At 71.9% G+C, this 57,671-nt stretch carries 46 protein-coding genes, 1 tRNA gene and 1 pseudogene (1 of these 48 running past the window's edge); 27 read left to right on the top strand and 21 right to left on the bottom strand.

The window, feature by feature from the left end:
* Window positions 1–98: 98 nt before the first annotated feature.
* Entirely contained in the window at window positions 99–4,634 is a 4,536-nt protein-coding gene (locus B079_RS0119565; protein WP_078496010.1) for a PAS domain-containing protein, read from the top strand.
* 47 nt (window positions 4,635–4,681) lie between these two features.
* Here the strand turns inward: B079_RS0119565 and B079_RS0119570 are convergent, their stop codons facing one another.
* Both B079_RS0119570 and B079_RS0119575 read right to left on the bottom strand, forming a co-directional pair.
* On the bottom strand, window positions 4,682–6,340 hold the full coding sequence (locus B079_RS0119570; RefSeq protein WP_018547529.1) for a long-chain fatty acid--CoA ligase: 1,659 nt from the start codon (window positions 6,338–6,340) through the stop codon (window positions 4,682–4,684).
* 141 nt (window positions 6,341–6,481) lie between these two features.
* Window positions 6,482–7,093 carry a SigE family RNA polymerase sigma factor gene (locus B079_RS0119575; protein WP_018547530.1) on the bottom strand — a complete coding sequence of 204 codons (612 nt, stop codon included), beginning with the start codon at window positions 7,091–7,093 and terminating at the stop codon, window positions 6,482–6,484.
* A gap of 489 nt (window positions 7,094–7,582) precedes the next feature.
* Here B079_RS0119575 and B079_RS0119580 point away from each other — a divergent pair, with 489 nt between their 5' ends.
* Entirely contained in the window at window positions 7,583–8,449 is an 867-nt protein-coding gene (locus B079_RS0119580) for a bifunctional DNA primase/polymerase (protein ID WP_018547531.1), read from the top strand.
* A gap of 50 nt (window positions 8,450–8,499) precedes the next feature.
* Here B079_RS0119580 and B079_RS0119585 read toward each other — a convergent pair whose 3' ends face one another.
* Complete coding sequence (locus B079_RS0119585) at window positions 8,500–9,387, bottom strand: LysR family transcriptional regulator (protein ID WP_018547532.1); 888 nt, start codon at window positions 9,385–9,387, stop codon at window positions 8,500–8,502.
* 118 nt (window positions 9,388–9,505) lie between these two features.
* On the opposite strand from B079_RS0119585, the gene B079_RS0119590 reads away from it, so the two are divergent.
* Window positions 9,506–9,895, top strand: coding sequence for a VOC family protein (locus B079_RS0119590; RefSeq protein WP_018547533.1), 390 nt, complete (start codon window positions 9,506–9,508; stop codon window positions 9,893–9,895).
* A gap of 52 nt (window positions 9,896–9,947) precedes the next feature.
* On the opposite strand, the gene trpS is transcribed toward B079_RS0119590, so the two are convergent.
* Entirely contained in the window at window positions 9,948–10,988 is a 1,041-nt protein-coding gene (trpS, locus tag B079_RS0119595; RefSeq protein ID WP_018547534.1) for a tryptophan--tRNA ligase, read from the bottom strand.
* An 866-nt stretch (window positions 10,989–11,854) separates the two neighbouring features.
* Between trpS and B079_RS35255 the strand changes: the two genes are divergently transcribed.
* A complete protein-coding gene (locus B079_RS35255) occupies window positions 11,855–12,964 on the top strand; it encodes a hypothetical protein (RefSeq protein ID WP_158685021.1) in 1,110 nt (369 codons plus the stop codon).
* Between the two features lie 137 nt (window positions 12,965–13,101).
* On the opposite strand, the pseudogene B079_RS34075 reads toward B079_RS35255, so the two are convergent.
* Window positions 13,102–13,387, bottom strand: a pseudogene (locus tag B079_RS34075) (SAM-dependent methyltransferase); the annotation flags it as partial.
* Between the two features lie 160 nt (window positions 13,388–13,547).
* Here B079_RS34075 and B079_RS0119605 point away from each other — a divergent pair.
* Window positions 13,548–13,910, top strand: a complete 363-nt coding sequence (locus B079_RS0119605; RefSeq protein WP_199779941.1) for a hypothetical protein — start codon at window positions 13,548–13,550, stop codon at window positions 13,908–13,910.
* Between the two features lie 134 nt (window positions 13,911–14,044).
* On the opposite strand, the gene B079_RS0119610 is transcribed toward B079_RS0119605, so the two are convergent.
* Window positions 14,045–14,131 (bottom strand) — tRNA-Ser (locus B079_RS0119610).
* Between the two features lie 70 nt (window positions 14,132–14,201).
* Window positions 14,202–15,671: a S1C family serine protease gene (locus B079_RS0119615; protein WP_018547537.1), complete on the bottom strand. Its 1,470-nt coding sequence runs from the start codon at window positions 15,669–15,671 to the stop codon at window positions 14,202–14,204.
* Between the two features lie 248 nt (window positions 15,672–15,919).
* Here B079_RS0119615 and B079_RS0119620 point away from each other — a divergent pair, with 248 nt between their 5' ends.
* The 3 genes from B079_RS0119620 to B079_RS0119630 all read left to right on the top strand — a co-directional run bounded on the left by B079_RS0119620 (window position 15,920) and on the right by B079_RS0119630 (window position 18,767).
* Window positions 15,920–16,753, top strand: coding sequence for a glycerophosphodiester phosphodiesterase (locus B079_RS0119620; RefSeq protein ID WP_018547538.1), 834 nt, complete (start codon window positions 15,920–15,922; stop codon window positions 16,751–16,753).
* Between the two features lie 191 nt (window positions 16,754–16,944).
* Entirely contained in the window at window positions 16,945–17,595 is a 651-nt protein-coding gene (locus B079_RS0119625) for an ATP-binding protein (protein WP_078496012.1), read from the top strand.
* Between the two features lie 191 nt (window positions 17,596–17,786).
* On the top strand, window positions 17,787–18,767 hold the full coding sequence (locus B079_RS0119630; protein WP_018547540.1) for a DUF5926 family protein: 981 nt from the start codon (window positions 17,787–17,789) through the stop codon (window positions 18,765–18,767).
* A gap of 207 nt (window positions 18,768–18,974) precedes the next feature.
* On the opposite strand, the gene B079_RS32370 is transcribed toward B079_RS0119630, so the two are convergent.
* Together B079_RS32370 and B079_RS0119640 are read right to left on the bottom strand one after the other, a co-directional pair.
* Window positions 18,975–19,715 carry a hypothetical protein gene (locus B079_RS32370; RefSeq protein ID WP_020573032.1) on the bottom strand — a complete coding sequence of 247 codons (741 nt, stop codon included), beginning with the start codon at window positions 19,713–19,715 and terminating at the stop codon, window positions 18,975–18,977.
* A gap of 55 nt (window positions 19,716–19,770) precedes the next feature.
* Complete coding sequence (locus B079_RS0119640; RefSeq protein ID WP_018547543.1) at window positions 19,771–20,436, bottom strand: bifunctional DNA primase/polymerase; 666 nt, start codon at window positions 20,434–20,436, stop codon at window positions 19,771–19,773.
* 665 nt (window positions 20,437–21,101) lie between these two features.
* Here B079_RS0119640 and B079_RS0119645 point away from each other — a divergent pair.
* A complete protein-coding gene (locus B079_RS0119645) occupies window positions 21,102–22,508 on the top strand; it encodes a PP2C family protein-serine/threonine phosphatase (protein WP_018547544.1) in 1,407 nt (468 codons plus the stop codon).
* Between the two features lie 205 nt (window positions 22,509–22,713).
* A complete protein-coding gene (locus B079_RS0119650; protein ID WP_018547545.1) occupies window positions 22,714–24,174 on the top strand; it encodes an aminopeptidase P family protein in 1,461 nt (486 codons plus the stop codon).
* A gap of 115 nt (window positions 24,175–24,289) precedes the next feature.
* On the opposite strand, the gene B079_RS0119655 is transcribed toward B079_RS0119650, so the two are convergent.
* Together B079_RS0119655 and B079_RS0119660 are read right to left on the bottom strand one after the other, a co-directional pair.
* Window positions 24,290–24,865 (bottom strand): GNAT family N-acetyltransferase, encoded by a 576-nt coding sequence (locus tag B079_RS0119655; RefSeq protein ID WP_051095209.1) that lies wholly within the window; start codon window positions 24,863–24,865, stop codon window positions 24,290–24,292.
* A 38-nt stretch (window positions 24,866–24,903) separates the two neighbouring features.
* A complete protein-coding gene (locus B079_RS0119660; protein WP_018547547.1) occupies window positions 24,904–25,350 on the bottom strand; it encodes an ATP-binding protein in 447 nt (148 codons plus the stop codon).
* A 235-nt stretch (window positions 25,351–25,585) separates the two neighbouring features.
* On the opposite strand from B079_RS0119660, the gene B079_RS0119665 reads away from it, so the two are divergent.
* The 9 genes from B079_RS0119665 (at window position 25,586) to B079_RS0119705 (ending at window position 35,577) form a co-directional block, all read left to right on the top strand.
* Window positions 25,586–26,473, top strand: a complete 888-nt coding sequence (locus B079_RS0119665) for a hypothetical protein (protein ID WP_018547548.1) — start codon at window positions 25,586–25,588, stop codon at window positions 26,471–26,473.
* A 151-nt stretch (window positions 26,474–26,624) separates the two neighbouring features.
* Window positions 26,625–27,386 carry a YcnI family protein gene (locus B079_RS0119670; protein ID WP_018547549.1) on the top strand — a complete coding sequence of 254 codons (762 nt, stop codon included), beginning with the start codon at window positions 26,625–26,627 and terminating at the stop codon, window positions 27,384–27,386.
* A 91-nt stretch (window positions 27,387–27,477) separates the two neighbouring features.
* Window positions 27,478–28,164: an SCO family protein gene (locus B079_RS0119675; protein ID WP_018547550.1), complete on the top strand. Its 687-nt coding sequence runs from the start codon at window positions 27,478–27,480 to the stop codon at window positions 28,162–28,164.
* The gene (locus tag B079_RS0119680) at window positions 28,161–28,619 is read left to right on the top strand and encodes a copper chaperone PCu(A)C (protein WP_018547551.1); all 459 of its coding nucleotides are present in this window, start codon (window positions 28,161–28,163) and stop codon (window positions 28,617–28,619) included. Before B079_RS0119675 ends, B079_RS0119680 begins: the two co-directional genes overlap by 4 nt.
* A 12-nt stretch (window positions 28,620–28,631) precedes the next feature.
* Complete coding sequence (locus B079_RS0119685) at window positions 28,632–30,698, top strand: copper resistance CopC/CopD family protein (RefSeq protein WP_018547552.1); 2,067 nt, start codon at window positions 28,632–28,634, stop codon at window positions 30,696–30,698.
* Between the two features lie 7 nt (window positions 30,699–30,705).
* Entirely contained in the window at window positions 30,706–31,986 is a 1,281-nt protein-coding gene (efeB, locus tag B079_RS0119690) for an iron uptake transporter deferrochelatase/peroxidase subunit (protein ID WP_018547553.1), read from the top strand.
* A gap of 120 nt (window positions 31,987–32,106) precedes the next feature.
* On the top strand, window positions 32,107–33,039 hold the full coding sequence (gene pheA / locus B079_RS0119695; RefSeq protein WP_018547554.1) for a prephenate dehydratase: 933 nt from the start codon (window positions 32,107–32,109) through the stop codon (window positions 33,037–33,039).
* Between the two features lie 451 nt (window positions 33,040–33,490).
* Entirely contained in the window at window positions 33,491–34,768 is a 1,278-nt protein-coding gene (gene serS, locus B079_RS0119700; RefSeq protein ID WP_037801712.1) for a serine--tRNA ligase, read from the top strand.
* Window positions 34,765–35,577 (top strand): HAD family hydrolase, encoded by an 813-nt coding sequence (locus B079_RS0119705; protein WP_018547556.1) that lies wholly within the window; start codon window positions 34,765–34,767, stop codon window positions 35,575–35,577. Before serS ends, B079_RS0119705 begins: the two co-directional genes overlap by 4 nt.
* A gap of 569 nt (window positions 35,578–36,146) precedes the next feature.
* On the opposite strand, the gene B079_RS0119710 is transcribed toward B079_RS0119705, so the two are convergent.
* The 5 genes from B079_RS0119710 to B079_RS0119730 all read right to left on the bottom strand — a co-directional run bounded on the left by B079_RS0119710 (window position 36,147) and on the right by B079_RS0119730 (window position 40,009).
* Window positions 36,147–36,386, bottom strand: a complete 240-nt coding sequence (locus B079_RS0119710; RefSeq protein ID WP_018547557.1) for a hypothetical protein — start codon at window positions 36,384–36,386, stop codon at window positions 36,147–36,149.
* Window positions 36,387–36,495: 109 nt separating this feature from the next.
* Entirely contained in the window at window positions 36,496–37,215 is a 720-nt protein-coding gene (locus B079_RS0119715) for an ABC transporter permease (protein WP_018547558.1), read from the bottom strand.
* A gap of 10 nt (window positions 37,216–37,225) precedes the next feature.
* On the bottom strand, window positions 37,226–38,137 hold the full coding sequence (locus tag B079_RS0119720) for an ABC transporter ATP-binding protein (RefSeq protein WP_018547559.1): 912 nt from the start codon (window positions 38,135–38,137) through the stop codon (window positions 37,226–37,228).
* Window positions 38,134–39,054: an ABC transporter permease gene (locus tag B079_RS0119725; protein WP_018547560.1), complete on the bottom strand. Its 921-nt coding sequence runs from the start codon at window positions 39,052–39,054 to the stop codon at window positions 38,134–38,136. Before B079_RS0119725 ends, B079_RS0119720 begins: the two co-directional genes overlap by 4 nt.
* Window positions 39,044–40,009 carry an ABC transporter ATP-binding protein gene (locus B079_RS0119730; protein ID WP_018547561.1) on the bottom strand — a complete coding sequence of 322 codons (966 nt, stop codon included), beginning with the start codon at window positions 40,007–40,009 and terminating at the stop codon, window positions 39,044–39,046. Before B079_RS0119730 ends, B079_RS0119725 begins: the two co-directional genes overlap by 11 nt.
* A 286-nt stretch (window positions 40,010–40,295) precedes the next feature.
* Between B079_RS0119730 and B079_RS0119735 the strand changes: the two genes are divergently transcribed.
* From B079_RS0119735 to B079_RS0119755, 5 genes are all read left to right on the top strand, one after another.
* A complete protein-coding gene (locus B079_RS0119735) occupies window positions 40,296–41,135 on the top strand; it encodes a M24 family metallopeptidase (RefSeq protein ID WP_026248865.1) in 840 nt (279 codons plus the stop codon).
* Window positions 41,135–42,700, top strand: a complete 1,566-nt coding sequence (locus tag B079_RS32375) for an SDR family oxidoreductase (protein WP_018547563.1) — start codon at window positions 41,135–41,137, stop codon at window positions 42,698–42,700. Before B079_RS0119735 ends, B079_RS32375 begins: the two co-directional genes overlap by 1 nt.
* 123 nt (window positions 42,701–42,823) lie before the next feature.
* The gene (locus tag B079_RS0119745; protein ID WP_018547564.1) at window positions 42,824–43,372 is read left to right on the top strand and encodes an RNA 2'-phosphotransferase; all 549 of its coding nucleotides are present in this window, start codon (window positions 42,824–42,826) and stop codon (window positions 43,370–43,372) included.
* 77 nt (window positions 43,373–43,449) lie between these two features.
* Window positions 43,450–44,352, top strand: coding sequence for an LLM class flavin-dependent oxidoreductase (locus B079_RS0119750; RefSeq protein WP_018547565.1), 903 nt, complete (start codon window positions 43,450–43,452; stop codon window positions 44,350–44,352).
* 252 nt (window positions 44,353–44,604) lie between these two features.
* On the top strand, window positions 44,605–45,534 hold the full coding sequence (locus B079_RS0119755) for an HAD-IIB family hydrolase (protein WP_018547566.1): 930 nt from the start codon (window positions 44,605–44,607) through the stop codon (window positions 45,532–45,534).
* A 7-nt stretch (window positions 45,535–45,541) separates the two neighbouring features.
* Here B079_RS0119755 and cydD read toward each other — a convergent pair whose 3' ends face one another.
* The 4 genes from cydD to hisC all read right to left on the bottom strand — a co-directional run bounded on the left by cydD (window position 45,542) and on the right by hisC (window position 52,994).
* A complete protein-coding gene (cydD, locus tag B079_RS0119760) occupies window positions 45,542–49,108 on the bottom strand; it encodes a thiol reductant ABC exporter subunit CydD (protein WP_018547567.1) in 3,567 nt (1,188 codons plus the stop codon).
* A 60-nt stretch (window positions 49,109–49,168) separates the two neighbouring features.
* Window positions 49,169–50,173: a cytochrome d ubiquinol oxidase subunit II gene (cydB, locus tag B079_RS0119765; protein WP_018547568.1), complete on the bottom strand. Its 1,005-nt coding sequence runs from the start codon at window positions 50,171–50,173 to the stop codon at window positions 49,169–49,171.
* Window positions 50,174–50,188: 15 nt separating this feature from the next.
* Entirely contained in the window at window positions 50,189–51,697 is a 1,509-nt protein-coding gene (locus tag B079_RS0119770) for a cytochrome ubiquinol oxidase subunit I (RefSeq protein WP_018547569.1), read from the bottom strand.
* Between the two features lie 214 nt (window positions 51,698–51,911).
* A complete protein-coding gene (gene hisC, locus B079_RS0119775) occupies window positions 51,912–52,994 on the bottom strand; it encodes a histidinol-phosphate transaminase (protein WP_018547570.1) in 1,083 nt (360 codons plus the stop codon).
* A 428-nt stretch (window positions 52,995–53,422) separates the two neighbouring features.
* Here hisC and B079_RS0119780 point away from each other — a divergent pair, with 428 nt between their 5' ends.
* The 3 genes from B079_RS0119780 to B079_RS0119790 all read left to right on the top strand — a co-directional run bounded on the left by B079_RS0119780 (window position 53,423) and on the right by B079_RS0119790 (window position 56,880).
* Window positions 53,423–54,535: a LacI family DNA-binding transcriptional regulator gene (locus tag B079_RS0119780; protein WP_078496013.1), complete on the top strand. Its 1,113-nt coding sequence runs from the start codon at window positions 53,423–53,425 to the stop codon at window positions 54,533–54,535.
* A 233-nt stretch (window positions 54,536–54,768) separates the two neighbouring features.
* Window positions 54,769–55,833, top strand: coding sequence for a metallophosphoesterase (locus B079_RS0119785; protein ID WP_018547572.1), 1,065 nt, complete (start codon window positions 54,769–54,771; stop codon window positions 55,831–55,833).
* Between the two features lie 183 nt (window positions 55,834–56,016).
* Window positions 56,017–56,880, top strand: a complete 864-nt coding sequence (locus B079_RS0119790; protein WP_018547573.1) for a hypothetical protein — start codon at window positions 56,017–56,019, stop codon at window positions 56,878–56,880.
* Window positions 56,881–56,910: 30 nt separating this feature from the next.
* On the opposite strand, the gene thiC is transcribed toward B079_RS0119790, so the two are convergent.
* Window positions 56,911–57,671, bottom strand: partial view of a phosphomethylpyrimidine synthase ThiC gene (thiC, locus tag B079_RS0119795; protein ID WP_018547574.1) — the 3' portion only. 1,036 nt of this gene lie beyond the right edge of the window; the window shows 761 of its 1,797 coding nt (coding positions 1,037–1,797); its start codon lies off the right edge, out of view; the stop codon is at window positions 56,911–56,913.

The following is a 57,671-nucleotide window of genomic DNA, read 5'->3' on the forward strand; positions in this document are numbered from 1 at the left end:
ACCGGTGCCCTTAGACTCCCTCGCGTGACACCCCGCGGGCCGGTTGGCAAGATGGCCCAAGCGGTAGGCAAGGTGCGGTAACAGGGAGGAAGCGTCTCGTGAGCAGCAGGCCATCCCGAGGCGCTGCTCGCCTCGCAGCCATACTCGACGCGCTGCCCGACGCGTTGCTCCTGGTCAACGCCAACGGGACCGTCGTCAACGCCAACACCATCGCCCTGGAGACCTTCGAGGCCCCCGGCACGGCGCTCGTCGGGCGCGGCCTGCTCGATCTGCTGCCGCAGTTCGACTCCAAGCTGATCCCGGGCTCGATGCGCCGCCCCGACCACATGGACCCGCGCGGCCGTACGAAGCCGACGCGGATGGTCGCCCGGCGCACCGACGGCACCGAGTTCCCGGTCGAGGTCACCAGCGCGAACCTGGAGAACGGGCAGCAGGCGTACGACGGTTCCGGCTACACCGGGGACGAGCTGCTGATGCTCGTCGTACGGGATCTGTCCGGGACCGTGGACACCGAGGCCGAGCTGGCCCGTTCGCAGCGGCAGACCGAGATGATCCTGCGGGCGGCCTCCGAGGGCGTCGTCGGTACGGACACCGACGGGCGGATCGTGCTGGTCAACCCGGCCGCCGCGCAGATCCTCGGCTACCGCGCGGGCGAGCTGGGCGGCAAGGAGCTGCACAACCTCGTCCTGCACTCACGGGCCGACGGCTCCCCCTTCCCGTACGCCGAGTCCCCGCTCGCCGACACCCTGCGCTCCGGGCGCAAGCACCGGGTGCGCGGTCAGGTGCTGTGGGCCAAGAACGGCGACGAGGTCTCGGTCGACCTGACCACCGCGCCCGTGCGGGACGGGGACCAGCTGGTCGGCGCCGTCATGACCTTCACCGACCGCCGGGGCTACCAGGCCCTCGCCGACGAGAAGTCCGGGCTGGAGAAGGCCCACGCCGAGGAGCTGGAGAAGCTTTCCGAGGAGCACGCCTCCGACCTGACCGCGCTGCGCCAGAAACACGTGGCCGAGCTGGAGGAGCTGCGCGAGGACCGGGACACCAAGCTCGCCGCGCTGCGGAAGGAGCGCGACACCGAGCTGGCCGAGCTGCGCGAGACGCAGCAGGAGGCGCTGGCGGCGGGCGAGGAGCGGTACGCGGCCCTCGCCGAGCGTGAGAAGGACCGCCACGAGGCCCTCGCCGCCCGGCACGAGCAGCTGCTCACCCTGCTCAGCGGCTCCCTGCGCGGCCCCCTCGACGAGCTGCGCCGCGAACTGGCCGCCCTCGCCGCCGACGACGCCGGACAGCTGTGGCCCGAGGCCAACCAGGTCCTCCACCACCTGTCCGCCGGGTACGCCCGCATCACCGCCCTCATCGACAACGTCCTCTCCTACCAGCGCCTGGACTCCGGCAGCGAGGACATCACCCGTACGAAGGTGATGCTGGACGCCGTGGTCGCCGCCGGTGTGGACGGCGCCGTCGAGCTGATCGGTCCGGGGCGCGTGCAGTTCGCCGTGCACGCCCCGCCCATCGAGGCCGAGGTCGACCCGCAGCGCCTGGCCACCGCGCTCGCCCACCTCGTGGCGGACGTCGCGGGCGTGGACGCCACCGGCAACGCGCCCGTCTCGGCGGGCGGTTACCTGGACAACACGGTCGTGGTGGCCGCCGCCCAGCGCGGGGAGGTCGCCCGGATCGAGGTGCGCGGGCCGTACGCCGGGGGCGACGCGGTGCACGAGCCGATCGTGCGCGGGATCGTCCGTGCGCACGGCGGGGTGCTCCAGACGCACGAGGTCCCGGGCATGAGCGGCAGCGCGTACGTCCTGGAGGTGCCGCTCGGCGGCGGTGCCGGGACGGTCGCCCTGCGGCTCCCGGCCGTCCAGGAGGACGCGGCCGACGAGGCTCCGGAGGCGCAGGACGCGGACCGCCGGGTCCGACGGTCCTCCACCGACGCCTTCCTCGACAGCGACCTGTCCGCCGCCGGTCCGGTGAGCGGTGACGCGAACGCCCCCGCGCCGACCGGACGGCGCCGCAGGCGCGGTGCCCCGGCCCAGGAGGGGGGCGGCCCGGCCGCGCTGGAGACCGCGCAGGCGGCGTCCGGCGGTACGGGACGACGGCGCGGACGGTCCGCCGACGCGAGCGCGGCTTCGGCTGCGGGTGCCGGGCAGGACGCGGTGGCCGAGGGTGCCGTGATGACGGCGGCCGAGCATGCCGCCGGTACGGCCGCCGTGGCCTCGGGGCTCGGTGCCGCCGTACCGCCGCAGGGGGTACCCGCCTCCGGTGGCCGCGAGGAACAGGCGGCGCTGCCGCCCGCGCTGCCCGCCGCGCCCGACCCGAGGGTGGCCGAGGCCGTCCAGCCGACCGGGCGGCGCCGCCGTGCGCTGGGCACCGCCCCGGAAGCGGCCGGTGCCGCGCAGGAGGCCGCCGCCCAGGGGCCCCGGCCCGTCTTCGCCCTGCCGCCCGCCGAGGCCGACCGCACGCCGGAGGCTCCGGCTCCGATTCCGGCTCCGGCTCCGGGGGGCGAGGGGCAGCACGACGCCGTCCCCGTCGACCAGGACGACGATCACACTCCGCCCCAGCCGCATCCCACGACCGCTCCCACCGGACGCCGCCGCCGCGCGGTGGCCCAGCCGAGCGAGCCGACGCGGGAGGCACAGGGGGTCGCGCGGGTCGCTCCGCAGGCTCAGCCGGGTGCGGCGGTGCCGGGTGCGCCGGGGGTTCCGGCGCAGGTTCCCGGTCAGCCGCTGCCGGTCCCAGGGATTCCGGGGCAGGCGGCTCCGGCCGCAGGTCAGCCGGTCGCGGGTGCGGGTCAGCCCGCCGCCGTGGCCGGGCAGGCCGTACCCGTGCCGGGTCAGGCCGTACCGGCCGCCGGTCAGCCGGGCGCGCCCGTCGGTCAGGCCGTCGCCGTGGCCGGGCAGGTCGCTCCGGTGCCTGGCCAGGCCGTACCGGTTCCCGCGCAGGCGGCCCCGGCGCCCGGTCAGCCGCTGCCGGTTCCCGGACAGCCCGTACCCGTGCCGGGTCAGGCGGTTCCCGTACCTGGTCAGCCCGTGGCGATGGTGCCCGGGCAGGCCGTCGCCGTACCCGGACAGGCCCCCGGCGCCGCCGTACCCGCGCCCGTACCGGGACCGGCCGTGGCCCTCCCCGCTCAGGCTGCCGGTGCTCCCGTGGCCGCCCCGGGGCAGCCGCTGCCGGTGCCCGGTCAGGTGGCGCCCGTGGCCGCGCAGGTCGCGGGGCAGCCCGCGCCGATCCCGGCCCAGGGGACGCCCGTCCCGGCTCAGGCCCCCGCTCCCGCCGACGCCGCGCAGGCACCCGCGCAGACGGCCCCGCAGGCTGGTCCGCAGCCGCTGCCCGCCGAGGCCGCCGCGCCCGCGTTCCCGCAGGCGTGGCCCGACGACGACGAGGACGACACGGCCGGGGCCGGTGTGCCCGCGCCGCAGGCGTCCGCGCTGCCGCCGCGTGCCGCGCAGCCGTTGCCCGCGGAGGCACCCGGTGCGCCCGCGTACGACCCGACCTCCACCCAGGCGCACGCGATCAGCGTGCGGACGCTGGGCCAGGGCGTGCCGTTCGTCCGCCAGGCCGCGCAGGTGCAGCAGGCGGGACAGGCGCAGCAGACACCGCAGACACCGCAGCCGGGTGCCACCCCGCCCCCGCACGGGACGAACGGCGGTGGCAGGCGCCGCAAGCTGGGCACTCCCCCGGCCGCGCGCCCCGAGGCACAGCCGGAGCAGCCCGGCAGGCCGCACGCGACGGGTGAGACCGCGCAGCCGTCCCTGGCCGGGCAGGCCCGGCTCGCCCCCGGTACCGAGGGCATCGGGCGGTCGTACGCCATAGGGGCACCGGACGCGAACGCCGCCGAGGGGCCCGAGCCGCTGGACGGTCCCGGCGGTGCCGTCGAGGTCGCGGACACCCCGCGCCCGCAGCCGCTGGACGACGAGCTGCCCCCGGAGCCGCTGGACAATCCGCGCAGGCTGCTGGTGTGGCCCGCGCCGGACACCACGACCCAGCAGGCGCTGAGCGACCGCGGTTACCGTCCCGTCGTCGTGCACTCGCGCGAGGAGGTGGACGCGCAGATCGCCGCGTTCCCGGCCGCGCTGTTCGTGGACCCGCTGACCGGCCCGATCACGCGGACGGCGCTGCAGTCGCTGCGCCAGGCCGCGGTCGCCGCCGAGGTGCCGGTGCTGGTGACGGCCGGGCTCGGCCAGGCTTCGCGCGAGGCGGCGTACGGCGCCGATCCGGCCGTCCTGCTGAAGGCGCTGGCCCCGCGCGACAGCGAGCAGCATCCGCCTCGGGTGCTGCTGGTCGAGGAGCACGCGGAGATCGCGCTGGCGCTGACGGCGACGCTGGAGCGGCGCGGGATGCAGGTGGCGCGGGCGGCGAGCGACGGGGACGCGGTGACGCTGGCCGGGCAGTTCCGGCCGAACCTCGTCGTCATGGACCTGCTGCAGATGCAGCGGCAGCAGGCCGGGATCGTGGACTGGCTGCGGACGAACGGGCAGCTCACCCGCACCCCGCTGGTCGTCTACACGGCGACCGTCGCCCCGGCGGACCTGCCCCGGCTGGCCTCGGGCGAGTCGGTGCTGTTCCTCGCGGAGCGCGCGACCACCGACGAGGTGCAGGCGCGGATCGTGGACCTGCTGGCGCGGATCGGCACGAACTAGCGGTACGGGCCCCACCGCGCGGTGGGGCCCGGTTCCGCAAAGGACGGTCAGGCCAGCTTGGTCACGTCCAGCTGCCCCAGCCGGTGCGCCTCGCGGATCTTCTTCTTGTCGAACTTGCCGACGCTGGTCTTCGGGACCGTCTCCACGATGGTCCAGCGCTCGGGCAGCTGCCAGCGGGCGACCCCGGCCTCCTCGGCGAGGAAGGCGCGCAGCGTCTCGAAGCCGACCTGGGCACCCTCCTTCAACACGACGGTGGCCAGCGGGCGTTCGCCCCACTTGTCGTCGGGCACCGCGACCACGGCCGCCTCGGCGACGTCCGGGTGGGACATCAGCGCGTTCTCCAGGTCGACCGAGGAGATCCACTCGCCGCCGGACTTGATGACGTCCTTGGCGCGGTCGGTGAGGGTGAGGAAGCCGTCCGGGGAGATGATGCCGACGTCGCCGGTCTTCAGCCAGCCGTCCTCGCTGAACTTGTCGGCGGGGCGCAGGGGTTCGGCGTCGGGGCCGTTGTAGTAGGCGCCCGCGATCCAGGGGCCGCGCACCTCCAGCTCGCCCGCCGACTCGCCGTCCCAGGGCAGGCGTTCGCCGTCGGGGCCGGTGAGGCGGGCCTCGACGCCCGCCGGGAAGCGGCCCTGGGTGACGCGGTAGGCGAACTCCTCGTCGGTGCCGAGCGCGTGGGCCGGCGGACGGGCGACCGTGCCGAGCGGGGAGGTCTCCGTCATGCCCCAGGCGTGGCAGACCCGCATGCCCAGCTCGTCGAACGCCTCCATCAGGGCGGGCGGGCAGGCCGAGCCGCCGATGGTGACCTGGCCGAGCGAGGAGACGTCACGGGGCTTGGCGCGCAGTTCGGCGAGGAGTCCCTGCCAGATGGTGGGGACGGCGGCGGCGTGCGAGGGACGCTCGGACTCGATCATCTCGGCGAGCGGGGCGGGCTGGAGGAAGCGGTCGGGCATCAGCATGTTGACGCCGGACATGAAGGTGGCGTGCGGCAGGCCCCAAGCGTTCACATGAAACTGCGGGACCACGACGAGCGTGGTGTCCTGGTCGGTCAGGCTCATCGACTCGGCCATGTTGACCTGCATGGAGTGCAGGTAGATCGAACGGTGGCTGTAGACCACGCCCTTGGGGTCGCCGGTGGTGCCGGAGGTGTAACACATGGCGGCGGCCCGGCGTTCGTCCAGCTCGGGCCAGTCGTAGTGGTCCGGGCGGCCGTCGAGCAGGTCCTCGTACTCGTGCACACGCGCGGTCGCACCGGCCAGCGGGGCGCGGTCGCCGGGGCCCGCCACCACGATGTGCTCCACGGTGGGGAGTTGGGGCAGCAGGGGCGCGAGCAGCGGGATCAGCGAGCCGTTGACGACGATCACGCGGTCGGCGGCGTGGTTGACGATCCACACCAACTGCTCCGCCGGGAGGCGGAGGTTGAGGGTGTGCAGGACGGCACCCATGGAGGGGATCGCGAAGTACGCCTCGACATGTTCGCTGTTGTTCCACATGAGGGTGGCAACCCTCTGATCACCCTCCACCCCCAGCTCGTCCCGCAGGGCGTGCGCCAGCCGGGCTGACCGGGCGCCGATCTCGGCGAAGGTGCGGCGGTGCGGCTCTCCCTCCCCGGTCCAGGTGGTGACCCGCGACGATCCGTGGACGGTCGACCCGTGGGTGAGAATCCTCGAGATCAGCAGCGGTACGTCCTGCATGGTGCTCAGCACGGCGGGCGTCCTCCCCGGCAACATTGCCTCAGCGGAAGTAGAGTCGCGCTGATTCTGCGCACATACCGCGCGGTATGTCACTAGGCGGGCCGAAACTCGCCGGTCAGAGGGGGTGGGGTACCCCCTCCGGCACCGGCCGGATCAGACCCCCGCGTCCGACCCGTCCCGGCGGACGACTCCCAGCTCCGGGTCCTCGCGCAGCTTGCCGAGCGCGCGGGAGACCGCGGACTTGACCGTGCCCACGGAGACGCCGAGGAGTTCGGCGGTCTGGGCCTCGCTCAGGTCCTCGTAGTAGCGCAGGACGACCATCGCGCGCTGACGGGCGGGGAGTTTGGCGATCGCGCGCCACATCGCGTCGTGCAGCGCCTGCCGTTCGGCGGGGTCCGCGACGCCGCCCCGCACCTCCGGCTCGGGCAGCTCGTCGCAGACGAACTCGTCCACCTTGCGCCTGCGCCACTGCGAAGTCCGCGTGTTGAGCAGCGCGCGCCGCACATAGCCGTCGAGCGCCCGGTGGTCCTCGATCCGCTCCCAGGCGGCGTATGTCTTGGCGAGCGCGGTCTGGAGCAGGTCCTCGGCGTCGTTCGGGTTGGCGGTCAGCGAGCGGGCGGTGCGCAGCAGCACGGGGCGCCGGGCGCGGACGTAGGAGGAGAACGACGAGTAGGTGGTCGCGGCGGTACGGAGGCGAGGGTGCGGAAGGGTCTGCCGCGCTGGTGCGGCGGCGGCCGAGGCGCTGGTGCAGACGGGTGCGGTCATGGCTCCACGCTAGGAGCGCGGGTGCCTCCGGCGGATCGGCCGCAGGTCCCGAAGCGGGATCCGCCTCAGGTCGGAGGGCCGGGCGTGCGCTCACCTCCTGAGGGTGGAGTAGGGCTGGGTCGGGCCTGAGGGTTGACCCTGAGGAGGGGGGTCGGGGTGGACCGGAGGGCGCGGGCCGGGGCGGACCCGAGGGGGTGGCCGGGATGGCCCCGGAGGCGCGGCCGGGACGGACTCGAGCGGGCGGCCGGAATGGCCCCGGAAGGCGCGGCAGCGACGGACCGAGCGGACGGCCGGGACGGTCCCGAGCGGACGGGCCAGGGCGGACCCGAGCGGGCTGGGCAGGATGGATCGGAAGACGCGGCCGGGTCAGACCCGAGCAGGCGGCCGGGATGAACCCGAGGAGTCGGCCAGGGCGAGCCCGAGGAGTCGGCCAGGGCAGACCCCGAAGGCCCCCTGGCGATCTTCGAACATACGTACGACTATCGTTCCATGGCCACCTTCCGTCGGCAGGTCACCGCCCTGGCCCTCGCGCACGCCCTCTCGGCCGCCGAGCGCGGCCTGGCCGTCATCCCGTTGTCCCGCACGAAGCTCCCGGCGCTGCGCTCGCCGCACCGCGCGGACGCGGTACGTCCGCCCTGCCACGGCGAGTGCGGACGCCCGGGCCACGGTGTCCACGACGCCTCCAGCGACCCGGCCCGCGTGCGGGAGCTGTTCGCCGCCGCCCCCTGGGCCACCGGTTACGGCATCGCCTGTGGCCTGCCCCCGCACCACCTCGTCGGCATCGACCTGGACACCAAGCCGGGCACGGACGCCCCGGCCGCGCTGCGCGCGCTCGGCCTCAGGTTCCGGTTCACGATCCCCGAGACGGTCGTGGTCCTCACCCCGAGCGGTGGCCGCCACCTCTGGCTCACCGCCCCGCCGGACACGGTCGTCCCCAACTCCGCGAGCCGTCTCGCGCCCGGCATCGACATCCGGGGCGCCGGAGGCTACCTGGTCGGCCCCGGCTCCCGCACCGCCCACGGCACCTACGTCACCGCCCCGGATACGGCCCGTCTGCGCCCCGCCCCCTGCCCCCGCAACCTGCTCCGCCTGCTCACACCCCCACCCCGGCCGCCCCGCCGCACCCCCCGCCACCTCCCCGGCGACGGCCAGGGCCTGCTCCACTTCGTCCTCACCGCCCACGAGGGCCAACGCAACACCCGCCTCTTCTGGGCCGCCTGCCGAGCCCACGAGTCCGGCCTCGGCCCCGCCCTGACCGGCGCCCTCCTCGAAGCGGCCCTGGCCACGGGCCTGCCGGAACCGGAGGCCCGCGCGACGATCGCCTCGGCGGCGCGGGTGGTGGGGCAGGGGTCCTGATGCCGGGCGCGCCCTGACCCCGCGTGCACGTCAGCGGCCCGGGCCACACCTCACGCGCCCCGCCCCGAGTCCACCGCCGCCCGCACGAACTCCCGTACCCGCGCGGTGGTGTTGTCCGTCCGCCACACCGGCCCCCGCTGGATCGGCGGGGCGTCGCGCAGGGGGACGTAGGCGAGGTCCGGGCGGGGGTAGTAGCGCCGGGCGTGTTCGCCCACGGGGAGGATGCCCTGGCCCAGGGCGACCAGGGTCAGCATCTCGGAGAAGGTGCGGCCTGCGGGGCCCTTCGGGACGGGGCGCCCGGAGGGGGTGCGGTCCGGGGTGCGGTCGCGTTTGAAGGCGGGGGAGGTGACCTCCGGGTACTGGACCACCGGGTGATCGGCCAGCACCTCCAGGGACACCGACTCCTCCCGCGCGAGGGGATGTCCCGCGGCCACGGCCAGCAGCCGCCGCTCCGTGAGCAGGGCGGGCCCGCAGCTCATGCCGTCGAAAGGGTACGCGGCGATCAGCACGTCCACCGAACCGTCGAGCAGGCTCGCGCGGGAGTCGGACAGCTGGGCCTCCCGGACGGTCACCCGGCACTCCGGGTGCCGTTCCCCGAACAGCGTGACCGCCTTCAGCAGCGCGGGGGCGGTCCACTCGCCGAGGAAGGCGACCCGGAGTTCCCCGGTGATCCCGCGACTGGCGTCGGCGGCTCTGCGCAGCGCGTCGGCCATCGCGGCGGCGAGCGGGGTCAGCTCGTCGGCCAGGCGCCGCCCCGCCGGGGTGAGCCGTACGGTCCGGCTGGTCCGCTCGAACAGCGCGCCGCCGACCCGCCGCTCCACCTTCTTGATCACCTGGCTGACCCGCCCGGTCGAGACGCCCAGCCGCTCGGCGGTGCGGCCGAAGTGCAGCTCCTCCGCGAGCGCCAGGAAGGCTTGCAGTTCGATCCGTTCCAGCACGAGGTCCCCCGTTCATTGAGCCAGGCTCAATGAACATAGAACGATCAGCGCTTGATGGTCTCCCCGCCCCGGCGGATCGTGGAACACACGTCCACACGGTCTTCCTCTGGAGGGGAACATGCCCGCACTGCACGTCAAAGCCTTCGACCACCTCGTCCTCAACGTCGCCGACGTCGAGCGCTCCCTCGGCTTCTACACCGGGTTTCTCGGCCTGGAGCCGGTGAACGTGGACGCGTGGCGGGCGGGAAAGGCGCCGTTCCCCTCGGTGCGGGTCGCCCCGGAGACGATCATCGACGTGGTCGGCAAGCCCCGGGGTGAGTCCAACGTGGACCACATCTGTCTCACCGTGGACCCGCTGGACTGGGACGAGTTCCTGGAGTCGGCCCAGGTGACCGTCCTGGAGGGACCGGTCCAGCGGGACGGCGCCCGGGGCACGGCCACCTCCGTCTACGTCCAGAACCCGGACGGCAACACGGTGGAGCTGCGCTGGTACCCGCAGGACGCCTGACCCCGCCGTCAGAAGGCGCCGGAAGACGTCGGAAACCGTCGGACGCCGCGCTTCAGTAATCGCTGTTCATGGCGGCGCGCACCTCCGCCAGCGTGGCGTCGGCGACGGCCCGGGCCTTCTCGTTGCCCTCCCGCAGCACCCGGCGCAGCAGACCGCGGTCGCGGGCGTACTCGCTGCGGCGGGCGCGGATCGGTGCCAGGTACTCGTTGACCGACTCGGTCACCACCTTCTTGAGCGCGGCGGCCCCCAGGGAGCCGATCTCCCCGGCGACCTCCTCGGGCGTACGGTCCTGGCACAGCGCCGCCAGCAGGAGCAGCGAGGCGACCTCGGGGCGCCCCTCGGGGTCGTAGTGGATGTGCCGCTCGGCGTCGGTCTTCGCGCCCCTGATCAGCCGGGCGGTCTCGTCCGGACTCGCGGCGAGCGCGATGGCGTTGCCCCGGCTCTTGCTCATCTTGGTGCCGTCCGTGCCGAGCAGAACGGGAGCGCGGGAGAGCAGGGCCTCGGGCTCGGGGAAGACGGAAGTGCCGTCGCCGTACCGCTCGTTGAAGCGGCGGGCGACGGTCCGGGTCAGCTCCAGATGCGGGAGCTGGTCCCGGCCGACGGGGACCAGATCGGCCTTGCAGAAGAGGATGTCGGCCGCCTGGTGGACGGGGTACGTGAACATCAGGCCGCTGACGGCCGCCTGCCGCGAGTGCGCGATCTCGTCCTTGACCGTGGGATTCCGGCTCAGCTCGGCCACGGACACCAGGCTGAGGAAGGGCAGCAGCAGCTGGTTGAGCGCGGGGACCGCACTGTGCGTGAAGACCGTGCTGCGCTCGGGGTCGACCCCGACGGCGAGATGATCGAGGACCAGCTCCTCGACGTGCCCGGTGAGATCGTCCGCCACGTCCCGGTCGGTCAGCACCTGGTAGTCCGCGATGATCACGAACGTCTCGACCCCGAGGTCCTGCAGCCGCACCCGGTTGTGCAGCGTGCCGAAGTAGTGCCCCAGATGCAGCCGCCCGGTGGGCCGGTCCCCGGTGAGAATCCGGAACCGCCCCGGCTCCTCGGCGATCCGCTCCTCCAGCGGGATGGTGCGGGTGACGGTGTCCACAACGTCTCTGCTCACAGAATCTCCCGGTCGTCTCGCGCCGTCAGGACGACCCGCCCCCAGCTCCGGGAACACGGAAAAGGGCCGTTCGTCCGAACGGCCCCTGCCATGTGGTCATGCGTAAAAGGCAGCCGCTCCTAGAGGGAGCGCCACCAGCTACGACACGACGAAGAACGCATGGCCCCACGATAACGCCGGCCGGCGAACGAGAAAGGGTGCCCCTCGACGAGAGGCACCCTTTCCGGCGGCTAGGTCCGCCGACGCGGAGGCGGTGGGATTTGAACCCACGGTGACATCGCTGCCACGACGGTTTTCAAGAGAGTGCTGGGGACGATGGTCTTCCATACCCCTGACCGCCCCGTTCCCTACTCTCGGGGTCAGGCAGCACCTCCGACGGTCCACACCTGGTCCACGGCCTCTTAGACGCGCGAGTCAGGTGCTGACACAGGAACGGGCCCAGGGCGGTCCGAGACGCCTACGCTTTGACGCCGCTCGGGATCGGTTGTGCGTGCCGGGTCTCCACGCCACGCACGCCGCGCAGCGTGCCACGAGTCGAAGACTCCGGACAACTGATCGAGCAAGCCCTTGGCTGCAAACAGCGCCACGCTCGCTACACCCGAGCCAGCTAGAACCCAGAGCGTGAGGGTCACCTCCACTGCTTCCATGCTCCTTTCGACGTCTGACATCGAGGCCGTCGATGTCTTGCCCCTAGGGGACCTTCACAAGGCATCTGTCCACCAGTACCTCGGACGCTTCTGCCGAACCTCGGACAGCCAGCTCGCCGCGGCCTAACCTAGGTCGAACTAGCATGGACACTTCTGGACGACCCTGGACACCCAGCAACGTCGGACGCGAATCGGGGATAGGCGATGGATGACGGTTCTCTCGCGAAACAGCTGGGCCGCTTGCGGATCCAGGCCGGCAACCCCTCACTGCGCGACCTGGAGAGACTCACCGAGCGCCAAGGCCGACGAATGAGTCGCGCCTCAATTCAGGATAAATTCTCCGGCAGTAGCGCTCTTAAAGTGGTTCACGTACTGGCTCTAGTCCAGGCGTGCGCCGAATATGCCCGCTCGATCGGCGCTCCACTCCCCCCTGCGGATACGGATGAGCAAACATGGCACGAAAGAGCCACAAGCCTTCCCAAACCTCACAACCCAAAGGCGGACGACCACAATACCGAGATCGGGAAAACCATCCCTCCCGATCTGAAATCCCTAACTGCCCCACTCATCAGCGCCGGGATGGACGATATAGCACGCATTGCAGCCGAGGGAATTCACCACCCGCTAGAAACATGGCTCCCTACTGTACTCGCAGCCCTCGATCGCACGAAAATGGACTTCCAGGGCTTTATAGACCTAGCCATACACGAGTCGGCGCAACAGACTACGGAAATCCTCACTTCAATCGCCGAGCAAGAGGCAGAAGCTGCCGCCGACCTGTACTTCAAAACATGCCTGCGCGATAAGCATCCTGCCGAGATCCCGAAGTTTCTTGTCGCACTGCGCCGACACACAAGAGAAAGTAGCTACTGGTACGAAGAGCGTTTCATTGACACGCTCGTAGGCAAGGATGAGTGGCCGGACACGCACAGGCCAAACCTGGCCGAAGTCCTGCGGGCCCTGCGCACAGCCACACTTAAGGGTGACGCGGACATGCTCGCAGAGGCCATTGGAGTGGACTCATCGCCGAGAGTCGCACTGGAAACCGCCGGAGCATTCCCTGATGACTTCCTCGGTGATCGAGAACGCATCTTGCATGCGGCACACAAAGGCGGGCCGAAGCGCCTCTTGCAGTTGATTGCCTGCCTGAGGCAAGAAGAGATCCCCGGCATTGATCCACGCGAAACACTGGAATTCCTACTGGCATCGGCACCTCAGGGCAGCAGCGTAGACTTCTCTCGCGCTCTCAATGAAGCAGGGATGCACACCGAGGCCCAAAAGCTACTAGAATTGGCAAATGAAATTCCCTCCTAGCTTCAGACTACACACGATTAGGGTCGAAACTTAAAGACAGTATCCCTTCAGGGTTCATCGACCTTGGGGGCGCACGCATGTGTGCCGGTACCTGAGCGGTCAAACGCGGGTTCTACGGCCATGGACCTTGGAAGACTGAGTATTCCGCCCAGGCAGGTGACACTGAATGTGCCTTCCGCTTGAATGGTCTCGTTGACTCGTTCCCGAGCGCGATCGATCGTCGCGCGGAACGGAACGCCCATCTTGTCCGCCCAGGCTTCGTACGAGGCAAAGTGCGCGACGACTGGTTCGGCGTCGGTCACCTCGGTCACTCCTGGCAGAGGGAACGTATAGATCTCGCTGAAGACCGTACCGAGGATCTCTGCCCGCGTCCTCCAGAGGGAAGTGGGCATAGAGCTGCACTCGGGCCAGGCCCTCCTGGACGCTCCCGCCCGAGAGTGAGCCGGATGCGTGGGGCGAAGTGCTGGTCTCCGAGAGCCACCCCGAGGTAGGGGCCGGGTGGACAGACGGCGGGAAGCCTCACGATGAGCGCGGGCTCAAGCACCGCACCCGCAACGCTGTTCGCACCGCTCCGATCCCTCCGGTGTACGTGCGGATGGTCCGGGCGCATATCGCGCGCGGCGTCGCTCCAGACGGCCGACTCTTTTGGGCCGCTCGCGGCGGGCGCCTCACGTCGAACGAGTATTGCGCGGCCTGGGAGACCGCCCGTGGAGCCGTCCTCACCCCGGCTGAGGTGGAGTCGGAGATGGCCGCCGTGCCGTACTGCCTGCGCCATGCCGCCGTGTCCCTGTGGATCAAGCAGGGCGTTGACCCGGTTGAGGCCGCGTACCGCGCTGGCCACAGCGTGGCCATGCTCTACCGCTTCTACGCGAAGCTCCTCAAGGGGAGTTCAGCCCACGCGAACAGCCTGATCCAGATGGCGCTGGAGGAAGCTGAGGACGACTGATCCTGGCCCATATATGGCCCACACGCACTGGTCAGAGGCGGTACACCCCCGATCCGGGGTGAGACAGACTGAACGCAGAAGGGGTGCCGCTCTGGAGAGCGCACCCCTTCTGACCTGCACAGCTAGGACCTCTGCGGAGGCGGTGGGATTTGAACCCACGGTGACATCGCTGCCACGACGGTTTTCAAGACCGTTCCCTTCGGCCGCTCGGGCACGCCTCCCCGCTCGCCCACCTGGGGCGGAGCGGGGTACAGCGTACCGGGATCGGGGGGCCGAGGGGGCCGGTGGGCGTCAGTTGTCGCCGACGCGGGAGCCGAGGGTGAGGGCGACGGTGTGGTCCTGGCCACCGCGCTTGTAGGTGACCGTGACCTTGTCGCCGGGCTTGTGGGTCCAGATCTCGCCGATCAGGGTCGGACCGCTGTCGATGACCGAGTCGTCGAGCTTGGTGATGACGTCGCCCGGCTTGAGACCGGCCTTGTCGGCGGGGCCGCCCGACTCGACCGCCGCGGCGCCGCCCGCGCCCTGGTCGGTGATCTTCGCGCCGTCGGTGGAGTCCTCCAGGGAGACGGAGGCACCGATCTTGGCGTACACCGGCTTGCCGGTCTTGATCAGCTGCTGGGCGACGTACTTGGCCTGGTTGATCGGGATGGCGAAGCCGAGCCCGATCGAGCCGGACTGCCCGGAGCCCAGGCCGCCGCTGCTGCTCGACTGGATCGCGGAGTTGATGCCGATCACCGCGCCGGAGGCGCTCAGCAGCGGGCCGCCGGAGTTGCCCGGGTTGATCGACGCGTCGGTCTGCAGGGCGCTCATGTACGACGCCTTGGAGCTGGCGCTGCCGTCGCTGGAGGCCACCGGGCGGTTCTTGGCGCTGATGATGCCGGTGGTGACCGTGTTGGACAGTCCGAAGGGCGCGCCGATGGCGATCGTCTCGTCGCCCACGGCCACCTTGTCCGAGTCGCCCAGGGGGAGCGGCTTGAGGTCGGAGGGGGCGTTCTTGAGCTTGATCACGGCGACGTCGTAGCCCTGCGCGTGCCCGACGACCTCCGCGTCGTACTTGCGGCCGTCCGGGAAGGTGGCCGTCAGCTTGCCGCCGTCGACCGCGTCGGCCACCACGTGGTTGTTGGTGACGATGTGACCCTGGGTGTCGAAGACGAACCCGGTGCCGGTGCCGCCCTCGCCGCTGCTGCTCTCCGCCTCGATGGTGACGGTGCTCGGCAGCGCCCGGGCCGCGATGCCCGCGATGGTGCCCGCCGAGCGCTTGACCTGCGAGGCGCTGCTGTCGCCTGCGGAGACGGTGGTGGAGCCCCGCCCGTCGTTGTCCTTGGCCAGGGTGTAGCCGATACCGCCGCCGATGCCGCCCGCGACCAGCGCGGCCACCAGGACCGCCGCGATCAGCCCGCCGCGCCCGGAGCGCTTGGGGGCCGGCGGCTGGTACGAGGCGCCCCAGCCGCCGCCCGCGCCACCAGTACCGCCCGCGTCGCCGAAGGCGGGCGGGGGCGGCCAGGAACCGTCGGGCGCGGCCGTGCCGTAGGGCTGGTGCGGGGCGGGGCCCTGGCCGTGGGCCTGCGGGCCCTCGGCGGATGCCGGTCCCGGAACCTGCCCGGCGGCACCGGGCGGGCCCTGGGGCAGCGGCGGCAGCGGAGTCGTCGGTGCTCCGCCGTCGGATACGGCGCCCTGCGCGGAGGCAGCGGGAGCGTCCACCGGCACGGGAGGTGCGGACGGGGCCGGGGGTACCGCGTTGCCCTCGTTCTCGGTGCTCACAGCTCTTCTCCTCGATCCACGGCTGTCGTCGTCGGTCGCACTCGCTCGTGCCGTTCCTGTTGTATGTACGCAGCTTTTCCCACGAGCCGTCAGAGCACCATAAGCGGGGGCTGTGGGTCCGGCGACAACCTTTACACAGGACATCCCCGACAAGTGTTATATACGCACGAATTACGGTGCATCACCGCGCCCGTCCCGCGCACCGTCCCGCTTCCCGCCGCGCCTCGCGTCGATGGCACGATGACGCCGTGACCCACGTATCACAGCACTCCATCCAGGTCGTCGCGCACCGGGGGGCCTCCGAGGACGCGCCCGAACACACCCTGGCCGCCTACCGCAAGGCGATCGAGGACGGCGCCGACGCCCTCGAATGCGATGTACGCCTCACCGCCGACGGTCATCTGGTCTGTGTGCACGACCGGCGGGTCAACCGCACCTCCAACGGCCGGGGCGCGGTCTCCGCCCTGGAGCTGGCCGACCTCGCGGCCCTGGACTTCGGCTCCTGGAAGGGGCGCGGCACCGGGCGCGGCCGGGACGAGGAACCCGACTGGGAGCACCGGCCCGAGGACCGCGAGGCGACCTCCGTCCTCACCCTGGAGCGGCTGCTCGAACTGGTCGCGGACGCCGGGCGGCCGGTCCAGCTGGCCATCGAGACCAAGCACCCCACGCGCTGGGCGGGCCAGGTCGAGGAACGGCTGCTGACCCTGCTGAAGCGGTTCGGCCTGGACGCGCCGGAGCACCCGGACGACTCCCCGGTGCGCGTCATGAGCTTCTCCGCGCGCTCCCTGCACCGGGTGCGGGCAGCCGCGCCGAACCTGCCGACCGTGTACCTCGCCCAGTTCGTCTCGCCCCGGCTGCGGGACGGACGGCTGCCCGAGGGGGTGCGGATCGCCGGGCCCTCGATCCGCATCCTGCGCAGCCACCCGGCCTATGTCGAACGGCTGAAACAGGCCGGCCACCAGGTCCATGTGTGGACCGTGAACGAGCCCGAGGACGTGGATCTGTGCGTCCGGCTCGGCGTGGACGCCATCATCACCAACCGCCCCCGCGCGGTGCTCGGACGGCTGGGCCGCCTCGGCTGAGCACGGCCGCAGCACGGCTTCCGGCCCGGTACGGGCCAAGAGTCCCGTAAGGACCGGCACGCGGCCCTTGACCCGGGGGCGGCGGTGGAGCATCCTCCGTTTCCCGGCCACACCACCGATATCCGGCCACCGGGCCATAGGGAGTACAAGGGAGTGCTCCGGCGCGTTCGGTGCGTGTGCGGACGTTGCGAATGCGTCGCCGGAACAAGACTGACCGGTTTCCGGTACAGGCCAAGGGGGCATCCACACCGTGGCGTGGGGCGAAGGAGGTCTCGGGGGTGGCGTTGGTGGTGGCACAGGAGGTGCCCACGTCGTCGAGCATGGCCGTACCCCATGGCCCTGCGGGCGTGGGAAAGGCGAGACACCGGATGCGGGCGCAACTGCGTGGCGGCGGGGTGTCCGAGTCGGTCATCGACGACGCCGTGCTGATTCTGTCCGAACTGCTCAGCAACGCGTACCGGCACGGACGCCCGCTGGGCGGGGCCCCGGCCGGGACCGGCTCAGTGCGGGCGGCCTGGCGGGTGGACGCGCGGGGACGGCTCATCGTGGAGGTCACGGACGGCGGCGGCCCGACCCGCCCGGCTCCGGCGAGCCCCTCGGTCACCGCGCACGGCGGCCGGGGACTGAGCATCATCGACGCGCTCGCCGACGACTGGGGCGTGCGCGACGAGATCCCCGGTGAGATGACGGTCTGGGTGGTCGTCCACGCCGACGTGCACGATCCCGACGCGCGCTGCGGACATCACGCTTTCGCTACGCGCGTCACGCCGGTCCCGGCGCTCCCCGGTCTCGACGGCCTGGAGGGTCTGGACTTCGCGGACATGTTCGACGCCCTGGACTGACGACCCGGGGCACGACCCTGGGCACGACCCGGCGACGGTCCGGGGATGGCCTGGGAATGACCTGGGGGTGACCCGGGGACGGCCCGGAACTCCGGGGCCGCCGAGGGTTGTCCACAGGTCCGAGCCCGTCGTGGCGCGAACGGCTAGGCTCCCCGCGTACGAGACGGAGCCGTAACCGGGAGACACCCACGATGGCCAAGAAGCGACCCCAGACCAAGGCCAAGCGCCCGCAGCCGAGCGGTGCCCGCCCGGCCGACGGCCAGATCCCGGTCGTCGGCGCCCGGGAGGCCTGCCCCTGCGGCAGCGGCCGGCGCTACAAGGCGTGCCACGGCCGGGCCGCCGCGCACGCCGCGACCGAGCTGGTGCAGCGCCCCTTCGAGGGGCTGAACGGCGAGTGCGACTGGGTGGCCCTGCGCGAGCTGGTCCCGGCCGCCACCGCCGCGCTCACCCTGCGGGACGGCCTGCCCGAGGGCGTCCCCTCCGTCACGCTGGCCACCGTGCTGCCGATGGCGTGGCCCGCGCTGCGCCGTGACGACGGCTCGGTGCTGATCGGCCTGCAGAACGACACGGCCTCCGGCGACATCAGCCGCGACCTGGCCGACACCCTGCTGCGCGCGCTGGAAGCCGAGCCCGGCACCCCGGTCGAGGCCCGCCGCGCCCCCGCGGACGGACCCCGGCTGCAGGACCTGCTGGACGAGTCCGCCCCGCTCCAGCCGGTCGTGCACAGCGGCTTCGAGTTCTGGGTGCCGGACGCGGAGAACGCGAGCGCGGAGGTCAGCGCCTCCCTGGAGCGGGCCAACGCCGCCGCGATCCCCACGGTGAAGCTGACCGGCGTCGACGCCGCCTACTGGTGCGAGACCCCGGAGAAGAACCACCTGCGCTGGGTCATGCCGCACCCGGAGGAGCGCCTGCTCGACGCGCTGGCCCGGCTGCACGCGGCCGGGCAGTCCACCCTCGGCGAGGGCACCCGCCTGGTCGGGTCCTTCCGCGCCCACGGTCTGACCGTGCCGGTGTGGGACCTGCCCACCGGGGTCGGCGCCGAGGACATGGAGAAGCCCGCCGCCGAGTTCGCCGAGCGCCTCGCCGCCGCCCTCGCGGTCACCGAGCCGCTCACGCCGGAAGAGCGCCGGGCCCGGGGCGGTCTGACGAACCGGCAGGTCACGCTCAGCTGAGAACGGCGGGAGCGCGGCGGTCGTGAAGGGTGATGCCTGTCACAACTCCCGGTTCTGACAAGGCAATCGGTGGCCGAATGGCCGAGCCGGAATTTGCGAACCGCCGATCTCTTGTTACCGTTCCAGTAGCCCGGTTGCTGGTGCATCCCCCGTCGCCAGCAACCGGGCCTTTCCATGCCCGCGTGACGGCCACGCACTCTCGGTGCGTCACCAACTCCCTTGTAAACGAGGGAAGTTGCTGCCCGCCCGGAGCATCAGCGGCGCGGCATCGCCCCGCCCGGCGAACTCCGCGACAGCCGAGTAGGCGCCCGGGACACCCTGGGTGCGCAGATGCGGGGTCTCGCAGGTGGCGGGCTCGTCGTCACCCCCGGCGGCGCAGCGGGTCAGCACGGTCCGGCCGCCCGGCCCCATGAGACTCAGCAGGGCCTCCAGCGCGTCACCGCTGGTGTTGCGGTAGTAGACCCGGGCCCAGCTCTCACCGCCCCGGGTCAGCACACAGGTCTGCGCCTCCACGCCGTCCGGCGCGGAGAGTTCGGGTCCGCAGCGGACGGCGGTGGCCTCCCCGAGCCCCAGGGAACGGGGGCGCTCCCGCTCCTCCCGCCCGGCTACGGCGCCCTCACGAGCGGGCGGGACGGCAGCGGGCGTAGGGAGAGCGGCCGTAGGAGCGACGGGCGCCCCGGCAGCGGCCGTACCGGCGACGGGCCCACCGGGGGCGGACTTTCCCGAGGCGGGCTTACCGAAGGCGGGCGCGGCGGCCGACGTACGGCCTCCGAACGGGCCGCCCCCGGGCGCACCCCCGCCGGACGGGTCCGCTCCGCCCGCGCCCGCCGGTCCGGCCGACGCCGCGCCGAGCGGCAGCAGCACCGCGACCGCCGCGAGACCCGCGAGGGTCAGCAACCGCAGACGGGCGGGGGCCCGGCCGCCGGGGCCGGTGGGAATGCGCAGCATGGGCGGAACATAACGAGCCCGGACGGGCATCCGGGCCCGCTCCCGCCCGACACCCCTACAACTCGGGCGCGCTCACACCCGTACGAGTGAGGGCTTCGACCACCGTGGGCACCACGGCCTCCACGTCGGGCACCCAGGGCCGCGCCGAGCCGGGCAGCGGGGCGCGCTCCCAGCGGACGGCACCCTGGCCGGTCTCGGAGGGGGGCAGGGCGAGATAGCCGCCCTCGCCGTGGAAGCGGAGCGAGCCGGGCACGTGGTCCTGCGCGTAGAGGAGTTCGCCCAGCTGCTCCATGGAGTACGGCCGCACCAGGATCGCCCAGCGGACCGGCGTGGCGATCACCGGGCCGAGCCGCATCCCGCGCCGGTCGAGCAGGGTGAGGGCGCGGTCCGCCGCGAGGGCGGGCAGACTGACCGCGCACGGGGCCTGACCGCCGGTGGCCAGGACGATCGGCGCGGCCGGGCGCCTGGTCCACCACCAGCGCACCATGCGTGCGTCGGTGCTGGCCGCGAGCAGGCCGGGGTCGAAGGGGTGGGCGCCCGGCACCGTGCAGTCGGGGTCGGGGCAGGAGCAGCGGGCGGGGCCGCCGGAGTCCGGCGCCACACCCGGCAGTACCGGCCACCGCCACTCGGTCGCGAAGGTCAGGGCCGCGCCGAGCAGATCCGGCCCGGACTCGTCCCGCCCGGGCAGCAGCCCGCGTCGCCTTCCGAGGATCTCGCGCATGAGCGCTCGTTCCTTTCCGTTGCACCGCTGGGCAACACCGTTGCACCGCTGGCAACACCGTGGAATCACATCATGGGTCGATCACTTCACTCTGCGTACCTTGTGGCGCATCACGCCCCCGCGCACGGCAGGAAGAGCCCCCCGGGGGTCGAGCGTCGGCCGCGTCCGTGGTGCGTCTCCGGCAGGAAGTGGTGCGTCCGGCAGGAGATGGTGCGTCCAGCAGGGGTACGACCGCGGCGCGGGGGTGGCGAAGCCTGGCGTTTTGCCGTCGCGCGTGTTTCTCTCCGCCTCCGCCACGGGAGGATGGGGCTCGGCCGTCGGTGGTTATGACGCCCGGGTCCGCCGCCAGGTTCCGGGCCCTTGCCCAACCGCCCCTGGCCTTCTCCGAGTACGTACCCATCACGACCGCTGTGACGCTCCGTGGAGCAGGGCCAGTCGACCGCAAAGGAGCCTTACCCGAGGCAGTTTCAAGCCAACTTGCCAGTAAGGCAAGGGCATCGAAGGAAAAGCACGTCAGACGCATGGACACCAGGAATACCGGCAGGACAATGCTGGACATCCCCTCACGAGTCCGTGTACATGTGGAGACACTGCCAGCGGCGCAGAATGACATGGGGGTTCGCGATGCTTTTCAGCACTACGCACCAGCCCGGAAGCCGGACGCCATGACCGCCCCGCACCCCGCGAAAGTGGCCGGAATCGATCCCACTGTTCCCACTCCCGCCCACACTGCCGCGCCCGTATCTCCCGCCCCGGACACCGCTCCCGCCCCGGAGGGCGCGCCCGCCGCACCCGCCGTCCCCGCACCGCACCCGCCCGCCCCCGGCACCCTGCTCCAGGACCGGCTCGCGGGCTGGGTCTCGGACCTCACCACCCTCCAGGAACTGACCGAACGGCTGTGCCGCACGGCCTCGCTCGACGCCGCCCTGCGGGAACTGCTGCACGCCGGTGCCACCCTGGTCGGCGCCCGCCGCGGCCTGGTCGTCCTGGAACCCGGCGACGGACCGGGCCCGCGTACCACCCTCGGCCTCGGGCTCGGCCGCGCCGACATCGGCCATCTGGAGACCGTCCCGCACGGCCCGCTGCACACCGCGCTCGACGGCGAGAGCGTCCGCGCCGACCTGTTCGCCGAGGACGGACTCGACCCCCGCCACCGCGAGGTGGCCACCCGCCTCGGCTACGCCGCCTGCTACGCGCTCCCGCTCACCGCCGAGCCGGGCGGCCACCTGGGCGCCGCCGTCTGGTTCTACGACGAACCGGCCGCGCCCGACGAGCACCACCGACATCTGATCGGGCTGTACGTCCGGCACGCCGCCGCCCATCTCGCCCTGCTCAGGGAGGTCGAGCGCACCCGCGCGTGCGCGGCGACCCTCACCGAGGAACTGCTGCCCCCGCGGCTGCCCCGGGTGCCCGGCGTCCAGCTCGCCGTCCGGCACCGCACCGGGCCGCGCGGCGGCGGCGACTGGTACGACGCCCTGCCGCTGCCGGACGCCGCGCTCGGCCTGTCCGTCGGCTCCGTCACCGGCTCCGGACCCGGCGCGGTCGCCGCCATGGGCCGCCTGCGCGCCTCGCTGCGGGCCTACGCCGTGATGGAGGGCGAGGACCCGGTCGCCGTCCTGTCCGACCTGGAGCTGCTGCTGCGGCTGACCGAGCCCGCCCGCTCCGCCACCGCCCTGTTCGCCTACTGCGAGCCCGCCCTGCGCAAGATCACCCTGGCCGGTGCCGGGCACAGCCCGCCGCTGATCGTCGGGGAGCGGCGCACCGAGTTCGCCGAGACCTCCGTCTCCGCGCCGCTCGGGATGCTCGCCTGCTGGGAGGCGCCCAGCCTGGAGTTCCAGGCCGAGCCCGGAGAGACGCTTCTCCTCTACACCGACGGACTGCTGCACCGCACCGGCGAGGCCATGGACCGCGCCTTCGCCCGGCTGCACACGGCCGCCGCGAGCGTCCCGCGCGCCCTGCGCGGCGACCCCGGCGCCCTCGCGGACCATGTGCTGCGCACGGTCCTGCCGGACGGCCTCGACACCGAGGACGCCGAGGAGGACGTGGTCCTGCTGGCGGCCCGCTTCGACTGACCCGGCGCCGCCGCGACCACGTGCGCCCGGCCGTGCGCCCGGCCGCCTGCCCAGTCCCCACCCGGCCGCCCACCCGGCCGCCCGCCCGGTCCCGACGCCCCGGTCCGTCCCGGTACGACCGTACGATGATGGTGGTTCCCAGCTCGGGCACGGTCGCGGACCTCGCGAGCCCGGGGAGACCACATGCCGTACGGAGGAGGATCACGTGTCCGACGAGCTCAACCCGGAGACCCCGGAGTCCGAGGCGGAGGAGCCCATCAAGCAGCGGAAGAACGGCCTGTACCCGGGCGTCTCCGACGAGCTGGCCGAGAACATGCGCGGCGGCTGGGCCGACACCGAACTGCGGGACCTGAAGCCGGTCGCCCAGGCCGCCGAGACCCGGCGCCGCCGCGCCGCGCTGTCCGCCCGCTTCCCGGGTGAGCGCCTGGTGATCCCGGCCGGCAACCTCAAGACGCGCTCGAACGACACGGAGTACGCCTTCCGCGCCGCGACCGAGTACGCGTACCTCACCGGCAACCAGACCGAGGACGGCGTGCTCGTCCTGGAGCCCACCGCCGACGGCCACCGCGAGACCATCTACCTGCTGCCCCGCTCCGACCGGGACAACGGCGAGTTCTGGCTCTCCGGCCAGGGCGAGCTGTGGGTCGGCCGCCGCCACTCGCTCGCCGAGTCCGAGGCGCTGTACGGCATCCCCGCCGCCGATGTGCGCGAGCTGGCCGACAAGCTGCGCGAGGCCACCGGTCCGGTGCGCGTCGTACGCGGCCACGACGCCGCGATCGAGGCGGCCCTGACCGACAAGGTCACCGCCGAGCGCGACGAGGAGCTGCGGGTCTTCCTCTCCGAGGCCCGTCTGGTCAAGGACGACTTCGAGATCGGCGAGCTGCAGAAGGCCGTCGACTCCACCGTGCGCGGCTTCGAGGACGTGGTGAAGGTCCTCGACAAGGCCGAGGCCACCTCCGAGCGCTACATCGAGGGCACCTTCTTCCTCCGCGCGCGCGTCGAGGGCAACGACATCGGCTACGGCTCCATCTGCGCCTCGGGCCCGCACGCCTGCACCCTGCACTGGGTGCGCAACGACGGCCCGGTCCGCTCCGGTGACCTCCTCCTGCTGGACGCGGGCGTGGAGACCCACACCCTCTACACCGCCGACGTCACCCGCACCCTGCCGGTGAACGGCACGTACAGCGACATCCAGCGCAAGATCTACGACGCGGTGTACGAGGCCCAGGAGGCGGGCATCGCCGCCGTGCGGCCCGGCGCCAAGTTCCGTGACTTCCACGACGCCGCCCAGCGGGTGCTCACCGCGAAGCTGGTCGAGTGGGGTCTGGTCGAGGGCCCGGTCGAGCGCGTCCTGGAGCTGGGCCTCCAGCGCCGCTGGACCCTGCACGGCACCGGTCACATGCTCGGCATGGACGTGCACGACTGCGCGGTCGCCCGCACCGAGGCGTACGTCGACGGCACCCTGGAGCCCGGCATGGTCCTCACCGTCGAGCCCGGTCTGTACTTCCAGGCCGACGACCTGACGGTCCCGGCGGAGTACCGGGGCATCGGCGTGCGGATCGAGGACGACATCCTCGTGACCGAGGACGGCAACCGGAACCTCAGCGCTGCGCTGCCTCGGCAGTCCGATGAGGTCGAGGCATGGATGGCTTCGCTCAAGGGCTGACCTTTGACGGATGGCCGGGTACCCGAGCGGGTGCCCGGCCGTTTCGTGTGCGGGTGTGTCGTGGCTGGTCGCGCAGTTCCCCGCGCCCCTGAAGGGCGCTCGTTGGCTGACTGGGCTACAACGCCGCGGGCACGTTGTCGTGCAGTACGCGCTGGAAGAGGCGGCAGTCCCGCCAGGCGCCGTTGATGTGCAGGTATTCCGGGGCGAGTCCGATCGGCGTGAACCCGCACTTCTCCAGGACGCGTTGTGAGCCGGTGTTGTCGGTCAGCGTGGACGCCTCGACGCGGTGCAGGCCGAGCCGGTCGCGGGCCAGGTCGCAGACCCGTTCCAGGGCGGCGCTGGCCAGCCCCTGGTTCTGCCGGTCGGCGGCCACCCAGTAGCCGACGCTGGCACTGCAGAAGGGGCCCCGGGAGATCCCGGACAAGGTGATCGCCCCCGTGATCCGGCCATCCGGCGTCTCGATGATCCACGGTGCCACGGTTCCGTCCGCACAACTCCGCAGCAGCCCCTCGATCCGCTCGGCCTGGCCGCGCACCGTGAAGAAGGAGTCGGGCCTGACCGGTTCCCAGGGCGCGAGGTGGGCGCGGTTGTCGGTATAGGCGGCGGCCAGCCCGGGGGCGTCCCCGGGAGCAAGGGCGCGCAGGATGAATCCACCCGTTATTTCCTGGTTTTGAATGAGTTCCGCAGACATGCGCGCACCCTAGCCGCGCGGACGCCGCACGGAACCCCTCATGCCGTAAGCAGGGAAGGATCTTTCTTCCACTTGAGAACCTTGTCGAAGCTCACGACCGTGCCGCCCCGGCCCGCGCCCGTCCCGATGTGGACATGATCGGCCAGCGCGCTGATCAGACACAGCCCCCGGCCGCTCTCGGCATCCGCCCGCGACGGGCGGACATCGGGCACCGACCCGAACCCCGGCCCGGAATCGGCCACTTCGATCCGGCACTTCTCGCCGTCGAGGTAGGCGGTCACCCGGTACGCCTCCGAACCGCCGCCGCGCAGGCCGTCGCCGCCGTGCTCGACGGCGTTCGCGCAGGCTTCGCTCAGGGCCACCGACAGGTCGTAGGAGACGTCCGGGTCGACGCCCGCCGTCTCCATCGTGCCGATCAGGAGCCTGCGGGCGAGCGGCACGCTCGCGGCCTCGCGTCGCAAGTGGACGGACCACCAGATGCTCATGCTCCAGCCTCCTGGACGCGGCTCGACATACCGTTACCTATTGCCGCCGCTCCGCGTGCGTAAGCCCTTCCGGAGCGTGAGGTCGCCCATAGGGTCGATGCGCACGGGGACGAATCGGTGTATGGCCCCGGGCGCCCCATGCGTGTCCGGCCGGTCCGCACGGCCTTGCCCCGGTGCCGGATCCGGCCACCTGGCGTACGGGCCCCGGGGGCGCAGTGCGATGATGAGCCCCGCCATGACTGCCCCCCAGCCGCGCACGACGCGCCCCGGACCCCGGGTCCGGCTTCTGCGGGCCGCGGTGTTCACCGCGGTCTGTGTCGTGCTGGCCGCGGCCGGGCACACGCTGGCCTCCTGCGCGACCGTCCCGCTGTGGACGCTCGGCGCGGGGTTCGCGGGCGTGCTGCTGCTCATGGCGCCGCTCGCCGGACGGGCCCGCTCGCTGCCCGCCATCGCCGGACTCCTCGCACTCGGCCAGACCGCGCTGCACACGCTGTTCGGCCTGGGGCAGCACGTGTCCTCGGGTGCCATGGATGCGATGGGCTCCATGAGGTCCATGCACATGAGCGGCATGGGGTCCATGGGGTCCATGGGGTCCATGGGAGCTACGGCCCCGAGCCAGGACGTGCTCGTCGAGCGGGCCACCCGCCTGCTGTGCGGCTCCACCCCTTCGACGCTCAGCCCCGGCCGGGCCTATCAACTGCTGCTCGACGCGCATCTGATCGACCCCTCCGGGCATCTCCTGGGCACCCAGGCGGCCACCGCCCCGCACGCCCACGACGTGACCGGCTTCTCCGCCGCGTCGCTGCCCTCGCTGCCGATGCTGCTCGGGCACGTCCTCGCGGCCGTGGCCGTCGGCTGGCTGCTGCGCCGGGGCGACCTGGCCGTGCTGCGGCTGATCGAGCTGTCGGCCCACGGCGTCGCCGAGGTCGCGCTCGTACGGTCCCTGCGCGCGGCGTTCGCGCTCGTGTGTGCCCTGTGCGCCGGGCTGCTGCCCGCCACCGGGCCCGATCCGCGCGCCCGCCGCACCGACCGCGACGAGCCGCCCGTCCCGCGCACCACCGCGCTCCAGCACTCCGTGATCCGGCGCGGCCCGCCCGCCGCCGCGTTCCGCCTCGCCGCCTGACGCGACGCGACCACCGCTCCCCGGGAACCGGCCCACCGGCACCGGACGGAGAGGGGCCGCCGTCACGCGGCGCGCGCGTGCGCGCGTCGGACCGACCGCACACGCACCCCCTCAACGTCATCGGATCTCGCTCAGAGTGGAGTGCTCTGCCATGCAGGTTTCCCGTACCACCACCCGGATCGCCGCCGCCGGCGCCGTCGCCGCCACCGCCGTCCTCGCCCTGTCGGCCCCCGCCTTCGCGCACGTCACCGTGCAGCCCGAGGGCGCCGCGGCCAAGGGCGGCTACGCGGTCGTCGACTTCAAGGTCCCCAACGAGCGGGACAACGCCTCGACCACCAAGCTCGAGGTGAACCTCCCGGCCGACCACCCGATCGCCTCGGTCATGCCGCAGCCGGTGCCGGGCTGGACGGTGAAGGTCACCAAGTCCAAGCTCGACAAGCCGCTCACCATGCACGGCGAGAAGATCGACGAGGCCGTCACCAAGGTCACCTGGACCGCCGACGGCAAGGGCATCCAGCCCGGCTACTTCCAGAAGTTCCCGCTCTCGCTCGGCGCGCTGCCGGAGGACACCGACCAGCTCGTCTTCAAGGCGCTGCAGACGTACTCCAACAAGGAGGTCGTCCGCTGGATCGAGGTGCCGCAGAAGGGCGAGGACGAGCCGGAGAACCCGGCCCCGACGCTGGAGCTGACCGCCGCCACCGACGACCACCACGGCACCCAGGCCGCCGCCACCGGCACGGCCGGTGCCGCCTCCGACGACAAGGGTGACGGCAAGACCGAGCAGACCGCCGCCGCCTCCGACAAGAGCGGCGGCTCGGACACCACCGCCCGCGTCCTCGGCGTCGTCGGCATCGTGGTCGGCGCGGCGGGCGTCGGCTACGGCGTCCTCGCGGGCCGCCGCCGCACCGCCTGATCCACCCCTCCGCGCGCACCGGGGCCGCGTGCCCCACGCGGCCCCGGTGCGCGGCGGATTCCTCACTTCCGGGAAGTTCTCTATGCCTTCCATGCCCTACCCGCGCCCCTCGGTGCCCTTCTCCTCGCGCACCAAGACCCTCGCCGCCGCCGCGCTGCTGGCCGCCACCGCGTTCGGCCTGACCGCCTGCGGCTCCGGTGACGACGCCAAGTCGCCCGTCTCGGTGGTCTCCGAGGAGACCGACTCCGGCAAGGCCGCCACCGTCCTCGACCAGCCCTTCGAGAAGCCGGACCTGGTCCTCACCGACACCCACGGCAAGAAGTACGACCTGCGCGCCGAGACCAAGGGCCACCCGACCCTCGTCTACTTCGGCTACACCCACTGCCCCGACGTGTGCCCCACGACGATGAGCAACATCGCCGTCGCCCTGAAGGCGCTGCCCAAGGCCGAGCAGGACAAGCTCCGCGTCGTCTTCGTCACCACCGACCCCGGCCGCGACACCCCGGCCGAACTCGGCAAGTGGCTCAAGGGGATCGACCCCCGCTTCATCGGCCTCACCGGCGACTTCCCCACCATCCAGGCGGGCGCCCGCACCCTCGGCATCTCCGTGGAGCCGACCACCAAGGACAAGAACGGCAAGCCCGTCTCGGTGCACGGCACCCAGGTCATCGCCTTCTCCCCCAGGACCAACGGCGGTTACGTCCTCTACGGCGAGGACGCCACGGTCGACGACTACACCAAGGACCTGCCCCAGCTCGTCCGGGGAGCGAAGCCGTGAGGCGTTCCCTGCTGCCCGCCGCCCTCGCCGCGCTCGCCGGGGCGCTCGCCCTCACCGGCTGCGGCACGGACTCCGGCGGGCGTCCCGAACTGTCCGCCGGTGCCGCCTACATGCCCCAGCCGGTCTCGTCCGACATGGCCGCCGGATTCCTCACCGTCACCAACAAGGGCGACGGCGCCGACGAATTGACCTCGGTCACCAGCGACCTCGCCGGTGAGGTCACCATGCACAGCACCAGCGGCGGCGCCATGACGGAGAAGACCTCCTTCGCCGTCCCGGCCCACGGCCGCCTGGTGTTCCGGAGCGGGGCGAACCACCTCATGTTCGAGGACCTCGAGCACAAGCCGCGCGAGGGCCAGACGATCACGCTGAAGCTCGGCTTCGCCCACTCCAAGCCGCTCACCGTCGAGATGCCGGTGCGGTCCGCCACGTACAACCCGTCGACCGGCCACTAGGGAGGGACCACCTTGACGCGGACCATCACCCCTCGGCTGCGCCCTCTGGTGCTGCTGCTTCTCGCCGTCACCGCCGTGCTGTTCGCGGGCGCCGCGCCTGCCTCCGCGCACGCCGCGCTGACCGGCAGCGACCCCGCCCAGGGCGTGGTGGTCGACAAGGCGCCCACCCAGGTGTCGCTCACCTTCTCCGAGCAGGTCGCGATGGGCGACGACTCCCTGCGGGTCCTCGACCCCCAGGGCAAGCCCGTCCAGCGGGGCAAGCCCGCCAACGTCAGCGGCACCACCTACGCGGTCCAGCTGAAGAGCGGCCTGGCCAAGGGCACCTACACGGTGACCTACCAGGTCGTCTCGGCCGACAGCCACCCCGTCGCCGGTGCCTACACCTTCTCCATCGGGGCGCCCTCCCAGACCGTCGTCTCCGACACGGCCACGGTCGGCGGCGGCGTGGTCGGCACGCTGTACGCGATCGGGCGGTACGTGTCCTACGCCGGGTACATCGTGCTGGTCGGCGGCGCCGCCTTCGTGCTGGCCTGCTGGCGGCGCGGCGCGGGCGTACGGGCGCTGCAGCGGCTGGTGGTCGGCGGCTGGGTGGCGCTCACCGGCGCCACGCTGTGGCTGCTGCTCCTGCGCGGCGCGTACACCACCTCGGGCAAGCTCGGGGACGCCTTCGACCTGGCGCTGCTCGGTCAGGTGCTCCAGACCAAGTCCGGGGCCGCGCTGGTCTCCCGGCTGCTGCTGCTCGCCGCCGCCGCGCTCTTCGTGGCGGTGCTCTTCGGGGCGTACGCCAAGGGGGACGAGGGCGAGGAGAGCGCCACCGGTGCGGAGGACACCGCCGGTGGGGAGAACACTGCCGGTGGGGAGAACACTGCCGGTGAGCAGAACGCTGCCGGTGCGGCGAACGCCGCTGCCGAGGACGCCGAGGAGAAGCGGGACCTCGGCTTCGGGCTCGCCATCGGCGGAGTCGTCGTCGCGGCCGGGCTCGCGGCGAGCTGGGCCATGGCCGAGCACGCCTCCACCGGACTCCAGCCGGTCGTCGCCATACCGGTCGACATCGTCCATCTGCTGGCCGTCGCCGCCTGGCTCGGCGGGCTGACCGCCCTGCTGGTCGCCCTCTACCGGGCACCGGCGGACACCCCCCTCGAAGCGTCCGCCGTACGCCGCTTCTCCCGGCTCGCCTTCGGTTCGGTGCTCGCCCTGGTCGCCACCGGCGTCTACCAGTCCTGGCGCCAGCTCGGCTCCTGGTCCGCCTTCACCGAGACCCGGTACGGCCAGCTGCTGCTGGTGAAGATCGGCCTGGTGGCCGTCATGGTCGCCCTGGCGGGAATCTCCCGGCGGTGGACGGGACGGCTGGCGGAGCACCCGGCGACCGAGGCCGAGGGGGAGACCGCCGAGGCGGAGGGTGAGCCGGAGGCCGAGGAGGCTTCCGTGCCCGCCGCCGCTGCGGCTGTACAGAACAAGGACGCCACGGAAGGCACCGCGTCCACCACGGCCGGCGCCGAGCGGGCCGCGCAGCTCGCCCGGCAGCGCAGTGCCGTCGAGGACGCCCGGCGCAAGCGGCTGCGGGACGCCGATCCGAACCGGTCCGGGCTGCGCCGCTCGGTGCTCGCGGAGGCGGCCGTCGCCGTCGTCCTGCTCGCGGTCACCACCGCGCTGACCCAGACCGAGCCGGGCCGCACCGAGCAGGAGGCGAAGGCCGCGGGCGGTGCCGCCAGCAGTTCCTCGGCCTCCGACAGCTCGGGTGCGCTGACGCTCGACATGGCCTTCGACACCGGCGGCACGAACGGCAAGGGCCTGGTCCGCATCGATCTCGACCCCGCCCGCGTCGGCGGCAACGAGATGCATGTCTACGTCCAGCACCCCGACGGGCGCCCCTTCGACGTCCCCGAGGTGAAGATCGCCCTCACCCAGGAGGCCAAGAAGATCGGCCCGCTCCCCGTGAAGGCGGAACACATCACGCGCGGCCACTGGGGCGCCACCGGAGTGCAGATCCCTGTAGCCGGTGACTGGAAGGTCGCCGTGACCGTGCGCACCTCCGACATCGACCAGGCGACCGTCTCCAAGAACGCGCAGATCGGCTGACCGCACCATGCCCGACCCGTCCGTCCCCCAGACCCGTGAGACCCCCGAGACCCCGGCGCCGGAGCAGTCCGGCGCCCGGGGGGTCTCCCGGCGCACCCTGCTCGGCACCGCCGGGGCCACCGGTCTCGTCCTCGGCGCGGCCGGTGCCTCCGTCGGGTACGCCGCCGCGCCCGCCCCCGCCGCTCCGCTCACCGCCCTCGGCTCGGACCGGGCGATGTTCCACGTGAAACATCAGCCCGGAATCACCGACGGGCTCCAGGCGCGCGGGCATCTCATCGCCTTCGACCTGGCGCCCGGCGCGGGCCGCAAGGAGGCCGCGGCCTTGCTGCGCCGCTGGTCGGTGACGGCCGAGCGGCTGATGGCGGGCGAGCCCGCACCGCACGACGACACCGATGTGGCCCGCGACTCCGGGCCCGCCTCGCTGACCGTCACCTTCGGCTTCGGGCACTCCTTCTTCGCCCGCACCGGCCTGGAGAAGCAGCGGCCGACCGCGCTGGACCCGCTGCCCGCCTTCTCCTCCGACCAGCTCGACAAGTCCCGCAGCGACGGCGATCTGTGGGTGCAGATCGGCGCGAACGACTCCCTGGTCGCCTTCCACGCCCTGCGCGCCCTCCAGAGGGAGGCGGGCAGTGCGGCCCGTATCCGCTGGCAGATGAACGGCTTCAACCGCTCACCCGGCGCCACCGCGCACCCCATGACGGCCCGCAACCTCATGGGCCAGATCGACGGCACCCGCAATCCCAAACCCGCCGAGCCCGACTTCGAGAAGCGGATCTTCGTGCCCGCCTCGGGACAGCCCGCCTGGATGGCGAACGGCTCCTACGCGGTCGTCCGGCGCATCCGGATGCTGCTCGACGACTGGGAGAAGCTGTCGCTCACCGCCCAGGAGGCGGTCATCGGGCGCCGCAAGTCCAACGGCGCCCCGCTGTCCGGGGGCGACGAGACCACGCCGATGGACCTGGAGAAGACCGACGCCCACGGCGCGTACCTGGTGCCGCTCAACGCGCACGCGAGGATCACCCGGCCCGACCGCAACGGCGGCGCGGCCATGCTGCGGCGGCCCTTCTCCTTCCACGACGGCTTCGACGCGGACGGCACCCCCGACGCCGGGCTGCTCTTCATCTGCTGGCAGGCGGACCCGCTGCGCGGCTTCGTCCCGGTGCAGCGCAAGCTCGACCGGGGGGACGCGCTCTCCGCATATCTGCGGCACGAGTCGAGCGGCCTGTTCGCGGTGCCGGGCGGGGCGGCGAAGGGCGAGTACGTGGGGCAGCGGCTGCTGGAGGGGTGAGCGTCCGGGGCAGCGTGGGGCGACTCGCGGCACCGCGCCCTGGCACACCGTGGCCACCCGTGCGAGTGGCCGTCGTGAGACGCCCGAGCCTGCTTCCCGCGCGGCCATTAGGGTGAGGTCATGCCAGCGAGCTATGCGTATCTCGGTCCCGAAGGCACCTTCACCGAAGTCGCCCTGCGCACGCTTCCGGAGGCGGCCACCCGTGAGCTGATCCCCTATGTGTCGGTCCAGTCCGCGCTGGACGCGGTGCGCAACGGCGAGGCCGAGGCGGCCTTCGTGCCGATCGAGAACTCCGTCGAGGGCGGCATCACCACCACCCTGGACGAGCTGGTCGCCGGGCACCCGCTGATGATCTACCGCGAGGTGCTGCTTTCGATCACCTTCGCGCTGCTGGTGCGCCCCGGCACGCAGCTGGCCGACATCAAGACGGTCACCGCCCACCCGGCCGCCCAGCCGCAGGTCCGCAACTGGCTGCGCACCCACCTCCCGGACGCCCTCTGGGAGTCCGCCGCCTCGAACGCGGACGGCGCCCGGCTGGTCCAGGAGGGCCGGTACGACGCGGCCTTCGCGGGCGAGTTCGCGGCGGCCCGGTACGGCCTGGTCCCGCTGGAGACAAACATCCACGACGCGGAGAACGCGCAGACCAGGTTCGTGCTGGTCGGCCGCCCCGCCCGGCCCGCCGCGCCGACCGGCGCCGACAAGACCTCGGTGGTGCTCTGGCAGCGGGACGACCACCCGGGCGCCCTGCGCGACCTTCTGGGTGAGTTCGCGGGCCGAGGGATCAACCTGATGCTGCTCCAGTCGCGTCCGACCGGGGCAGGTATCGGGAATTACTGTTTCTGCATCGACGCCGAGGGGCACATCTCCGACCGGCGCATGGCCGAGGCACTGATGGGCCTGAAGCGGATCTGCCTCCAGGTGCGTTTCCTCGGTTCCTATCCGCGCGCGGACATCAGGCCCGGGGAAGCCAGGCCGACCCCGCCGGGCACGTCGGACCAGGAGTTCCTGGCCGCGGCCGACTGGGTGGCGGGCTGCCAGGACGGCCGGTTCTAGCCGCCTCCGCGTTGTCCACAGAAGTTATCCACAGGTCAGCTTCTCGACCTGGGGACAAGTCGACAACAACGGACCCTACGGTCGACAAATCGCCCCAGCCGGTCCAAGATCAGCCATCCTTATGCAGATCGGTTTTCGTCTACCCGTTTCCTTCGATTCACCTTTTGAGGCGACCTATCTACGCCCGAAAGGGGGCGTGATGCACGTTTGAACCGGTAATTCTTCGAACCCACACCCCGTTCCGGAGTGATCAATTCCAAAATCCACAGCCCTTTCGCACAGCCTGTGGATAACTTGGTTCGCGGTGTGGATTCCTGTGGACAAGGCCATCCGCCAAGTACCGCCCGCCACAAGGGAGTCCGGGCAACCCGGGGTACTCCGGACGATCTTTGCGGAGCGGAACCGGGAAGTGATTCCCGGCCCGTCCCCCCGCACCGGTAGCCTTGGCCCCGTGATTGACCTTCGCCTGCTTCGTGAGGACCCCGACCGTGTGCGCGCGTCCCAGCGCGCCCGTGGAGAGGATGTCGCGCTCGTCGACTCCCTCCTCTCTGCCGACGAGCGGCGCAGGTCCTCCGGCGTCCGCTTCGACGAGCTGCGCGCCGAGCAGAAGCAGCTCGGCAAGCTGATCCCCAAGGCCGCTCCCGAGGAGAAGGCCGAACTGCTCAAGCGCGCCGAGCAGCTGAAGGCGGACGTGAAGGCCGCCGACGCCGAGCGCGACGCGGCCGACACCGAGACCCAGGAGCTGCTGCTCCGGCTCGGCAACCTCGTCCACCCCGGCGTGCCCGTCGGCGGCGAGGAGGACTTCGTCACGCTGGAGACGCACGGCACGATCCGTGACTTCGGCGCCGAGGGCTTCGCGCCCAAGGACCACCTGGAGCTGGGCCAGCTGCTCGGCGCGATCGACACCGAGCGCGGCGCCAAGGTCTCCGGCTCCCGCTTCTACTTCCTCACCGGCGTCGGCGCCCTCCTGGAGCTGGCCCTGGTGAACGCGGCCATGGCGCAGGCCACCGCCGCGGGCTTCACCCCGATGCTCACCCCCGCGCTGGTGCGCCCCCAGTCCATGGCGGGCACCGGCTTCCTCGGCCAGGCCGCGCAGGACGTGTACCACCTGGACAAGGACGACCTCTACCTGGTCGGCACCTCCGAGGTGGCGCTCGCCGCGTACCACATGGACGAGATCATCGACGCCGACAAGCTGCCGCTGCGGTACGCGGGCTTCTCCCCGTGCTTCCGCCGCGAGGCCGGTTCGCACGGCAAGGACACCCGGGGCATCTTCCGCGTCCACCAGTTCGACAAGGTCGAGATGTTCTCGTACGTCGACCCGGCGGACTCCGAGGCCGAGCACCAGCGCCTGCTGGAGTGGGAGAAGCAGTGGCTGACCTCGCTCGAGCTGCCGTTCCGCGTGATCGACGTGGCCACCGGTGACCTCGGCTCCTCCGCGGCCCGCAAGTTCGACTGCGAGGCGTGGATCCCGACCCAGGGCAAGTACCGCGAGCTGACCTCGACCTCGGACTGCACCGAGTTCCAGTCCCGCCGCCTGTCGATCCGGATGCGCGAGGGCAAGCAGGTCAAGCCGCTGGCCACGCTCAACGGCACGCTGTGCGCCGTACCGCGCACCATCGTGGCGATCCTGGAGAACCACCAGCAGGCCGACGGCTCGGTCCGCGTCCCCGAGGTGCTGCGCCCGTACCTCGGCGGCCGTGCGGTGCTGGAGCCGACCGCCAAGTGAGCGACGGACTCCCCTACCGGCTGATCGCCACCGACCTCGACGGCACGCTGCTGCGCGGCGACGACACCATCTCGCCGCGCACCCGCGCGGCGCTGGTCGCCGCCACCGAGGCGGGGGCCGCGCACATCGTCGTCACCGGCCGTGCCGTCCCCTGGACCCGGCACATCCTGGACGACCTCGGCTACGAGGGCCTGGCCGTCTGCGGCCAGGGCGCCCAGGTCTACGACGCGGGGCAGCACCGCCTGCTGACCTCGGTCACCCTGGACCGGAAGCTGGCGGGCGTGGCGCTGGCGAAGATCGAGGCGGAGGTCGGTCCGCTGTACATCGCCGCCAGCCGGGACGGCCTGGACGGCGACGTCCTGGTCGGCCCCGGCTACGCGGTCACCGGCGCCCTGCCGAGCACGCCGTTCACCGACGTGTCCGACCTGTGGGCCGCGCCGCTGAACAAGCTCTACATCCAGCACCCCCGGCTGAGCAGCGACGAGCTGGCCGAGGCCGCGCAGGGCGCCGCGGGCGGCTTCGTCACCGTCGTCATGGCGGGCGAGGGCATCGTGGAGCTGCTGCCGCTCGGCCTGTCCAAGGCCACCGGCCTCTCCCTGGCGGCCCGCCGCCTGGGCATGAAGGCGGCCGACACGATCGCCTTCGGCGACATGCCGAACGACATCCCGATGTTCGCCTGGGCCGCCCACGGCGTCGCCATGGGCAACGCCCACGCGGACCTCCGCGCGGTGGCCGACGAGGTGACGACCTCCAACGACGAGGACGGCATCGCGGTCGTCCTGGAACGGTTGCTCTCCGAGCACGCCTGAACCCCACCGGGCGGGACCTGAACAGTCCCGCCCGACAGGGTGCGGTCATGCGGAGGATGCACGGATCGAACGTGCGCGGGCTTTCACACCCGACCACGGCGGGTCCTGTCGTCAGGCTCCCGTCGTCCGCCCGAAGGGCGGGCGGTGCGGCGTCAGGTGCGTGCTGTCGGCGTGCCGGGCCCGGACCCTCGTACTGGGTGTACGCGGGTCTGGGCCCGGTGCGGCGACAGTGCGTGCATGGCGCCGCACCGCAGGCGGGAGCCTGACGACAGGGCCCGGCAAGCCGGTGCCTTGCCACTCGGCCAATCCTCCGGGTGGGCGGCCCACGCGAGAGCGACTTCGCGTGCTCGAAGCGACCGCCCCGGGTGGCTCCTTGTGCGGAGCGGGCTCGACGGTGGGTAACTACACCGGAGCCCGCCTCGGGCCACCCTGTCGGGAGTCGGACGTACTGCCGTGCAGAGGCATCGTCCGGCTCCTCTCCCGGTTCGGGTGCGCCGGGACGTTCCCGGCGGATGGGGCACCCCTACTGTGCCCCGGCGCCGAGCGGGGGCGCCACCGAATTAACGGCGCTACCGGCGGCGCCACCTGCGCCGACGGGCCCGGCTGAAGAACCAGCCCGCGGGCGGCTCGTCCGAGCGCCACGGCTGCGGCTCGGGCCGCTCCGCGCGCCAGCGGGCGGCGAGCATCCGGGCCCGGGCGGAGGGCTCGACGGCGTCCGCGTCCCGTATGAACTCCTCGTCGAGGACCACGTCGTCCCACGCGCCGGGGCCGTCCCGTCCCGGCTCGTCGTCCGGTGTCCGCTCGGTCATCCGCGCACCTCCGCGCCCGTGTCTCCGCGTGCTTCCAGTGTGCCGGGGAACGAGTGAAGGCCCCGTCAAAGTGCCGGGGCCTTCCTCTTGTTCCGCAGGGTTCCTCGCCTTACTCCTCGCCCGCCAGCGTCAGCGACCGCAGCTTCCACCCCGCGAACCAGGTGGCCGCGACGGTCACCACGACCAGCAGCACGGTGGCCGTCGTCAGCCCCACGTCGGAGGTGACCAGGTCCCCGCCCGCGACCTTGTGGGCGACCGCGAGCGACCACTGCTGGACGCTCAGGGTGCGCGCACCGGCCACCAGGGAGCCGAACAGCGCCTCCCAGACCAGCGCGTAGACGAGCCCGAAGACCACCGCGTGCCGCGAGACCGTGCCGAGCAGCAGGAACAGCGCCGAGTAGGCGATGGACGAGACGAGCGCGGCGACCGTGTAGGCGACGGCGATGTTCTGGCCGTTGCCGTTCAGGATCAGGCCCGCGATCAGGGTCGGGACCGCGGAGAACACCATGGTGACCGCGATGGCGACGATCAGCTTGGTGAAGATGATCGCCGGCCGCTTGAGCGGCTTGGACAGCAGATAGACCACGGAGCCGTCGTCGATCTCCGGTCCGATGGCGCCGGTGCCCGCGATGACGCCGATGATGGGCACCATGGTGGCGAGCGCGAACCCGCCGAGGACGTCGGCGGCCACCTGGTCGTCGGCGCCGGTCAGGGCGCGGACGATCGCGGAGATGACGATCAGCAGCAGCGGCAGCACGCCGAGCACGAGGGCCCGGCGGCGGCCGAGCAGGGCTCGGTAGGTGAGCCGGGCGACGGTGGGGTCGTACATCTTCGGCCTCCTACGCCGCGACCAGATACGAGAACACGGACTCCAGGGACTCGTCCGACGGCGAGACCGTGTGCAGCCGGATGCCCAGATCGCGGGCGACCTTCGGCAGCAGCGTGGTGAAGCGGCCGAAGTCGACGGCCTGGACGAGCAGCGCGCCCTCGGAGGTGTCCACCTCGATACCGGCCGTGGACGCGTCCGCGATCAGCGCGGCGGCCAGCGCCCGGTCGTCGCTGGAGCGCACCAGGTAGCGGTGCGGGCGGTCGGTCATCAGACGGCGGATCTTGCGGAAGTCGCCGCTGGCCGCGTGCCGTCCGGCGACGACGACCTCGATGTGCCGGGCGAGCTGTTCGACCTCCTCCAGGATGTGCGAGGAGAACAGCACGGTGCGGCCCTCGTCGCCCATGGTGCGCAGCAGGTCCATGAGCTGCATGCGCTGGCGCGGGTCCATGCCGTTGAACGGCTCGTCGAGCAGCAGCAGCGAGGGGTCGTGGACGAGCGCGGAGGCCATCTTCACGCGCTGCCGCATGCCCTTGGAGTACGTGGAGATCTTGCGGTCCTGCGCGTACTCCATCTCGACCGTGGCCAGGGCGCGTTGCGCCTCCTTGTCGCCGAGGCCGTGCAGTTCGGCGTTGGCGACGACGAACTCGCGCCCGGTGAGGAAGTCGTACATCGCCTCCCGCTCGGGTACGACGCCGATCTCCCGGTAGACGGACTCGTTGCGCCACACCGGGCGGCCGTCCAGGGTGATCGTGCCGGTGGAGGGGGCGAGGAAGCCGCCCATCATGTTGATGAGGGTGGACTTCCCGGCGCCGTTGGGGCCGAGCAGACCGGTGACGCCGGGGCCGATCGTCATGGTGATGTCGTTGACGGCGACCACGTTGCCGAACCAGCGGGAGACGTGGTCGATGCTGAGGGTCGTCACAGGCTCACCTTCTTGTAGCGGCGCAGCAGCAGGCCGTAGCTCGCGGCGATCACCCCGAGGGCGACCAGGACGTACACCGCGCCCTCGGCACCGGACGGACCCGTGCCGCCGGGGAACGCGGAGGTGCCGCCGAGGAAGGCGGACTGCACGCCGTCGATCAGCGTGACCGGGGAGAACAGCCCGATCCACGGCACGGCGTCGGTGCTGCCCTGGGCGTCCGCGATGGCCTGGAGCGTGGAGACCGCGCCGTAGGAGATGGTCATGACGGCGATCACGGCGGCGATGCCGAAGCCCCGGCGCGGGGTGACGGCCGCGATGACCAGGCCGATCCCGGCGAACAGCAGGGAGAGCAGCGCCACGGAGACCATTCCCTGCGCGAATTCCTTCGTCTGGTGCGCGAAGCCCATCTTGGCGAGCAGCGCGCCGATGTAGAGCACGAGCAGCGGGGCGCCGGTGAGGACGAAGAGGGCGGAGGCGAGCGCCGCGAACTTCGCGAGCACGTAGTCGGCGGTCTCGATCGGCCGCGAGAAGTACAGCGGCACGGTCTTGAAGCGCAGGTCGCGCGAGACGGACTGGGGTGCCTGCGAGGCCACGTACAGGCTGATGACGGCCTGCATGATGATGGCGTAGCGGGTGTAGTCGACGGGCAGCTCGTGCGCCTTGGTGGCGACCGCGACGGCGACCATGATGGCCGCGGGCACGCACATCACCGCGAACAGCAGCATCGGCAGCACCTTGGACTTGGCCGAGCGGCCAAGTCCGTAGGCGCCGCGCAGGGACTGCGAGTAGAGCGAGCGGCGGGCGTAGGCGCGGCCGAGGCGGGGGCCGTCGTAGCCGCGGTAGCCGATGTCGTGGATGCGGGACTGGTCGCCGGGGGGCGAACCCGCCGACTCTGTGAGGGGGTGCTCAACCGCCATGGCCGGCGGCCTCCTTCCGCTGCGCGTCGGCGGTGGTGAACACCTCGGAGATGCGGTGCCTGCGCTGTTCCATGCGCACCAGGCCGAGTCCGAGGTCCGCGACCACGTCGCGCACCAGGTCGTACGTCTCCTCGCCGCTCGCGGTCACCAGGACGATGTGTCCGGCGCCGGGCAGGCCGCCGCCCTCGTCCTCGGTGTCGAGGCCGCGCGCGCCGAGCGCCTCGCGCAGGGCGCGGGTTCCGTCGGGGTGGGTGTCGCTGTCGGTGACCTCGATCGCGAGGGTCGTCGTGGTCTGGGTGAAGTCGGTGGTGGAGCTGGACCGCAGCAGCTTGCCGCCGTCGACGACAACCACGTGGTCGCAGGTGCGCTCCAGTTCGCCGAGCAGGTGCGAGGTGACCAGGACGGAGATGCCGAAGTCCGTGTGGACGCGGCGGATCAGGCCCAGCATCTCGTCGCGGCCGACCGGGTCGAGGCCGTTGGTCGGCTCGTCCAGGAAGACCAGGCGGGGGTCGTGCACCAGCGCCTGGGCGAGCTTGACCCGCTGCTTCATGCCGGTGGAGTAGCCGCCGATGGGGCGGTAGCGCTCCTCGTAGAGGCCGACATGGCGCAGGGTGTCCGCGGTGCGCTCGCGCGCGGCGGCGGCCGGGAGTCCGGACATGCGGGCCATGTGCACGACGAACTCGGTGGCCGAGACGTCGGGCGGGAGGCAGTCGTGCTCCGGCATGTACCCGACCCGCTCCCGGATGGCGGCGCCCTCGGTCGCCACGTCGAGGCCGAGCACGGTGGCACGGCCCTCCGAGGCGGGGGACAGCCCCAGCAGGATCTTGATCAGGGTGGACTTGCCGGCGCCGTTGGCACCGACGAGTCCGGTCACACCGGGTCCGATGTCCACGGACAGCCGGTCGAGAGCGGTCACCCGTGGGTACCGCTTGCTCAAGCTCTCGGTCGCGATCACAGTCACACCCCCGACGCTAGTGACGCACCCCACGCCGGTCGTCAGACCTCAGAGCCGTCTTGAAGTCAGCCTCGGGTAGTACGGGGCCCTAGGGGAACGTGCGGGGGACGGGTTCGGGGATCGAGGGGCGGGGCTCAAGGGGGCCGGTGGGAGCGGAGGCTGCGGGTACGACGGGCCCGGCCCCTAGGAGTTGGCTCGGTGATCTCCCCTATTGACGCCGCCTCTAACAGCTGCGAGATTCAGCAGGGTCGGGTGACGAGGGCGTGGCGTCGATGGGACGGGCGGCATGACGGGTGCAGTGAGTGAACTCTCCGCCGATTTGCGGGGCTTCCAGCGGGTGCAGCGGCTCGCGTACGAGTGCGCGGAGGCGGTCGCGGCCCGGCTGGAGCCGGGCGTGACCGAGCGTGAGGCGGCCCGGATGCAGCGGAGATGGCTGCGCGAGCGCGGGGTGCGGGACTGGTTCCATCTGCCCTTCGCCTGGTTCGGCGACCGGACCGCGTTCACCGGTTTCCGGATACCGCTCCAGTTCTTCCCCACCGACCGCGCCCTGGAGCCCGGGATGCCCTTCATCCTGGATCTGGCCCCGGTGTTCGAGGGGTACACGGCCGACATCGGCTACTCGGGCGCCCTCGGCGACAACCCACTGCAACGGCGCCTCATGACCGACCTGGAGGCACACCGCGAGCTGATCCTGCGCGAGGTGCGCGAGCGGCGCCCGCTGCGCGAGATCTACACGGACGTGGACCGCCTGATGACCCGTCAGGGATACGCCAACCGGCACCGCGCCTACCCCTTCGGCGTGATCGCCCACAAGGTGGACCGAGTACGCCAACGCCGTTTCGCACCCCATGTGTTCGGCTTCGGCACCCAGTCCCTCAAGGGCCTGCTGAGCGACGCGCTGCACGGCCACCGCGAGGGCTGGTCACCCCTGTGGTCGCCGTACCGCTTCTCCGACCACCCGCCGCACCCGGGCCTGTGGGCGGTCGAGCCCCACCTCGGATTCCGGGGCACAGGCGCCAAGTTCGAGGAGATCCTGGTGGTCACGGACTCGCGCGACCCCGAGGAAAGCGCCTTCTGGCTGGACGACGATCTGCCGCACGTGCGGCGCTGGGCGGAGGAGAAGTGATGCTGGAGGGTGCGCGCGAGCGCCGGATCAGGACCGGCGGGATCGAGCTGTGCGTGGCCGAACTCGGCGACCCCGCACGGCCGACGGTGGTGCTGGTGCACGGCTACCCGGACAGCAAGGAGGTCTGGTCGGAGGTCGCCACCCGGCTCGCCCGCCGCTTCCACGTGGTGCTGTACGACGTCCGGGGCCACGGCCGCTCGACCGCGCCGAAACCCCTGCGCGGCGGCTTCACCCTGGCCAAGCTGACCGACGACTTCCTGGCCGTGGTGGACGCGGTGAGCCCGGACCGGCCGGTCCATCTCGTGGGCCACGACTGGGGATCGGTCCAGTCGTGGGAGTTCGTCACGGTCGCCCGCACCCGGGGCCGCATCGCCTCCTTCACCTCCATGTCGGGCCCGTCCCTGGACCACTTCGGGCACTGGATCAACGCACGCGTGAAACGCCCGACCCCCCGCAGGATCGGCCAACTCCTGGGCCAGGGTGCCAAGTCCTGGTACGTGTACCTGCTGCACACCCCGGTCCTGCCCGAACTCGCCTGGCGCGGCCCGCTCGGCAAGCGCTGGCCCGCGATCCTCCAGCGCGCGGAGAAGGTCCCGGCCGACGGCTACCCGACCGCCTCGCTGCCCTCGGACGCGGCCCACGGCGCCTGGCTCTACCGGGACAACGTCCGTACCCGGCTGCGTAAACCGCGCCCGGACGCCCACGCGCACGTGCCGGTGCAGCTGATCACGCCCGAGGGCGACGCGTTCCTCTCCCCGCGCCTCTACGACGACTTGGAGCAGTGGGTACCCCGGCTGGTGCGGCGCGTACTCCCGGCCAAGCACTGGATTCCGCGCACCCGGCCCGACCAACTGGCGCTGTGGATCACCGAATTCGTGGAGTCGGCAGAGGAAGGCGCACCGGCCGCCGCACCCGATGGCCGCCATGGCGCCCGTTTCGCGGGGCAGTTGGCGCTGATCACCGGTGCGGGCGACGGCATCGGCCGGGCGACGGCGTTCGCCTTCGCGGAGTCCGGCGCGCGCGTGGTGGCCGTGGACCGCGACCCGGAGGCGGCCACCCGCACCGCCGAACTCGCCCTGCTGCTGGGCGCGTCGGAGGCATGGGCCGAGTCGGTGGACGTCTCCGACGAACAGGCCGTGGAGAAACTGGCCGCGCGCGTGCACAGCGAGAACGGCGTGGTGGACGTGCTGGTGAACGCCGCGGGCACCGACCTCCCGGACTCCCCGCTCACCGCTCCCGCCGACGCATGGCGTGCGGCGCTGGAGGCCAACTTGTTCGGCACACTGCACAGTTGCCGTCACTTCGGGGCACGCATGGTGGAGCGCGGACAGGGCGGCCACATCGTCACCATCGGATCCGCCACGACCGATCTTTCGGAACGCCTGCGCGCCGAACTGTCCGTGCACGACATTGGAGTTACGACCGCTTCCGCCGCACCCGGTGCCAACTGGCCGCCGAAGAAGGCCGCGAGCGCGATTCTCGACGCCGTGGCGCAGAACAAGCCAACTGTCGTGAAACGGGCGTCAGTTGTCCACAGGATCGCCAACTTCTTTGTGGATAACTGAACTTGGCTGTGGATCAAACCTCCTGGCGAAAATCGAGTGCGTGACCTACGTCTCTTCCTGTACATCAGGTAATCGAGAAAGCAGGTGAACAGACGAAACAGAAAAGAGAGAATGTAAGGAAATATGGATGACAGACGTACCGTAAAGCTGTCGAAGTACCTCGCGAAGCATCTGCGCCACCAGCCCGAGCGCATCGGACTCACGCTGGACGCGGGCGGCTGGGTCGAGATCGACGCGCTGATGACGGCCGCCGCCGCGCACGGATTCCGGTTCACGCGCGCGGAACTCGACCATGTCGTGGCCGCCAACGACAAGAAGCGCTACGCCGTCGAGGGCACCCGCATCCGCGCCAGCCAGGGCCACACCGTGGACGTCGACCTGGGGCTGCCCCCGGCCACCCCGCCGCCGTACCTGTACCACGGCACCGTCACCCGCGCCCTGGACGCGATCCGCGCGGAGGGGCTGCGGCCCATGAGCCGTCACGACGTCCACCTCTCGGCCGACCGCGAGACGGCCACCCGGGTCGGCTCCCGGCGCGGCCGGCCCGTCGTCCTCGCGGTGGACGCGGCGGTCATGCACCGCGACGGCCACGTCTTCCGCGTCAGCGCGAACGGCGTCTGGCTGACGGAGGCGGTACCGGCGCGGTATCTGCGGTTCACCGAGGCGCGCTGACAGGGGCGCGGCTCCCCGGGCGGGGGCGCCTTCGTGAGCGGCCCGGCCCTCTTCACCGGCCACGTAGGCTCGACGCCATGAGTCTGCGCCTGAGCACCGTGATCCTTCCCATCGACCGCTGGAACGAGGGCGGCCGTGCCACGTGGCAGCGCGCGGAGGACCTGGGCTTCCACGCCGCGTACACCTACGACCACCTGTCGTGGCGCACCTTCCGCGACGGCCCCTGGTTCGGCGCGGTGCCCACGCTGACGGCGGCTGCGGCCACGACCTCGCGGCTGCGTCTGGGCACGCTCGTCACCTCCCCCAACTTCCGGCACCCGGTGACCCTCGCCAAGGACCTCATCTCCCTGGACGACGTCTCCGACGGCCGGATCACCCTCGGTATCGGCGCGGGCGGCATCGGGTTCGACGCGACCGCGCTCGGCCAGGAGCCGTGGACGCCGCGTGAGCGCGCCGACCGGTTCGCGGAGTTCGTGGCGCTGCTCGACCGGCTGCTCAGCGAGGGCGCGGTCACCGAGGAGGGCCGCTTCTACTCGGCGGTCGAGGCGCGCAACATCCCGGGCTGTGTGCAGCGCCCCCGGCTGCCCTTCGCGGTGGCGGCCACCGGCCCGCGCGGCCTGCGCCTGGCCGCCCGGTACGGGCAGGCGTGGGTGACCACGGGCGACCCGAAGCTGTACGAGAACGGCACCCCCGAGCAGTCGGTCGAGGCGCTGCGCGGCCAGCTGACCAGGCTGGGCGAGGCGTGCGCGGAGGCCGGCCGGGACGCGGCCGAGCTGGACAAGATCCTGCTCACCGGCTTCACCCCCGACCGCACCGGGCCGCTCCAGTCGCTGGACGCGTTCGTGGACTTCGCGGGCCGCCACAAGGAACTGGGCTTCGACGAGATCGTGATCCACTGGCCGATCCCGGACTCCGACTTCGCCGCCGACCAGAAGGTCTTCGAGCGGATCGCGATGGAGGCGGCGGCACAGCTGGGCTGACGGGGGTGGGCTGGGGGGCGGGGTGAGCGGGCGCGGCCGAGTGGGCGTTCCTGGCCGTCTCCGGCCAGCCCCGGCCGTCCTCGGCACCAGATGGCGGACGGTCCCGCGCGGCCCACGCCGGTGCGCGCCCCGCTGCCACAGGCGCCCCCCCCCCGGAGGCCATCGCGCAAGCCCCGGCCATGGCCGGATGTGACCCGTTCCGACCCCAACCACGCCTCATATGTGCGGAGTCCCGCACGACCGTGCGCGCATATGCGCGAGAATGGCCGGGTGACCTCAGCGACCAGACAGCCGGGGACGCCCCCGGTACCCCCCGCGTTCCCGGCCCCGCTCGGACAAGGAGGCACCGTAGGCCCGCCGCCCCGGCTGATCGCCACCGACCTCGACGGCACCCTGCTGCACGACGACAAGACGGTCTCCGCGCGGACCGTCGCCGCGCTCGCCGCGGCCGAGGAGGCGGGGGTGGAGGTCTTCTTCGTCACCGGCCGCCCGGCCCGCTGGATGGACGTGGTCGCCGATCACGTCCACGGCCACGGCCTCGCGATCTGCGGCAACGGCGCCGCCGTGGTCGACCTGCACGGCGGCCCCGGCGCCCACCGGTTCGTCACGGTGCGCGAGCTGGCCCGGCAGCGGGCGCTCGACGCGGTGGGCCTGCTGCGCGAGGCGGCCCCGGGCACCGTGTTCGCCGTCGAGCAGACCTACGGCTTCCACCAGGAGCCCGCGTATCCCAAGCTGCACATGGAGATACCGGACAACCTGCTGCCCGCCGAGGAACTGCTCGCGCCGGACGGCCCGGACGCCGACCAGCCCGTCCTCAAGATCCTCGCCTACCACCCGGAGCTGGACCCGGACGCGTTCCTCACCACGGCCCGCATCGCGATCGGCGGCCACGCCAACGTCACCCGCTCCAGCCCCAGCGCCCTCCTGGAACTGAGCGGCGCCGGGGTCTCCAAGGCCAGCACCCTCGCGCTGTGCTGCGCCGAGCGCGGCATCGCGCCCGAGGAGGTCGTCGCCTTCGGTGACATGCCCAACGACCTGGAGATGCTGACCTGGGCCGGACGCTCGTACGCGATGGGCAACGCCCACCCGGACGTCCTCGCCGCGGCCACCGGCCGTACCGTCGCCAACACCGAGGACGGCGTGGCGGTCGTGATCGAGCGGCTGCTCGCCGACCGCCTCTGAGCGTCCCCTAGCGCGCCACCACCAGTGTCTCCGTCTCGGCCTCGCGCCGCGCCATCGCGCGCAGCGGGCCGTCGGCGGAGACCAGCTCCGCGTACGGACCGCGCTGCACGATGCGGCCCGCGTCCAGCACGAGGACTTCGTCCACCGCGTCGAGACCGGCGAGCCGGTGCGTGATCAGCAGCGTGGTCCGGCCCTCGGTGGCGGCCAGCAGGTCGGCCGTGAGCGCGTCGGCGGTCGGCAGGTCCAGGTGCTCGGCGGGCTCGTCGAGCACCAGCACCGGGAAGTCCGCGAGCAGCGCCCGCGCCAGTGCGAGTCGCTGCCGCTGGCCCCCGGAGAGCCGGGCGCCGTGCTCGCCGACCAGCGTGTCCAGGCCCTCGGGCAGCTCGTCCACCCAGTCGAGCAGCCGGGCCCGCAGCAGGACCTCGCGCAGATCGGCGTCGCTCGCGTCCTTGCGGGCAAGGAGCAGGTTCTCCCGCACGGTGCTGTCGAAGAGGTGGGCGTCCTGGGCGCACAGCCCGACCAGCCTGCGCACGTCGTCGCCGTCCAGCTCGTCCGCCGCGACCCCGGCCAGCGTGTAGCCGCCCGCGCGCGGATCGAGGAAGCGCAGCAGCACCTGGGCGAGCGTGGTCTTGCCCGAGCCGGAAGGACCGACCACGGCGATCCGGCGGCCCTGCTCCAGCGTGAGGTCGACTCCCGCGAGCGCGTCGCCGTGCTGTCCCTCGTACCGGGCGCTGAGGTCGCGCACGACGACCGGGAACGGCGAGGCGGGCGCCTGCCGGGGCTCCTCCGGCTCGCGCACGGGCACCGGGGCGTCCAGGACCTCGTACACGCGTTCCGCGCTGCGCCGCACCCGCTGGCGGTAGCGCGCGGCGAGCGGCAGCCCGAGGACGGCCTCGAAGGCGGCCAGCGGGGTGAGGACGACGACGGCCATCGCGACACCGTGCAGACGGCCCGAGGCGACCCCGCCGGCGCCGACCAGCGCGGCGGCGGCGACGGTGAGCCCGCAGATCAGCGCGGTGAGACCGTCGCCGAGGGCGGTGATCCCGGCCGCGCGCGAGGCGATCCTCGTGAGCGTGCCGTCCGCGCGCCGGGCCGCGTCCGTACGGGCGGGCAGCGCACCGGCCACGGTCAGCTCGGCGGTGCCGGTGAGCACGTCGGTCACACGGGTCGACAGCTCGCCCCGCGCGGGAGCGAGGCGGCGCTCGGTGCGCCGGGCGACCGAGGCGGTGATCAGGGGCACCCCGACGCCCGCGAGGAGCAGGCCCGCGGCCAGGACGGCCCCGGCCTCGGGCAGCAGCCAGGCCGTGAAGCCGACCGAGGCGGCGGAGACGACGACCGCGACGCCGGTGGGCATCAGCCAGCGCAGCCAGTAGTCCTGGAAGGCGTCCACGTCGCTGACCAGTCGGCTGAGCAGGTCGCCGCGCCGGGTGGTGCGCAGCCCGGCGGGCGCCAGCCGCTCCAGACGCCGGTAGACGGCGACCCGGGTGTCGGCGAGCATCCGCAGCACGGCGTCATGCGAGACCAGCCGCTCGGTGTAGCGGAAGACGGCCCGTCCGATGCCGAAGAACCGGGTCGCGGTCACGGCCACCAGCAGATAGAGCACCGGCGGTTCCTGCGAGGCCCGCGAGATCAGCCAGCCGGAGGTCGCCATCAGGCCGACCGCGCAGCCGAGCGCCAGGCTGCCGAGGATCAGGGCGAAGGCGAGACGGCCGTAGCGGGGCGCGGCCAGCGCGCGGACCCGGGCCAGGACATGGCGCGGACGGCTGCCGCTCGCCGTCGCGGGCGGGACCGGGACGCCGTCCTCGTCGAGCGGGCCGCTGTCCGGCAGGTCCGCGAGGGTGATGGCGGGCGCGGCGGGCTCGGGGACATGGGCGTCGAGCGCGGTGGCCGCCAGGTCGGGGGCGGTCACCGCGGCCATGGTGGGGGCGCCGTCGGCGAGCGCGACCGGGGTCTCCAGCCGGACCACCCGGTCGGCCGCCTCCAGCAGCGCGGGCCGGTGCACGACCAGGAGGACCGTGCGGCCGACGGCGAGCCGCCGGACCGCCGCCACGACGTCCGCCTCCGTGGCGCCGTCCAGGGCGGCCGTGGGCTCGTCCAGGAGCAGGACGGGCCGGTCCGCGAGGAAGGCGCGGGCGAGCGCGAGCCGCTGGCGCTGACCGGCGGACAGTCCCGCGCCGTCCTCACCCAGCACGGTCTCGGCACCCGCGGGCAGCGCGTCGACGAAGTCCAGGGCGCCCGCGTCCGCGAGGGCCTGGCGTACGGCCGCGTCGTCGGCGTCGGGGCGGGCCAGCCGGACGTTCTCGGTGATGGTGCCCGCGTAGATGTGCGGCCGCTGCGGCACCCAGGCGATGCGTGAGCGCCACTGTTCGAGATCGAGGTCCGCGAGATCCGCCCCGCCGATCCGTACCTGGCCCGCGGTGGGGCGTACGAAGCCGAGCAGGACGTTGAGCAGGGTGGTCTTGCCCGCGCCGCTGGGGCCGACCAGCGCGACGGTCTCCCCGGGTTCGACGGCGAAGGACACGTCGGCCACGGCGTCCGTCGAGCGGCCCGGGTAGCGGACGGTCACGGAGTCGAAGGAGAGCGCGCCCTCGGGCACCCGGCCGGTGCCGGACGCCGGGACGGGGGTCTCCAGCACGGCGAAGATCTCCTCCGCCGCCGCCAGGCCCTCGGCCGCCGCATGGTACTGGGCGCCGACCTGGCGCAGCGGGAGATACGCCTCGGGCGCCAGCACCAGGATGACCAGGCCGATGTACAGGTCCATGCTGCCGTGCACCAGGCGCATGCCGATGGTCACGGCGACCAGGGCGACCGAGAGCGTGGCCAGCAGTTCCAGCGCGAAGGACGAGATGAAGGCGATCCGCAGGGTCCGCATGGTGGCCTGGCGGTATTCGCCGGTGATCTTGCGGATGGACTCGGCCTGCGCCTTGGCCCGGTTGAAGACCTTCAGCGTGGGCAGTCCCGCCACCACGTCCAGGAAGTGCCCGGAGAGCCGGGACAGCAGCCCCCACTGCCGGTCCATCCGGTACTGGGTGGCCCAGCCGATCAGCATCATGAAGATCGGGATGAGCGGAAGGGTGCCGACGATGATCGCCGCCGACACCCAGTCCTCGGTGACGATCCGCGCCAGGACGGCCACGGGCACGACCACCGCGAGCCCCAGCTGCGGGAGGTAGCGCGAGAAGTAGTCGTCAAGGGCGTCGACCCCGCGCGTGGCCAGCGTGACCAGCGAACCGGTGCGCTGGCCGCTCAGCCACCCAGGACCGAGCGTGGCGGCCCGCTCGACCAGCCGCTCCCGCAGCTCCGACTTCACCGCCGCACTGGCCCGGTGGGCCGCCAACTCGGTGAGCCAGGAGACCAGCGCCCGCCCGCAGGCGACGGCGACCAGCAGCCCGAGGGGGGTGACCAGCTCGGAAGCGGTCTTGCCCTGCTGGAAGGCGCCCACCACGACTTCGGCGATGAGCATCGCCTGGGCGATGACCAGCCCGGCGCCGAGTCCGCCCAGGACGACGACCGCCACCAGGAAGAGACGCGTGGCGCCCGCATAGCGCAGGAGGCGGGGATCGATCGGTTTCACGTGAAACGTGTCCTTCAGTCCCGGAGAGTGTGTTTCACGTGAAACATACCCTTGGGACGCTCAGTGTGCGGTCTCGGCGATGTGTTGCGTACCGATGCGCTGGCGGAACACCCAGTAGGTCCAGCCCTGGTAGAGCAGCACGAGCGGGGTGGCGATCGCGGCGCACCAGGTCATGATCCTCAGGGTGTACGGGCTCGAAGAGGCGTTGGTGACGGTCAGGCTCCAGTCGGCGTCGAGCGTGGACGGCATGACGTTCGGGAAGAGCGACAGGAACAGCATCGCGACGACCGCCACGATGGTCACCCCGGACAGCGCGAACGCCCAGCCTTCCCGCCCGGCTCCGGTGGCCACGAGGGCGGCCGTGAGCGCGGCGACCGTGACGATCAGCGCCGCGAGGCTGGCGACGTCACCGCTGTGGGCCTGGGTCCAGAGCAGGAAGCCGAGTGCCGGAACGGCGGTGACGAGACCGGCCCGCAGGGCCAGCCGCCGCGCCCGGACCCGGATGTCCCCGACCGTCTTGAGCGCCGCGAAGACCGCGCCGTGGAAGGTGAACAGCGTGAGCGTCACCACACCGCCGAGCAGCGCGTAGGGGTGGAAGAGGTCCCCGAGACCGCCGACGTACTCGAAGCGCCGGTCGATCTTCACCCCGTACGCGATGTTGCCGAAGGTCACGCCCCAGAGGAAGGCCGGGAGCAGCGAGGTCCAGAAGATCGCCCACTCCCAGTTGCGCTGCCAGTTCTCCTCGGGCCGCTTGGCCCGGTACTCGAAGGCGACGCCCCGGACGATCAGGCAGACCAGGATCACCAGCAGGGGCAGATAGAAGCCGGAGAAGAGGGTGGCGTACCACTCCGGGAAGGCGGCGAAGGTCGCACCGCCCGCCGTGAGCAGCCACACCTCGTTGCCGTCCCAGACGGGTCCGATGGTGTTGATCAGCACCCGGCGCTCGGCCCGGTCCCGGGCGAGGAGCCGGGTGAGGATGCCGATCCCGAAGTCGAACCCCTCCAGGAAGAAGTAGCCGGTCCACAGGACGGCGATCAGGACGAACCAGATGTCGTGAAGATGCATGACTGTTCCCCCGGCCTAGTACGAGAAGGCCATCGGCTTGTCGGCGTCACGGAGATCGCCGCCGATCCTGGTGGGCGGGTTGAGGTCGGCCTCGGTCAGCTCGGGCGGGCCCGCCTTGGCGTACTTGACGAGCAGCCGGACCTCGATGACGGCGAGGATCGCGTAGAGCGCGGTGAAGACGGCCATCGAGATGAGGACCTCGGCCTGGGAGACGCCGGGGGAGACCGCGTGGCGGGTCTGCAGGACGCCGTAGACGGCCCAGGGCTGGCGGCCGGTCTCGGTGAAGATCCAGCCCCAGGAGTTGGCGATCAGCGGGAAGGCCAGCGTCCAGACGGCGATGCGCCAGAACCAGGTACCGAGCTTCGGGCCGAGCGCCTTGTGGGGGAGGAGGACCAGATGCGGCACCTCGTCCTCACCGACCCTGAGGTGCTGGGGCAGCAGGAACTTCTTGCGGGTCAGCCAGAGTCCGGCGATGCCGAGGGTGAAGGAGAACATGCCGAAGCCGATCATCCAGCGGAAGCCCCAGAAGGCGACCGGGATGTTGGGCCGGTAGTCGCCGGGCCCGAACCGCTGCTGCTCGGCCTTGTTCACGTCGTTGATGCCGGGCACGTAGGACGAGAAGTCGTCGTTGGCGAGGAAGGACAGCAGGCCGGGGATCTCGACGGCGACGGTGTTGTGACCCTTCTGCACGTCGCCGTAGGCGAAGATCGAGAAGGGGGCGGGCTTCTGACCGTCCCACAGGGCCTCGGCGGCGGCCATCTTCATCGGCTGCTGCTTGAACATGACCTTGCCGAGCACGTCTCCGCTGACCGCGGTGAGCAGTCCGGCGACGACCACGGTGACCAGGCCGAGGCGCAGCGAGGTCTTCATCACGCGGATGTGCCTGCGGCGGGCCAGATGGTAGGCGGCGATGCCCACCATGAAGGCGCCACCGGTCAGGAAGGCCGCGGCCAGGGTGTGGAACGCCTGGCTGAGCGCGGTGTTCTGGAAGAGCACGGCCCCGAAGTCGGTCAGCTCCGCACGGCCCCTGGCCTTGTCGATCCGGTAGCCGACGGGGTGCTGCATCCAGGAGTTGGCCGCGAGGATGAAGTACGCCGACAGGATCGTGCCGAGCGAGACCATCCATATGCAGGCCAGGTGGATCTTCTTGGGGAGCTTGTCCCAGCCGAAGATCCAGAGTCCGATGAAGGTGGACTCGAAGAAGAAGGCGATCAGGGCCTCGAAGGCGAGCGGGGCGCCGAAGATGTCACCGACGAAGCGCGAGTAGGCCGACCAGTTCATGCCGAACTGGAACTCCTGCACGATGCCGGTGACGACGCCCATGGCTATGTTGATCAGGAAGAGCTTGCCCCAGAACTTCGTCGCCCTGAGGTACACCTCCTTGCCCGTGCGCACCCATGCCGTCTGGAGTCCGGCCGTGAGGGCGGCCAGGGAGATGGTGAGCGGAACGAAGAGGAAGTGGTAGACGGTGGTGATGCCGAACTGCCAGCGCGCCAGGGTCTCCGGCGCCAGAGCCAGTTCCACGTCGTCACTCTCCTAACTCCACCGCGACATACGGTGGGGTTTGCCCTTTTTGTCTCGGACATACGGGGCGATTGGGACCGAGCTTGTGAAAGCGTTCACATTCACAAGCCATTATGACGCACCCGCCTTCGCCATCCGATAGGGGGTCATGAGTGAGGCCCCGCACACGGCGGGGCCTCCCACGAACGCTTCGGTACTACTTACGGGGATCCGCTCACTTCGTCTCGCGGAACGCCTCGGCCACCTTCAGGAAGATGTCGTTCGCCTCGGTCTCCCCGATCGTCACCCGGACCCCCTCGCCCGCGAACGGCCGCACCACCACACCGTGCCGCTCGCACGCCTCGGCGAACTCCGTGGTGCGCTCCCCCAGCCGCAGCCACACGAAGTTCGCCTGGCTCTCCGGGACGGTCCAGCCCTGGGCGCGCAGCGCCTCCGACACCCGCTGCCGCTCGCACACCAGCGAGCCCACACGGCCCAGCAGTTCGTCCTCCGCCTCCAGCGAGGCGATGGCCGCCTCCTGCGCGATATGGCTGACCCCGAACGGCACCGCCGTCTTGCGCAGCGCCGCCGCCACCGGCTCGTGGGCGATCGCGAAGCCGACCCGCAGCCCGGCGAGGCCGTACGCCTTGGAGAAGGTGCGCAGCACGCAGACGTTCGGCCGCTCCCGGTACAGCTCGACCCCGTCGGGCACCTCGGGGTCGCGGATGAATTCGCGGTACGCCTCGTCCAGGACCACCAGCACGTCACTGGGCACCCGGTCGAGGAACCGTTCCAGCTCGGCGCGCCGGACCACCGTGCCGGTCGGGTTGTTGGGGTTGCACACGAAGATCAGCCGCGTGCGGTCGGTGATCGCGTCGGCCATCGCGTCCAGGTCGTGCACATCGCCGTCCGTCAGCGGCACCTGCACCGAGCGGGCGCCGCTGATCTGCGTGATGATCGGGTACGCCTCGAAGGAGCGCCAGGCGTAGATCACCTCGTCGCCGGGGCCGCTGGTCGCCTGGACCAGCTGTTGGGCCACGCCCACCGAGCCGGTGCCCGTGGCGATGTGGGACAGCGGGACACCGAAGCGCCCGGCCAGCTCGCTCATCAGCGCGGTGCAGGCCATGTCCGGGTAGCGGTTGAACTCGGCGACGGCGGCGGTGACCCGCTCCATGACGCCGGGCAGCGGGGGATAGGGGTTCTCGTTGGAGGACAGCTTGTAGGCGGCGGCCTGACCGCCGGCCGCGGCGGGCTTGCCCGGCTTGTAGGTGGGGATACCCTCCAGCTCGGCGCGCAGCTTGGGGCTCGTCTCGCTCACCGCAGTCCTCCTCGCGACCACCGGCGGACCGTCGACGCCGCCGGCTTCCAATACTCCTCACCTTAAGAGGATTCGGCGCGGTTGCGTACCTTCGTGACGCGCGCTCCGGCCTCCGTGACGCATGCCCCGGTGACCGTGTGGTCCGTCCGGACAGGAACTCTCCCTGGGGGGCGCACCGTACGTCTGTCCGTGCGCCGGTGGCTCGCGCCGTGGCGCGCATCCCTCGTGCAGGTGAGTTGAGACCTCTTCGAAACATCGGGCAGTTGGCAGGTCCACACGCGTGGATACGTCACGTCTCGCCATCGAGTCGGTCAAATGACTTTCTTTCTAAGGTAGTTATGTGCTGACGACCATGCAGAAACGTGCCTGTCAACGCGTGCATATGCGTCCGCACTACCCCACCACCTGAGCCCTACTATCGGCACGCCATGACAGCAGCAGGGAAGCACCAGGTGAGCCGCGCGGAAACCTCACGACGAGGCAGCCGGCCGGGCCGGGCGGGCATCAGAGACGTGGCCGCCGCCGCCGGGGTCTCCATCACGACCGTCTCCGATGCCCTCAACGGCAAGGGGCGGCTCCCGGATGCCACCCGGCGCCATGTCCGCGAGGTGGCCGACCGGCTGGGCTACCGCCCGTCGGCCGCCGCCCGCACGCTCCGCACGGGCAAGTCCGGCCTCATCGGCCTGACCGTGACCACGTACGGGGATGAACCTTTCACCTTCACCGAATTCGCGTACTTCGCCGAGATGGCCCGGGCGGCCACCTCCGCCGCGCTCGCCCGCGGCTACGCGCTCGTCATCCTCCCGGCCACCTCGCGCCACGACGTGTGGTCCAACGTGGCCCTGGACGGCACGGTCGTCATCGACCCCTCCGACCAGGACCCGGTCGTCAGCGAGCTGGTCCGGCAGGGCTTACCGGTCGTCTCCGACGGCCGCCCGGCGGGCGCGCTCCCGGTCACCGCCTGGGTCGACAACGACCACGAGGCCGCCGTCCTCGGCATCCTCGACCACCTCGCCGCCGCGGGCGCCCGCCGGATCGGCCTGCTGACCGGCACCACGACCGACACGTACACCCATCTGTCGACCACGGCCTATCTGCGCTGGTGCGAGCGCGTCGGCCAGGACCCGGTGTACGAGGCGTACCCGGCGCACGACCCGTGCGCGGGCGCCGTCGCCGCCGACCGGCTCCTGGCCCGACCCGACCGCCCGGACGCCGTCTACGGCCTCTTCGACCCCAACGGCACCGACCTCCTGGCCGCCGCCCGCCGCTACGGCCTGCGCGTCCCGGACGATCTGCTGCTGGTGTGCTGCAGCGAGTCCACGGTGTACGCGACCACCGAGCCGCCCATCACCACCCTCTCCCTCAAGCCCCGCCGCATCGGCACGGCCGTGGTCCAGCTCCTCATCGACGCCATCGAGGGAGTCGACTCCGACCACCCGGTCGAGCAGGTGATACCGACGGAGCTGATCGTGCGCACCTCGTCGCAGCGGCGCCCGCCGCGAACGACGGTGTCTCCGCCGCGCACGCCGGAGAAGGGATAGCGGGTCCTCGGCCGGTCCGGGCGACCCGCCCGACCGGCCCACGCCGACAACCAGTCGAACTCATGCCCAATCGGTGCGAAAGCCACGATGAACTGGCGTCTTGCTCGGATTCACCACCCCTGGGTCATCACATGGCGCGACGCGCATTCCTATGATGGGCCCACGACACCGCGGGCCGCTGCGACCAGGCAGTCCGAAGCGGTGCAGCTGCGGCGCGATGGTGGAGGGGTCTGATGACTCAGGGGGCCGGTCAGGGGACCGAGGTGGAGCGGACGGAGACGTTGCGCGACTTCCGGGTGCCCGCGTACGTCCATGAGACCGGTCCGTATCCGCATCCCGGCGACGTGGTCCCGGCCGACGAGGACTTCCCCGACGGCTACACGCCCACCCAGCGCGACCTGCCCGTCATCCAGCGCGGCGACACCCTCCAGCTCCCCGTCGACCCGGACGCCGCGCACGCGTCCCGGGAGAACGCGGGCCCCGGACCGCTGTACGTCGTCGGCGACGTCCACGGCTATCTGGACGAGCTGCTGGCCGCCCTGCGCGAGCAGGGCCTGATCGACGAGGCGGGCCAGTGGTGCGCGGGCACCGCCCGGCTCTGGTTCCTCGGCGACTTCACCGACCGGGGTCCGGACGGCATCGGCGTGATCGACCTGGTGATGCGGCTGTCCGCCGAGGCCGCCGCCGCCGGCGGCTACTGCAAGGCCCTCATGGGCAACCACGAACTGCTGCTCCTGGGCGCCAAGCGGTTCGGCGACACCCCGGTCCACTCCGGCGCGGGCACGGCCACCTTCCAGGCCGCCTGGCTGCTCAACGGCGGCCAGAAGACCGACATGGACCGCCTCCAGGACCACCATCTCCAGTGGATGGCGCGCCTCGACGCGGTCGAGTCGGCCGACGGCTATCTGCTGCTCCACTCGGACACCACCGCCTATCTCGACTACGGCGACTCCATCGAGGCCGTCAACGACACCGTCCGCGAGACCCTGACCCGCAACAGCGTGGACGAGGTCTGGGACCTGTTCCGCAAGTTCACCAAGCGCTTCTCGTTCCGCGACGAGGGCGGCGCGGACGCCGTGCGCTCCCTTCTCGATACGTACGGCGGCACCCGGGTCGTTCACGGCCACAGCCCCATTCCTTATCTGCTCGGCCACGTCGGCTCCGAGGACGACGAAGAGGACGAGCGTCCGCACGTCGAGGGTCCGCACGTCTACGCCGAGGGACTGGCCATCGCGATGGACGGCGGCGTGACCATGGCCGGAAAGCTGCTGGTCCGACAACTCCCCCTGGACGCCTGAGGGTTCGGCCGACTAAACCGGTCCGGGTCGGCCGGACACCGGACCGGGCCTCAATTTCCGACAACCCCCTGTCACCTTGAGCCTTGACGGCTCTACCATCGGTTTATCCGTAGCAGGCTCCCCTCCGTTTCTGCCCGACGGCTCGTCGCCATGCGAGCCCCCAGCCCTACGGAGCATCGGGGGATGCACATGAACAGCGTTCCGCAGCACCTGCTGAACGAGGACCGCCAGGAATTCGAGCGGCTCCTCGATGAGGCGCTGCGCTCCGCGCCACACCGCCCGGAACTGTCCGCCATGGGTCAGCGGCTCAACCCCGAACAACTGCGCACCATGGCGCTGAGCGCCATCGTGCTCATCACGGCCGCCGCGGCCACCGAGTACCAGCACTATGTGAAGGTCCGCGAGGAACTGCGCCACCCGGCGCCGTCCCCCGAGACCCGGACCGAGGCCGGTTCCGCCGACCCGGGCCCGGGCACGCTGGGCCTGGCCGCGACAACGCTCGGGGAGGCCGCCGAGACCGCCGGTGCGGGCGCGATCGCGGTGATAGCCGTGCTCGCGCCCGTCCTCGCCGGAACCGCCGCCGCCATCTTCCTGCTCGTCGGTTACCTCCTGAAGATGCTGGTCCCCGGCCAGGCCTTCGCCCGGACCCTGATCGCGGCGGGCTGGGTCTTCGGCGCCGTGACCGCCGCCGCGATCCTGGTCGCCGCCGTGGGCCTGCTGCTCACCGCCCTGCGCAACAAGGCGACCGCCGAGGCGGACGCCTACGACGAAGCGGGGCGGGGGGTGGCCGAGGCCAGGGCCGCCTGGCGGGACGCCCTGCTGGAGCGCGGCATCCTGCCCTTCCTCAAGGAGGCGCTGGACCGGCCGGGCGCGGTGACGCCGTACCCGGGCCGACCCGACGCCCCGACCGGAAGGATGCCGCGCCTGGGCTACGGCCGCCCCGGCTTCAGCAGCCCGCACGACGGCTCGGTCTCCGACCGGCCGCGCTTCTCCAGCCCGGACTACTCGAGCCCCGACTTCGGCGGTCCCGAGCATCGGCCGGAGTAGACGCCGGGCCTTCCCGGCGTCACCCGGCCGTCACTCGGCGAGGGGCAGATAGACCCGGTTGCCCGTGGCCGCGAACTCCTCGGCCTTGCGCGCCATGCCCTCCTCGATCTCGGCCTTGCTGCCACCGTGTTCGCGCCGGATGTCCTGCGAGATCTTCATGCTGCAGAACTTCGGCCCGCACATGGAGCAGAAGTGAGCCGTCTTGGCGGGCTCGGCGGGCAGGGTCTCGTCGTGGAACTCCCGTGCCGTGTCCGGGTCCAGGGCGAGGTTGAACTGGTCCTCCCACCGGAACTCGAAGCGGGCGTCGGACAGCGCGTCGTCCCACTCCTGCGCGCCGGGGTGCCCCTTGGCGAGGTCGGCCGCGTGGGCGGCGATCTTGTAGGTGATGACGCCGGTCTTCACGTCGTCCCGGTTGGGCAGGCCCAGGTGCTCCTTGGGCGTGACGTAGCAGAGCATCGCCGTCCCCCACCAGGCGATCATCGCCGCGCCGATGCCGGACGTGATGTGGTCGTACGCCGGGGCGATGTCGGTGGTCAGCGGGCCGAGCGTATAGAACGGAGCTTCATCGCAGATCTCCTGCTGAAGGTCGATGTTCTCTTTGATCTTGTGCATCGGGACGTGACCGGGGCCCTCGATCATCGTCTGTACGTGGAAACGCCTGGCGATCCGGTTGAGTTCCCCGAGCGTGCGCAATTCCGCGAACTGCGCCTCGTCGTTGGCGTCCGCGATGGAGCCGGGCCGCAGACCGTCGCCCAGCGAGTAGGTGACGTCGTAGGCGGCGAGGATCTCGC

Source organism: Streptomyces sp. LaPpAH-108, from assembly GCF_000373625.1.
Classification (GTDB): domain Bacteria; phylum Actinomycetota; class Actinomycetes; order Streptomycetales; family Streptomycetaceae; genus Streptomyces.

Coding starts and splice junctions, on each gene's coding strand:
- B079_RS0119575 (WP_018547530.1), bottom strand. CDS start 7,093: ATGACCGCACCCGTCTGCACCAGCGCCTCGGCCGCCGCCGCACCAGCG.
- B079_RS0119580 (WP_018547531.1), top strand. CDS start 7,583: ATGGCCACCTTCCGTCGGCAGGTCACCGCCCTGGCCCTCGCGCACGCC.
- B079_RS0119590 (WP_018547533.1), top strand. CDS start 9,506: ATGCCCGCACTGCACGTCAAAGCCTTCGACCACCTCGTCCTCAACGTC.
- B079_RS35255 (WP_158685021.1), top strand. CDS start 11,855: ATGGATGACGGTTCTCTCGCGAAACAGCTGGGCCGCTTGCGGATCCAG.
- B079_RS0119625 (WP_078496012.1), top strand. CDS start 16,945: ATGCGTCGCCGGAACAAGACTGACCGGTTTCCGGTACAGGCCAAGGGG.
- B079_RS0119630 (WP_018547540.1), top strand. CDS start 17,787: ATGGCCAAGAAGCGACCCCAGACCAAGGCCAAGCGCCCGCAGCCGAGC.
- B079_RS32370 (WP_020573032.1), bottom strand. CDS start 19,715: ATGCTGCGCATTCCCACCGGCCCCGGCGGCCGGGCCCCCGCCCGTCTG.
- B079_RS0119640 (WP_018547543.1), bottom strand. CDS start 20,436: ATGCGCGAGATCCTCGGAAGGCGACGCGGGCTGCTGCCCGGGCGGGAC.
- B079_RS0119645 (WP_018547544.1), top strand. CDS start 21,102: ATGACCGCCCCGCACCCCGCGAAAGTGGCCGGAATCGATCCCACTGTT.
- B079_RS0119655 (WP_051095209.1), bottom strand. CDS start 24,865: ATGTCTGCGGAACTCATTCAAAACCAGGAAATAACGGGTGGATTCATC.
- B079_RS0119660 (WP_018547547.1), bottom strand. CDS start 25,350: ATGAGCATCTGGTGGTCCGTCCACTTGCGACGCGAGGCCGCGAGCGTG.
- B079_RS0119665 (WP_018547548.1), top strand. CDS start 25,586: ATGACTGCCCCCCAGCCGCGCACGACGCGCCCCGGACCCCGGGTCCGG.
- B079_RS0119670 (WP_018547549.1), top strand. CDS start 26,625: ATGCAGGTTTCCCGTACCACCACCCGGATCGCCGCCGCCGGCGCCGTC.
- B079_RS0119675 (WP_018547550.1), top strand. CDS start 27,478: ATGCCCTACCCGCGCCCCTCGGTGCCCTTCTCCTCGCGCACCAAGACC.
- efeB (WP_018547553.1), top strand. CDS start 30,706: ATGCCCGACCCGTCCGTCCCCCAGACCCGTGAGACCCCCGAGACCCCG.
- pheA (WP_018547554.1), top strand. CDS start 32,107: ATGCCAGCGAGCTATGCGTATCTCGGTCCCGAAGGCACCTTCACCGAA.
- B079_RS0119710 (WP_018547557.1), bottom strand. CDS start 36,386: ATGACCGAGCGGACACCGGACGACGAGCCGGGACGGGACGGCCCCGGC.
- B079_RS0119715 (WP_018547558.1), bottom strand. CDS start 37,215: ATGTACGACCCCACCGTCGCCCGGCTCACCTACCGAGCCCTGCTCGGC.
- B079_RS0119725 (WP_018547560.1), bottom strand. CDS start 39,054: ATGGCGGTTGAGCACCCCCTCACAGAGTCGGCGGGTTCGCCCCCCGGC.
- B079_RS0119735 (WP_026248865.1), top strand. CDS start 40,296: ATGACGGGTGCAGTGAGTGAACTCTCCGCCGATTTGCGGGGCTTCCAG.
- B079_RS32375 (WP_018547563.1), top strand. CDS start 41,135: ATGCTGGAGGGTGCGCGCGAGCGCCGGATCAGGACCGGCGGGATCGAG.
- B079_RS0119745 (WP_018547564.1), top strand. CDS start 42,824: ATGGATGACAGACGTACCGTAAAGCTGTCGAAGTACCTCGCGAAGCAT.
- B079_RS0119750 (WP_018547565.1), top strand. CDS start 43,450: ATGAGTCTGCGCCTGAGCACCGTGATCCTTCCCATCGACCGCTGGAAC.
- B079_RS0119755 (WP_018547566.1), top strand. CDS start 44,605: ATGCGCGAGAATGGCCGGGTGACCTCAGCGACCAGACAGCCGGGGACG.
- cydB (WP_018547568.1), bottom strand. CDS start 50,173: ATGCATCTTCACGACATCTGGTTCGTCCTGATCGCCGTCCTGTGGACC.
- B079_RS0119780 (WP_078496013.1), top strand. CDS start 53,423: ATGACAGCAGCAGGGAAGCACCAGGTGAGCCGCGCGGAAACCTCACGA.
- B079_RS0119785 (WP_018547572.1), top strand. CDS start 54,769: ATGACTCAGGGGGCCGGTCAGGGGACCGAGGTGGAGCGGACGGAGACG.
- B079_RS0119790 (WP_018547573.1), top strand. CDS start 56,017: ATGCACATGAACAGCGTTCCGCAGCACCTGCTGAACGAGGACCGCCAG.